Genomic DNA, 47,685 nt, shown 5'->3' on the forward strand with positions numbered 1-47,685 from the left:
CGGCGGACAGGGTGGTCTTGCCGGTGCCCGGCGCGCCGGCCAGCAGCACCCGCTGGTGGCGGCGCAGCAGCGCCAGCAGCGGGTGGTCGGCGGGCAGCGGGGACGGCTCCGGCATGGCGCGGGCTCTCCTGGGCGGATAGTTCCAGTGTGGGCGATATCGCTCCCCGGCCCCAAGGCGCCGGGTCCCGAGCGGAGCGGCCTCTGGTATACTCCCGGCACTTCATGCCATCGAATCTCAGGAGCCCGCATGACCCGTATCGCCATCGTCGGTGTCGCCGGCCGCATGGGCCGCACCCTGGTCAACGCCGTGCAGCAGGATGCCGAGGCCACCCTGGCCGGCGGCATCGTCGAGCCGGGAAGCTCGCTCGCCGGCGCCGATATCGGCGAACTGGCCGGTACCGGCAAGCTGGGGGTGGCCGCCGCCGACTCCCTGGCGGCCATCGTCGACGACTTCGACGTGCTGATCGACTTCACCGCCCCGCAGGTGACCCTGGCCAACCTGGCCTTCTGCGCCGAGCATGGCAAGCGCATCGTGATCGGCACCACCGGGCTCTCCGACGACGAGCTGGCCGAGCTGGACGGCTACCGCGACCGCCTGGCCATGGTCTTCGCGCCGAACATGAGCGTCGGCGTGAACCTGACCCTCAAGCTGCTCGAGACCGCCGCCAGGGCGCTGGGCGACGAGGGCTACGACATCGAGGTGATCGAGTCCCACCACCGCCACAAGGTCGATGCCCCCTCCGGCACGGCGCTCAAGATGGGCGAGGTGGTCGCCGAATCCCTGGGCCGCAGCCTCAAGGAGCATGGCGTCTTCGAGCGGGTCGGCCAGTGCGGGCCGCGCACCGACAAGGAGATCGGCTTCGCCACCGTGCGCGCCGGCGACATCGTCGGCGAGCATACGGTGATGTTCGCCACCGAGGGCGAGCGCATCGAGATCACCCACAAGGCCTCCAGCCGCATGACCTTCGCCAAGGGCGCGGTGCGCGCGGCGCGTTGGGTGGCCGGCCAGGGCAACGGTCGCTACGCCATGCAGGATGTGCTCGGTCTGAAACAGGGGCTGTAACAGAGCCACGCCCGTGAGGGGGCTCGCCCGGGATTAGCCCGAGCGGTAGCCCTGCCTGACAGGCGTCGGGGGTAGCCGACGGGCGACATTTCCTGTAATATCCCCAAAATTTTGGCCGGGCGCATGGGCGAGAGCCCCCTCCGCTGCGCTTGTTGCTTCGGCCCCGCATTCCGAGCGAATGACAACAAGCGGGATGAAACCGGTCACCATCGGGTTTCGTCCCGCTTTTTTGCGGGCCGGCCATCCGGGGCCCGGCCCCGGAGTATTCCTTGACGAGCTGTCTCTTAAAACTTGGGAGGACGTTGCATTGAACAGACCCGCGATACTGGCCTTGGAAGATGGCAGTGTGTTTCATGGCACCGCCATCGGCGCCGATGGGCAAACCAGCGGTGAGGTGGTGTTCAATACGGCCATGACGGGCTACCAGGAAATCCTTACCGACCCCTCCTATACCCGCCAGATCGTCACCCTGACCTATCCGCACATCGGCAACACCGGCATCAATGCCGAGGATGTGGAATCCGGCGCCATCGCCGCCGCCGGCCTGGTGATCCGCGACCTGCCGCTGCTGGCCAGCAGCTTCCGCTCCGAGCAGACGCTGTCCGACTACCTGGCCGGCCAGAACGTGCTGGGCATCGCCGACATCGATACCCGCCGCCTGACCCGCCTGCTGCGCGACAAGGGCGCCCAGAACGGCGCCATCCTCGCCGGTGCCGACGCCGAGGGCGAGGACGCCGAGGCGCGCGCCCTCGAGGCCGCGCGGGCCTTCCCGGGGCTCAAGGGCATGGACCTGGCCAAGGTCGTCTCCTGCCAGTCGCCCTACCAGTGGTCCGAGGGCGAGTGGGCCCTGGGCGCCGGCTATGCCGACGCCGGCGCGACCGAGCGTCCCTATCACGTGGTCGCCTACGACTACGGGGTCAAGCGCAACATCCTGCGCATGCTGGCCTCCCGCGGCTGCCGCCTGACCGTGGTGCCGGCCCAGACCCCGGCCAGCGAGGTCATGGCGCTGGCCCCGGACGGCATCTTCCTCTCCAACGGCCCCGGCGACCCGGAGCCCTGCGAGTACGCCATCGCCGCCATCCGCGAGCTGCTCGAGACCGGGGTGCCGATCTTCGGCATCTGCCTGGGCCACCAGCTGCTGGCGCTGGCCAGCGGGGCGAGCTCGGTGAAGATGAAGTTCGGCCACCACGGCGCCAACCACCCGGTGCAGGACCTCGACAGCGGCCAGGTGATGATCACCAGCCAGAACCACGGCTTCGCCGCCGAGGAGTCGACGCTGCCCGAGACCCTGCGGGCCACCCATCGCTCGCTGTTCGACGGCACCCTGCAGGGCATCGAGCGCACCGACCGGCCGGCCTTCAGCTTCCAGGGCCATCCGGAGGCGAGCCCCGGCCCGCGGGACGTCGCGCCGCTGTTCGACCGCTTTATCGAGATGATGAAGGCCAAGCGCTAAGCGTCCGATCGTCGCCCCTCGTCCGTCACCTTATTTTGCGGGAAGCACCATGCCAAAACGTACCGACATCCAGAGCATCCTGATCATCGGCGCCGGCCCCATCGTCATCGGCCAGGCCTGCGAGTTCGACTACTCCGGCGCCCAGGCCTGCAAGGCCCTGCGCGAGGAGGGCTACCGGGTCATCCTGGTCAACTCCAACCCGGCCACCATCATGACCGACCCGGTGATGGCCGACGCCACCTACATCGAGCCGATCACCTGGCAGGCGGTGGAGAAGATCATCGAGGCCGAAAAGCCCGATGCCGTGCTGCCGACCATGGGCGGCCAGACCGCGCTCAACTGCGCCCTGGACCTGGACAAGCACGGCGTGCTGGACAAGCACGGCGTGGAGATGATCGGCGCCAACGCCGACGCCATCAACATGGCCGAGGACCGCGACCTCTTCGACCAGGCCATGAAGCGCATCGGCCTGGAGTGCCCTAAGGCCAAGGTCGCCCACACCATGGACGAGGCCTGGGCGATCCAGGGCGAGCTGGGCTTCCCGGTGATCATCCGTCCCTCCTACACCATGGGCGGCTCCGGCGGCGGCGTGGCCTACAACAAGGAGGAGTTCCAGGAGATCTGCGACCGCGGCTTCGAGCTCTCCAACAACCACGAGCTGCTGATCGACGAGTCGCTGCTGGGCTGGAAGGAGTACGAGATGGAGGTCGTTCGCGACAAGAACGACAACTGCATCATCGTCTGCGCGATCGAGAACTTCGACCCCATGGGCGTGCATACCGGTGACTCCATCACCGTGGCCCCGGCCCAGACGCTGACCGACAAGGAATACCAGATCATGCGCGACGCCTCCCTGGCGGTGTTGCGCGAGATCGGCGTCGAGACCGGCGGCTCCAACGTCCAGTTCGGCGTCGATCCGAAGACCGGGCGCGTGGTGGTCATCGAGATGAACCCGCGGGTGTCGCGCTCCTCGGCGCTGGCCTCCAAGGCCACCGGCTTCCCGATCGCCAAGATCGCCGCCAAGCTGGCCGTCGGCTATACCCTGGACGAGCTGCAGAACGACATCACCGGCGGCCGCACCCCGGCGTCCTTCGAGCCGTCCATCGACTACGTGGTCACCAAGATCCCGCGCTTCACCTTCGAGAAGTTCCCCCAGGCCAACGATCGCCTGACCACCCAGATGAAGTCGGTGGGCGAGGTGATGGCCATCGGCCGGACCTTCCAGGAGTCGCTGCAGAAGGCGCTGCGTGGCCTGGAGACCGGCAACGACGGCCTCGACCCCATGGTCACCCGCTTCACCGACGAGGCCCTGGCCCACATCAAGGGCGAGCTGCAGGCCGCCGGCGCCGAGCGCATCTTCTTCGTCGCCGACGCCATGCGTGCCGGCCTCTCCGTCGACGAGATCTTCCGCCTGACCAACATCGACCGCTGGTTCCTGGTCCAGCTCGAGGACCTGATCGCGACCGAGGCCGAGGTGGCCAAGTGCTCGCTCTCCGAGCTGGACGCCCGCGACCTGCTGCGGCTCAAGCGCAAGGGCTTCAGCGACGCCCGCCTGGCGACGCTGCTCGGCGTCGCCGAGAAGGAGTTCCGCAGGACGCGCCAGCAGGCCGGCATCCGCCCGGTCTACAAGCGGGTCGACACCTGCGCGGCCGAATTCGCCTCCGATACCGCCTACATGTACTCCACCTACGAGGAGGAGTGCGAGGCCGAGGTCTCCGATCGCCAGAAGATCATGGTGCTCGGCGGTGGCCCCAACCGCATCGGCCAGGGCATCGAGTTCGACTACTGCTGCGTCCACGCCGCGCTGGCCATGCGTGACGACGGCTATGAGACCATCATGGTCAACTGCAACCCGGAGACCGTCTCCACCGACTACGACACCTCGGATCGCCTCTACTTCGAGCCGGTGACCCTCGAGGACGTGCTGGAGATCGCCGACAAGGAGCAGCCGGCCGGGGTGATCGTGCAGTTCGGCGGCCAGACCCCGCTCAAGCTGGCCCGCGAGCTCGAGGCCGCCGGCGTGCCGATCATCGGCACCACGCCGGACGCCATCGACCGCGCCGAGGACCGCGAGCGCTTCCAGCAGATGATCGACAAGCTGGGCCTCAAGCAGCCGCCCAACGCCACCGCGCGCAGCTTCGACGAGGCCTTCGCCAAGGCCGAGGCGATCGGCTACCCGCTGGTGGTGCGGCCCTCCTACGTGCTCGGTGGCCGGGCCATGGAGATCGTCTACGACGCCTCCGAGCTGGAGAACTACATGACCCACGCGGTCAAGGTCTCCAACGACTCGCCGGTGCTGCTGGACCACTTCCTCAACGCCGCCATCGAGGTCGACATCGACGCCGTCTCCGATGGCCATCAGGTGGTGATCGGCGGGATCATGCAGCATATCGAGCAGGCCGGGGTGCACTCCGGCGATTCCGCCTGTGCGCTGCCGCCCTACTCGCTGCCCGTGGACGTGCAGGACGAGATGCGCGACCAGGTCAAGCGCATGGCCGTGGAGCTCGGCGTCAATGGCCTGATGAACGTGCAGCTGGCCTGGCAGGACGGCGAGATCTACGTCATCGAGGTCAACCCGCGGGCCTCGCGCACCGTGCCCTTCGTTTCCAAGTGCATCGGTACCTCGCTGGCCCAGGTGGCGGCGCGCTGCATGGCCGGCACCAGTCTCGCCGACCAGGGCTTCGAGGCCGAGATCGTGCCGCGGACCTACAGCGTCAAGGAGGCGGTCTTCCCGTTCAACAAGTTCCCGGGCGTCGACCCCATCCTGTCGCCGGAGATGAAGTCCACCGGCGAGGTCATGGGCTCCGGCGAGACCTTCGCCGAGGCCTTCTACAAGGCGCAACTCGGTGCCGGCGAGGCGATTCCGGCGCTGACCGGCGAGCGCAAGGCCTTCCTCTCGGTGCGCGAGCCGGACAAGGCGGGTGTTATCGAGGTGGCCCATTCTCTGTTAACATTGGGCTTCACCCTATGCGCGACCCGTGGCACGGCAGCGGCCCTCGAGGCGGCCGGCCTGCCGGTGGCGATCGTCAACAAGGTCTATGAGGGTCGTCCGCACATCGTTGATCTGCTCAAGAACGACGAGGTCGCCTATATCGTCAACACCACCGAGGGCCGCCAGGCCATCAATGATTCCTCGGTGATCCGTCGCACCGCACTCGCCCGCAAGGTTCCCTATGCCACCACCCTGGCCGGGGCCAATGCCGTTTGTCTGGCACTCGAGTACGGCAATGCCATCACCGTGCGGCGGCTACAGGAACAGCATGCAGGAGTCAGTCAATGAACAAGGTCCCGATGACCGTCGTCGGTGAGCAGCGCCTTCGCAAGGAGCTCGAGGAGCTCAAGAGCGAGGCGCGCCCCAACGTGATCACCGCGATCGCCGAGGCTCGCGAGCACGGCGACCTCAAGGAGAACGCCGAGTACCATGCGGCCCGCGAGCAGCAGGGCTTCATCGAGGGGCGGATCCAGGAGATCGAGGGCAAGCTCTCCAATGCGCAGGTCATCGACGTCACCAAGCTGCCCAAGACCGGCAAGGTGATCTTCGGCGTGACCGTGGAGCTGATCAACCTGGAGACCGACGATGAGGTGGCCTACCGCATCGTCGGCGAGGACGAGGCCGACATCAAGGCCGGGCGGATCTCCGTCACCTCGCCCATCGCCCGCGCCCTGATCGGCAAGGAAGAGGGTGATGTGGTGCTGGTGCGCACCCCGGGGGGCGATGTCGAGTACGAGATCTCGGGCGTCGAGCACCTGTAGCCCTTCGGGCAGCCGTAAGCCATGAGCTGTAAGAAAACACCCCCGAGGCAGAGCCTCGGGGGTGTTTCGGTTTGACTTGCGGCTTGACGCTTACAGTTCGCGCGAAGCGCGGTGGCTTAGCGCCGGCCGTGGTGCGCCTCGAAGCGCTTGATGTTGGAGAGCTTCGGGTTGCCCCTGGGGTTGTGGCGGTAGAGCAGGGCGACCTTGCCGATCGACTGCACCAGTTCGCCGCCGCTCGCCGCGACCAGCTCGTCGAGCATGGCGGTGCGGTCGTCGCGCTCGGGCAGTGCCAGCTTGACCTTGACCAGCTCGTGGTCGGAGAGGGCCCGGTCCAGCTCGGCGATCACGCCCTCGGAGAGGCCGTTCTCGGAGACCGTGACCACGGGGTCGAGGTGGTGCCCGATGCTGCGGAATGCTTTCTTTTGTGCCTGTGACAAGCTCATGGTATCTTGCTTCTTCCCGGTTGGCGCGCAGCGCACATGGTACGGTGATTCGCGCCGCGGCGAAAGCGCGGCCAGCCTCGCCGGCCTCCCGTTACCCCGGGCCCGCAGGTCAGCACCCCTCCCAGGTCCATTCCGGAAACCGCTCGACCGCCTGTCATCCAGGACCCTTCACAGGTGATGCCGTGGCACGTTCCCAAGATTCCCGCCCCAAGCGGCGCGGCGCCAGCAAGAGCAGCGCCGGCTGGCTGAAGGAGCACTTCGACGACCGTTATGTGCAGCAGAGCTGGCAGGATGGCTATCGCAGCCGCGCCAGCTACAAGCTGCTGGCCCTGGACGAGAAGGACAAGCTGCTGCGCCCCGGCATGACGGTGATCGACCTGGGCGCCGCCCCCGGCGGCTGGAGCCAGGTAGCCGCCGAGCGGGTCGGCGACGCCGGCCTGGTCATCGCCTCCGACCTCCTCGAGATGGATGCCCTGGCCGGTGTCGAGTTCGTCCAGGGCGATTTCACCGAGGACAGCGTGCTCGAGGCGATCCTCGCCCGGCTCGAAGATCGCTCGGTGGACCTTGTGATGTCGGACATGGCCCCCAATATGAGTGGCATGGCCGCCATCGACCAGCCCCAGGCGATGTACCTGGTGGAGCTGGCCCTGGACCTGGCGCGCCAGACCCTGTCCCCCGGTGGCGCCTTCCTGGCCAAGGTCTTCCAGGGCGAAGGGTTCGACGCCTACCTCAAGGAGTTGCGCAGCGACTTCACGCGGGTGGTGACCCGCAAGCCGGAGGCCTCCCGCGCCCGGTCGCGGGAGGTCTACCTGCTGGCGGAGGGGTTTCGCGGCTGAGCCGGTGGCCTGGCGCGGCCGCCGGGGCTGCCCCGTCGGCTCGATAGTCACAGGCTAACGGTTCGATGGCCGGACACGACGGCGTGTCTGTGTCACAGTGAATGCCATAGCCACGGGTGGGCCCGACCCGCCCCCATGCTGGCTGAACATGTGCTGCTGATGTAGTGTCGAAAGCATCAGGCGTGTTCGGCCGACAGATTCTTGCAATGAGGGTAGTCCCTTGAACGACATGGCGAAGAACCTGATTCTGTGGTTGGTCATCGCGGCGGTGCTGCTGACGGTGTTCAACAACTTCAGCGTCGAGAACGCACCCCAGACGATGAACTACTCCCAGTTCGTCGAGCAGGTGCAGAACCAGCAGATCGAGAGCGTGACCATCGATGGCTACACCATCAGCGGTGAGCGCACCGATGGCTCCCAGTTCCAGACCATCCGGCCGGCGGCGGAAGACCCCAAGCTGATGGATGACCTGCTCGCCCACAACGTCACCGTGGTGGGCAAGAAGCCCGAGGAGCAGAGCCTGTGGACGCGGCTGCTGATCGCCAGTTTCCCGATCCTGCTGATCCTGGCCATCTTCATGTTCTTCATGCGCCAGATGCAGGGCGGTGGCGCCGGCAAGGGTGGCCCGATGAGCTTCGGCAAGTCCAAGGCCAAGCTGCTCTCCCAGGACCAGATCAAGACCACCTTCGCCGACGTCGCCGGCTGTGACGAGGCCAAGGAGGAGGTCGAGGAGCTGGTCGACTTCCTGCGCGACCCGACCAAGTTCCAGCGCCTGGGCGGCACCATCCCCCGCGGCGTGCTGATGGTGGGCCCGCCCGGCACCGGCAAGACGCTGCTCGCCAAGTCCATCGCCGGCGAGGCCAAGGTGCCGTTCTTCTCGATCTCCGGCTCCGACTTCGTCGAGATGTTCGTCGGCGTCGGCGCCTCGCGGGTGCGCGACATGTTCGAGCAGGCCAAGAAGCAGGCGCCGTGCATCATCTTCATCGACGAGATCGACGCCGTGGGCCGCTCGCGCGGGGCCGGCATGGGCGGCGGCAACGACGAGCGCGAGCAGACGCTGAACCAGCTGCTGGTGGAGATGGACGGCTTCGAGGCCAACGAGGGCATCATCGTCATCGCCGCCACCAACCGTCCCGACGTGCTCGACCCGGCGCTGCTGCGCCCGGGCCGCTTCGACCGCCAGGTGGTGGTGCCGCTGCCCGACATCCGCGGCCGCGAGCATATCCTCAACGTCCACCTGCGCAAGGTGCCGCTGGCCGACGACGTCAAGCCGTCGTTGATCGCCCGCGGCACCCCGGGCTTCTCCGGCGCCGACCTGGCCAACCTGGTCAACGAGGCCGCGCTCTTCGCGGCCCGCGGCAACAAGCGGCTGGTGGGCATGGAGGAGCTGGAGATGGCCAAGGACAAGATCATGATGGGCGCCGAGCGCCGCTCCATGGTCATGACCGAGAAGGACAAGCTCAACACCGCCTATCACGAGTCGGGCCATGCCATCATCGGCCTGGTGATGCCGGAACACGACCCGGTCTACAAGGTGACCATCATCCCCCGCGGCCGGGCGCTGGGCGTGACCATGTTCCTCCCCGAGGAGGACCGCTACAGCCTGTCGCGTCAGCAGATCATCAGCCAGATCTGCTCGCTGTTCGGCGGCCGCCTCGCCGAGGAGATGACGCTCGGCCCGAACGGCGTGACCACCGGTGCCTCCAACGACATCAAGCGCGCCACCGAGCTGGCCCACAACATGGTCGCCAAGTGGGGCCTGTCCGACGAGATGGGGCCGATCATGTACGACGAGGACGAGTCCCACCAGTTCCTCGGTGGCCCCGGCCAGGGCGGCAAGCTCAAGTCCGGCGAGACCACCACCCGGCTCGACAAGGAGGTCCGCCGGATCATCGACGACTGCTACGCCCAGGCCCGGCAGATCCTCGAGGACAATCGCGACAAGCTGGATGCCATGGCCGAGGCGCTGGTGCAGTACGAGACCATCGATGCCGACCAGCTCAAGGACATCATGGAAGGCCGCAAGCCGCGTCCGCCGAAGGACTGGGAGGATGGCAGCCCCGGCGGCGGGTCGCCGGTCACCGGCCGCCCCGAGAGCGAGCCCTCGCCCTCGGATGTCGCCGAGGACGGCGACGACGAGGATGGGGAGAAGAAGCCGAGCCGTCGGCCTTCCGACCCCCTCGGGGGGCCGGCGGGCAGCTGACCCGCCGCGACGTGACCATCGGGCGCCCTGCGGGGCGCCTTCGCCGTGGAGAGGGTCGCCCGGCCCTCGCCCCTCACGACAGCCTTCAGGACGACGATGCACACCACACCCGCGACACCGCTGCCCTGTGGCCGGCACCGGCTCGATCTCTCCTTTCCCCGCGTGATGGGGATCCTCAACGTCACCCCCGACTCCTTCTCCGATGGCGGCCGCCACGTGGTCCTCGACGACGCCCTACGTCGCGCCGAGCAGATGCTGGCCGAGGGCGCCGCCATCATCGACGTGGGGGGGGAGTCCACCCGGCCCGGCGCCGCGCCGGTCTCCACCGAGCAGGAGCTGGATCGCGTGGTGCCGGTGGTGGAGGCCCTGGTGAGCGAGCTCGATGCCCTCGTCTCGGTGGATACCAGCACCCCCGAGGTGATGCGCGAGGCCTCGCTCAAGGGGGCGGGGATGATCAACGACGTGCGCAACCTGCGCCGCGACGGCGCCATGAAGGCGGCCGCCACCAGTGGCCTGCCGGTATGCCTGATGCACATGCTCGGCGAGCCGGGCGACATGCAGGACGCGCCCCGCTATGATCGCCCGGTGGAGGAGGCGGTGGCCGACTTCCTGGCGCAGCGTATCGCCGACTGCGAGGCCTCGGGGCTGCGCCGCGAGCGCCTGCTCCTCGACCCCGGCTTCGGCTTCGCCAAGACCGTCGAGCACAACCTGCGCCTGCTCCATCATATGCATCACCTGGAGCGCCTCGGCCTGCCGCTGCTGGTGGGCATGTCCCGCAAGAGCATGATCGGCAAGGTGCTGGACCGGCCGGTGGAGGAACGCCTGCCCGGTGGCCTGGCGCTTGCCGCGCTGGCGGTGGAGCGGGGCGCACGAATCCTGCGCGTCCACGACGTGGGCCCCCACGTGGACGCGGTGAACATGACCTGGGCCGTCCTCAAGGAAGGGTTCGAGAATGAGTAGACGCTATTTCGGTACCGACGGGATCCGCGGCACGGTGGGCGAGGCGCCCATCACCCCCGACTTCATGCTCAAGCTGGGCTGGGCCACCGGCCGGGTGCTGGCCCGCGAGTCGGGACAGGCCCGGGTGCTGATCGGCAAGGACACGCGGATCTCCGGCTACATGTTCGAGTCGGCCCTGGAGGCCGGGCTGTCCGCCGCCGGCGTCGACGTCATCCTGCTCGGCCCGATGCCCACCCCGGCGATCGCCTACCTGACCCGCACCTTCCGCGCCGATGCCGGCATCGTCATCTCGGCCTCCCACAACCCCTTCGCCGACAACGGCATCAAGTTCTTCTCCGCCGAGGGGGTCAAGCTGGCCGATGCCGTCGAGGCCGACATCGAGTCGATGCTCGACGAGCCGCTGACCACCGTGGCGCCGGATGCCCTGGGCAAGGCCAAGCGGGTGGACGACGCCGCCGGCCGCTACATCGAGTTCTGCAAGTCGACCCTCCCCGAGCGGGTCAGCCTGCACGGCCTGAAGATGGTCATCGACTGCGCCCACGGCGCCACCTACCACATCGCGCCCAGCGTGTTCCGCGAGCTGGGCGCCCAGGTCAGCGTGATCGGCGCCGCACCGGATGGCCTCAACATCAACCATGAGGTGGGCTCCACCCATCCCACCGCGCTGCGCGCCGCGGTCATCCAGCGGGGCGCCGACCTGGGGGTGGCCTTCGATGGCGACGGCGACCGGGTGCTGATGGTCGACGCCGGCGGCCGCGAGATCGACGGTGACGACATCCTCTACCTGATCGCCCGGGACCGCCATGGCCGGGGCGACCTGGGCGGCGGGGTGGTCGGCACCCTGATGAGCAACTTCGGCCTGGCCGCGGCGCTGGAGGCCATGGCGATCCCCTTCGAGCGGGCCAAGGTCGGTGACCGCTACGTCATGGAGCGCCTGGCGGCCAACGGCTGGCAACTGGGCGGCGAGTCCTCCGGGCATATCGTCTGCGGCCATGTGCAGACCACCGGCGACGGCATCGTCTCCGCGCTGCAGGTGCTGTCGATCATGGTGCGCGAGGGGCGGCCGCTGGGCGAGCTGCTGGCCGGCCTGGAGAAGGCGCCGCAGATGCTGGTCAATGTGCGCCTGAGCCCGGGCGCCGACGCCAAGTCGCTGATGGAGGCCCCCTCGCTGAAGTCGGCCGTGGCGGCGGTGGAGGCCGAGCTGGGCGACCAGGGACGGGTGCTGCTGCGACCCTCCGGCACCGAGCCGCTGATCCGGGTGATGGTCGAGGGACGCCCCCACCTGGACGTGGGCGGCCTGGCGCGTCGCCTGGCCGATGACGTCCGGGGGCTGCTGTCCTGAGCCCCGGTTGTCTTGACAGGGCCGCTCCTATACCATTCCGCTCCACCTTGAAAGAGGAACCTCCATGCCTACGCCGCTGATCGCCGGTAACTGGAAGATGAACGGATCCCTGACCCTGGTCGAGGACTTCGGCCGGGCCTTCGCCGATGCCGACCTGCCGGAAGGCGTGGAGGTGGCGCTGATGGTGCCCTTTCCCTACCTGCAGGCCGCCGGTCGGGCCTTCGACGGCACGCGGCTGGCCCTCGGCGCCCAGACGCTCAGCGACCAGCCCGCCGGGGCCTTCACCGGCGAGGTCAGCGGCGAGATGCTCCGCGAGCTCGGCACCGGCCTGGTGCTGGTGGGGCACTCCGAGCGGCGGACCCTGTTCGGCGAGGACGACGCTGCGGTGCTGGCCCGGGTGCGGGCCGCCCTGGCCGTGGGTCTGACGCCGGTGCTGTGCCTCGGCGAGACCCTCGAGGAGCGCGATGCCGAACGCACCGAGGCGGTGGTGCTCGGCCAGCTCGAGGCGGTGTGCGATGCGCTGGCGGCCGACGAGCGAGCCCGCCTGGTGATCGCCTACGAGCCGGTGTGGGCGATCGGCACCGGTCGCACCGCGACGCCGCAACAGGCTCAGGCGGTACACGGCGCCATCCGTGCACGCCTGGCGGCCTACGACGCCGGCCTCGCCGAGGGCATGCAGGTGCTCTACGGTGGCAGCATGAAGGCCGCCAACGCCGCCGAGCTACTCGCCCAGCCGGACATCGACGGCGGCCTGGTGGGCGGCGCGTCCCTTCAGGTCGACGATTTTCTAGCCATTTGTCAGTCAGCAGGTTGAATCCATGCAAGTTGCCATTCTCATGATCCACGTGGCGATCGCCATCGCCCTGGTCGTCCTGATCCTGCTGCAGCAGGGCAAGGGCGCCGATGCCGGTGCCTCCTTCGGCGGCGGGGCTTCCCAGACCGTGTTCGGCTCGCGGGGCAGCGGCAGCTTCCTGTCGCGCGCCACCGGCGTGCTGGCCGCGGCCTTCTTCGCTACCTCCCTGACCCTGGCCTACTTCGCCTCCCAGGCCGGCCAGGCGCCGGAGGAAGCGGGCATTCCCGATGCCGAACTGATCGAGCAGCAGAATGCCGTGCCGACCCTTGACGACAAGGGCAACGGTATGGATAATGCAGCGCCAGTGCTGGAGGAAAGCGGCAACTGAGTCGCGAATCCGGCCTCCCCTGATGCCGAAGTGGTGGAATTGGTAGACACGCTATCTTGAGGGGGTAGTGACCTTACGGTCGTGCGGGTTCAAGTCCCGCCTTCGGCACCATTTGAAGCCGGCACGGTGATGCTCACCAGGCGCCGGACCTTCAACAGCAGGATTGGCGGAGCGGTGCTTTGTCTCTTGACGCAAGAGTCAGGCAGGCATACAATCACCGACCTAGATTGATGCGGGGTGGAGCAGTCTGGTAGCTCGTCGGGCTCATAACCCGAAGGTCATCGGTTCAAATCCGGTCCCCGCTACCATCTTCGAGGCAGGCATGCAGGTGTTTTCGGGGCATGTCAGAGAGCCGAAGTGGTATACAGGTTTCTTGTAAAAGCCCCTTCCTGTGAAGGGGCTTTTTGTTAGCGGCCAGCCCGCCGGTCGATATCGGCGACGCTGATCCGGGCAACGCCAATCAGCCACCTGACTTTCCTGTTCACTCCCGGCCAGGTGCCTGATGCAACGGCTGTAGGAGCTTTCTTCCGTGGCAATCAAGGATGCTGCGCTACATGCGCTGATCGAACCGGTGGTCTCGGCCATGGGCTTCGAGCTGTGGGGCATCGACTACCTGTCCCAGGGTAAACATTCCCGCCTGGTGATCTATATCGATCACCCGGACGGGGTGAGCGTGGATGATTGCGCCGACGTCAGTCGCCAGGTCAGCGCGGTGTTCGATGTCGAGGACCCCATCGCCGGCGAGTACCGGCTCGAGGTCTCCTCCCCGGGCATGGACCGGCCGCTGTTCACTCTCGAGCAGTTCGAACGCTACGCCGGTCATGTGGTGGCCGTGAAGCTGCGCGTGCCCTTCGACGGGCGGCGCAAGTTCCAGGGCCTGCTGGCCGGTATCGAGGGCGACGAGGTGCTGCTGCAACTCGACGGCGAGGAATATTGCTTTCCCATCGAGAGCATCGACCAGGCGCGGGTCGTACCGCAGTTCGGTCAGTGAGGTCGGTGCTAAAGGACGGGTTTTCTGGTGAGGCTAAGGCATGAGTAAAGAGATTCTGGCGGTCGTCGACGCGATCTCCAACGAGAAGGGGGTCCCCCGCGAGGTGATCTTCGAGGCCGTCGAGGCGGCCCTGGCCAGCGCATCGCGCAAGCGCTTCGAGGACGAGGAAGCCAGCGTGCGGGTGCACATCGACCGACACACCGGCGACTACGAGACCTTCCGACGCTGGGAAGTCGTGGAGGATGACGACTTCGACGGCCCCGATGCCCAGATCAAGCTCTCCTTCGCCGAGCGTCGCGACCCGCCGCTGGGCCTGGGCGACGTGGTCGAGGAGTCGATCGAGAATGCCGCCTTCGGCCGCATCGCCGCCCAGACCGCCAAGCAGGTCATCGTGCAGAAGGTGCGCGAGGCCGAGCGCGCCGAGGTGGTACGGCTCTATGCCGACCGCGAGGGCGAGCTGGTTGCCGGCATTGTCAAGAAGACGACACGCGACGGCCTGATCATCGACCTCGGCGAGAACGCCGAGGCGTTCCTGCCGCGCAGCGAGATGATCCCCGGCGAGCGCTACCGCATGAACGAGCGTGTTCGCGCCCTGTTGACCAAGGTCGACCCCGAGGCCCGTGGGGCCCAGTTGATCCTGTCGCGGACCTGTCCGGAACTGATCATCGAGCTGTTCAAGATCGAGGTGCCGGAGATCGCCGAACAGCTCATCGAGATCAAGGGCGCGGCCCGCGACCCGGGCTCCCGGGCCAAGATCGCGGTCAAGACCAATGACCGCCGCATCGACCCGGTGGGCGCCTGCGTGGGCATGCGCGGCTCGCGGGTCCAGGCGGTGTCCTCGGAGCTGCAGAACGAGCGCGTGGACATCGTGCTGTGGGACGACAATCCCGCCCAGCTGGTGATCAACGCCATGGCGCCGGCGGATGTCGCCTCCATCCTCGTCGACGAGGACGCCCACGCCATGGACGTGGCCGTCGCCGAGGACAACCTGGCCCAGGCCATCGGCCGTAGCGGCCAGAACGTGCGCCTGGCCTCCGAACTCACCGGCTGGCGTCTCAACGTCATGACCGAGGACGAGGCCGAGGCCAAGCGCGATCAGGAAATCGACAGCCTGATCGAGCACTTCATCCAGCACCTGGGCATCGACGAGGATGTGGCGCGTCTGCTGGTCGAGGAAGGCTTCACCTCCCTGGAGGAGGTCGCCTATGTCCCGGTGGAGGAAATGCTGGAAATCGAGGAGTTCGACGAGGAACTCATCGAGGAGCTGCGCGCTCGCGCCAAGGACGAGTTGTTGAACCTGGCCATCGCCTCCGAGGAGGAACTCGATGGTGCCCAGCCGGCCGACGACCTGCTGGAGATGGACGGTATGGAGCGTCACCTGGCCTTCATTCTGGCCAGTCGAGGCATCGTCACCATGGAGGACCTCGCCGAGCAGTCCGTCGATGATCTGACGGACATCGAGGGGCTGGACGAGGAGCGCGCCGCGGCACTGATCATGACTGCCCGTGCGCCATGGTTCGAGAGCGAACAGTAAAACGGGTCACGGGCTGAGGAGGGTCGTAATGTCAGAAATGACCGTTAAGGATTTTGCAGTGAAGGTGGGGCGCGATGTTCCCCGCCTCCTGGAACAGATGAAAGAAGCCGGGCTCGGCCAGAAGGCCGAGAATGACGCCGTGTCCGAGGAGGACAAGCGGCAGCTGCTCGACTATCTCACCAAGAGCCATGGCGGCAGCGCCGGTGCCGGGGCGAAGAATCGCATCACCCTGACCCGCAAGACGCGCAGCCGCATCAAGTCCGGCGAGCGCGGCAAGAGCATCGAGGTGCAGGTGCGCAAGAAGCGCACCTACGTCAAGCGCGAGGAAGAGCAGCCCGCCGAGGAGCCCAAGGCCCAGGATCACGGCCCGCGCCAGCTGGTCGGCGACATGGCCTCGGCCCAGGCCAAGCGCGAGGCCGAGGCCGCCGAGGAGGCCAAGCGTCGCGCCGCCGAGGAGTCCGCGCGCCAGGCGGCCGAGAAGGTCGAGGCCGAAAGGGCCGAGGCCGAGAAGGCCCAGGCCCAGGCCGTGCCGAGCGAGCCCGAGATCCCGGTGCCGGAACTCGAGGCCGCCGCGCCGAGCCCCGAGGAGGCGCCCGCGCCGCCCAAGGAAGGCCGTGCCGAACCGCGTCGTGCCGCGGTCAAGAAGGCCAGCGGCAAGGCCGTCAAGAAGGGCCGCGACGATCGCGACGACGACCGTGGCGACCGCGAGGAGCGGCGTCGCGGCGGCAAGAAGGCCAAGCGCGCGGAGCGTCGCGGCGGTCGCCGCGGCGGCAGCCAGGGCGGCGGCAAGCACGGCTTCCAGAAGCCGACCCAGCCGATCGTCCGCGAGGTCTCGATCCCCGAGTCGATCAGCGTCGCCGACCTGGCCGACAAGATGTCGATCAAGGCCAACGAGGTCATCAAGGCGATGTTCACCATGGGCGCGGCGGTGACCATCAACCAGACCATCGACCAGGACACCGCGGCCATCGTGGTCGAGGAGATGGGCCACAGGCCCAAGCTGGTCAAGGACGATGCCCTGGAGACCGAGGTCCTCGAGGCCATCTCCTACGAGGGCGAGGAGATCGCACGCTCGCCGGTGGTGACCGTCATGGGCCACGTCGACCACGGCAAGACCTCGCTGCTCGACTACATCCGCCGCGCCAAGGTGGCCACCGGCGAGGCCGGCGGCATCACCCAGCACATCGGCGCCTACCACGTCGAGGACGACCATGGCGGCGTGACCTTCCTGGACACCCCCGGCCACGCGGCGTTCACCGCCATGCGGGCCCGTGGTGCCAAGGCCACCGACGTGGTGGTGCTGGTGGTCGCCGCCGATGACGGCGTCATGCCCCAGACCATCGAGGCCGTGGAACACTCCAAGGCCGCCGGCGTGCCGATGGTGGTCGCGGTCAACAAGATCGACAAGTCGGGCGCCGACCCGGATCGCGTCAAGAACGAGCTGTCGCAGCACGGCGTGATCTCCGAGGAGTGGGGCGGCGACACCCAGTTCGTCCATGTCTCCGCCAAGTCCGGCGAAGGCATCGAGACGCTGCTGGAAGCCATCCAGCTGGTCTCCGAGGTGCTCGAGCTCAAGGCCGTTCCCGAGGCGCCCGGCAAGGGCGTGGTGGTCGAGTCACGCCTCGACAAGGGGCGTGGCCCGGTGGCCACCGTGCTGGTCCAGAACGGCACCCTGAAGAAGGGCGACATCGTGCTCGCCGGCCTGCACTACGGCCGCGTCCGCGCCCTGACCAACGAGCTGGGCAAGCAGGTCGACGAGGCCGGCCCGGCCATGCCGGTGGAGGTCCAGGGCCTCGACGGCACCCCCGAGGCCGGTGACGACTTCATGGTCGTGGCCGACGAGAAGAAGGCCCGCGAGGTCGCCAACTTCCGTCAGGGCAAGTACCGCGAGGTGCGCCTGGCCCGCCAGCAGAAGGCCAAGCTGGAGAACATGTTCAGCCAGATGGGCCAGGAAGAGGCGGCCAAGCTCAACATCGTGCTCAAGGCCGACGTCCAGGGGTCCCTGGAGGCCATCAAGGGCGCGCTGGAAGAGCTCTCCACCGGCGAGGTGCAGGTCTCCGTGGTGTCCTCCGGGGTCGGCGGCATCACCGGCACCGACGCCAACCTGGCGCTGGCCTCCGAGGCCATCGTGGTCGGCTTCAACGTGCGTGCCGACGCCGCGGCCCGCGAGATCATCGAGCGTGAAGGCCTGGAGCTGCGCTACTACAGCGTCATCTACCAGCTGATCGACGAGGTCAAGCAGGCCATGAGCGGCATGCTCGAGCCGGAGTGGAAGGAAGAGATCGTCGGCGTGGCCGAGGTCCGCGACGTCTTCCGCGCGCCCAAGATCGGCGCCGTCGCCGGCTGCATGGTGGTCGAGGGCACCGTCCATCGCCACAAGAAGATCCGCGTGCTGCGCGAGAACGTGGTCATCTACGAGGGCGAGCTCGAGTCGCTGCGCCGCTTCAAGGACGACGTCCAGGAAGTGCGCAACGGCATGGAGTGCGGCATCGGCGTGAAGAACTACAACGACGTCCAGGTCGGCGACAAGATCGAGGTCTTCGACCAGGTCAAGGTCGAGCGGACGCTCTAACCGCTCGAGGAGCCGATCATGCGCGAGTTCAAGCGTACCGACCGGGTGGCCGACCAGCTCCAGAAGGAGCTGGCGGTGCTCATCCAGCGCGAGATCAAGGATCCGCGGCTGGGCATGGTCACCGTCAGCGGGGTCACGGTCAGCCGTGACCTCGGCTATGCCGACGTCCACGTGACCCTGCTGGGCGAGCAGGACGCCGAGCGCATCAAGGAGAACCTCACGGTGCTCAAGCGCGCCGCCGGCTTCCTGCGCAGCCAGATCGCGCGGCGCATCAAGCTGCGCCACGTGCCGGAATTGCGCTTCCACTTCGACGAGAGCGTGGTGCGTGGCCAGCGGCTGTCCTCGCTGATCGACGAGGCGGTGGCCAGCGATCGTGACCGTCACGGCGATGACGCCGAGGGCGAGGAAGGCGAGCGCGGCGAGGGAGAGCGGGACTGATGGCGCGTCGGCGTCGCGGACTGCCGGTGGACGGCGTGCTGCTGCTGGACAAGCCCCGCGGCGCGTCCAGCAATCACGCATTGCAGCGGGCCCGGCGCCTGTTCCAGGCCCAGAAGGCCGGCCACACCGGCACCCTCGACCCCATGGCCACCGGCCTGCTGCCGGTGCTGTTCGGCGAGGCGACCAAGTTCTCCTCCTACCTGCTGGAGGCGGACAAGGTCTACCGCACCCGGGTCGAACTGGGCGTGCTCACCGACAGCGGCGATGCCGAGGGCGAGGTACTCGAGCGCCGCGAGGTGCCCGCGCTATCCGCGGCGGACCTCGAGGGCGTGCTCGCGCGCTTCCTGGGCGAGATCGATCAGGTGCCGCCGATGCACTCGGCGCTCAAGCACCAGGGACGCAAGCTCTACGAGCTGGCCCGCGAGGGCAAGACGGTGACGCGTGCAGCGCGTCGCGTGACGGTGTATGATGCGCGCCTCCTGGCGTTCGAGGGCACTGCCTTCGAGATGGAGGTGCACGTCAGCAAGGGCACCTACATCCGCTCCCTGGCCGAGGACATCGGCCTGGCGCTGGGCTGCGGCGCCCACATCAGTGCCCTGCGGCGGCTCAAGACCGGCCCCTTCGAGGGCGCGGACATGGTCACGTTTGAGGCGCTCGAGGCCCTGCCGGACCAGGCGGCCCGCGAGGCCGTGCTGTTGCCGGTGGACGTGCTGGTGGCGGGACTGCCGCGACTGGCAGTGGATACCCAGGCGGCGAGCCGCCTGCGGCATGGCCAGGCCGCCAGGCTCGACACGGGCGAGCTGCCCGTCGACGGCCTGGCGCGACTCTACCACGACGAGGCCTTCCTGGGGCTCGGCGTGGTGCGAGCGGCGGGGGAAATCGCGCCCCGTCGCCTACTGAGCACCGCCGTGACGGCGGGCTCGGCATAGAACCCGCCCATCGGGCAGGCGTGGAGACTGCAAATATGCGTGGTCTCCGACATTCATCATTCAGGCATATTGCTTACTGGAGAGACAGATGGCACTGACCGCTGAACAGAAGTCCGAAATCGTCAAGGAATACGGCCGTGGCGATGACGACACCGGTTCCCCCGAAGTGCAGGTGGCCCTGCTGACCGCGAACATCGACGGCCTGCAGGATCACTTCAAGACCAACAAGCAGGATCACCACTCCCGTCGTGGCCTGATCCGCATGGTCAACCAGCGTCGCAAGCTGCTGGATTACCTGAAGCGCAAGGACTTCGAGCGCTATCAGTCGCTGATTCAGCGCCTGGGCCTGCGTCGCTAAGCGACGCCTGGCAGGACGCCGTGAAACGGGCAGCCCCTCGGGGCTGCCCGTTTTGCGTTGGTCGGGGCGCCCGGGTGCGGGTAGTGGTGGCCGTGGCGGGCGTCAACCCCTAAAATGGGGCCGAGTCGAAACGACCCGAACATGAATCGAAAAGTTGAAGGAAGTCGCCGTGAACCCGGTCAAGAAAACGTTTGAATACGGTCGCAGCACCGTCACCCTGGAAACCGGGCGCATCGCCCGCCAGGCCAGCGGTGCCGTGATGGTCACCATGGACGACACCGTGGTGCTGTGCACCGTGGTGGCCAAGAAGGAAGCCAACCCGGCCCAGCCCTTCTTCCCGCTGTCCGTCCACTACCAGGAGAAGACCTACGCGGTCGGCAAGATTCCCGGCGGCTTCTTCAAGCGCGAGGGGCGTCCCACCGAGAAGGAGACTCTCACCTCGCGGCTGATCGATCGCCCGATCCGCCCGCTGTTCCCCAAGGGCTTCATGAACGAGGTCCAGGTGATCTGCTCGGTGCTGTCCACCGACCGCAACCATGACCCGGACATCGCCGCCATGATCGGCACCTCCGCGGCGCTGGCCATCTCCGGCGTGCCGTTCAACGGCCCGATCGGCGCCGCGCGGGTCGGCTTCACCGAGGACAAGGGCTACTTCCTCAACCCCACCGTGGAAGAGCTCGCCACCTCCGAACTGAACATGGTCGTCGCCGGCACCGAGAAGGCCGTGCTGATGGTCGAGTCCGAGGCGAGCGAGCTGCTCGAGGACGAGATGCTCGGCGCCGTGCTCTACGGCCACCAGGAGATGCAGGTCGCCGTCGCCGCCATCAACGCGCTGGCCGCCGAGGCCGGCAAGCCCAAGTGGGACTGGCAGGCCCCCGCCGAGAACACCGCCCTCAAGGACGCCGTGGCGCGCGGCTTCGAGGCCAAGGTCGGCGAGGCCTACCGCATCACCGACAAGATGGCCCGCCAGGACGCCCTCTCCGCGCTCAAGGCCGAGGCGGTCGAGTCGCTGGCCGGTGAGGAAGAGGGGCGCTTCGACGCCGACGACGTCAAGGGCGCCTTCGCCGGGCTGGAGAAGCGCGTCGTGCGCTCCCGGGTGGTCAAGGGCGAGCCGCGCATCGACGGCCGTGACCTCAAGACCGTGCGGCCGCTGTCGATCGAGGTCGGCACCCTGCCCAAGACCCACGGCTCGGCGATCTTCACCCGCGGCGAGACCCAGGCGATCGTCATCGCCACCCTGGGCACCCTGCGCGACGCCCAGCTCATCGAGTCGCTGGAAGGCGAGCGCAAGGACCGCTTCCTGCTGCACTACAACTTCCCTCCCTACAGCGTGGGTGAGGCCGGCTTCATGGGCGGGCCCAAGCGTCGCGAGATCGGCCACGGCCGCCTGGCGCGTCGCGGCGTCCAGGCCATGCTGCCCAGCGAAGACGACTTCCCCTATACCATCCGCGTGGTCTCCGAGATCACCGAGTCCAACGGCTCGAGCTCGATGGCCTCGGTGTGCGGCTCCTCGCTGGCGCTGATGGATGCCGGCGTGCCGATGAAGGCCCCGGTCGCGGGCATCGCCATGGGCCTGGTCAAGGACGAGGACGGCTTCGCCGTGCTCACCGATATCCTCGGCGACGAGGACCACCTGGGCGACATGGACTTCAAGGTGGCCGGCTCCGCCGAGGGCGTCACCGCCCTGCAGATGGACATCAAGATCGAGGGCATCAACGAGGAGATCATGGAGCAGGCGCTGCAGCAGGCCAACGAGGCTCGCCTGCAGATCCTCGAGCAGATGAACGCGGTAATCGGTCAGAGCCGTTCAGAGGTCTCCGAGAACGCGCCCTCCATGGCCACCATCAAGATCGACCCGGAGAAGATCCGCGACGTCATCGGCAAGGGCGGTGCCACCATCCGCAAGATCTGCGAGGACACCGGCGCCTCCATCGACCTGGACGACGACGGTACCGTGCGCATCTACGCCGAGGACAAGTCCGCGGCCAAGGCGGCCATCGACACCGTGCTGGCGATCACCGCCGAACCGGAGATCGGCAAGCTGTACCGTGGCAAGGTGGTGCGGATCGCCGACTTTGGTGCCTTCGTCAACATCATGCCGGGCACCGACGGCCTGGTGCACATCTCGCAGATCGTGCCCGAGCGGGTCAACGACGTGCGCGACTACCTCAACGAGGGCGACGAGATCGTGGTCAAGGTGCTCGACATCGACAACCGCAATCGCGTCAAGCTCACCATCAAGGAGATGACCGCCGAGGAGAAGGCGGCGTTCGAGGCCGAGGAGGCCGAGACCGCCGTCTGATCGCACGGTCATGCGTCGAACGCCCCCGTGGCTCACGCCACGGGGGCGTTCTTGTCTGGGGCCCGGGACGGGCCCGCGAACGGGCGGAAGAGGGATATGGCAGAGACATTCTCCAGCGAGCCGACGCCGGCCGCCAAGGTCACCACCACAGGCCGCGACTGGCTGGGGGTGGTGGCGGTGATGGTCGGCATCTTCCTGCTGGTCACCGCCGAGCAGCTGCCCATCGGCCTGCTCTCCCAGGTGGCCGGCGGGCTGTCGGTGACACCGGGGGTGGCCGGGCTGTTGATCACCGTGCCCGGGGTGGTGGCCGCCTTCGCCGCGCCGCTGCTGCCGGTGGCGGCGGGACGCCTGGATCGCCGCCTGATGCTGACCGGCCTGATGGCGCTGATGACCCTGGCCAGCCTCGCGGGCGCCGTGGCCGGCAGCTTCGCCGTGCTGCTGGCCACCCGGGTGCTGGTGGGCGTGTGCATCGGCGGCTTCTGGGCCATCGCCGGGGGGCTGGCGTCGCGCCTGGTGGCGCTGGAGCAGGTGCCCCGGGCCATGGCGGTGATCTTCAGCGGCGTGGCCGGCGCCTCGGTGCTGGGCGTGCCGGCGGGCACCTGGCTCGGCGTGCAGACCGACTGGCGCATCGCCTTCGCCGCCCTGGCCGGCCTGAGCCTGGCGGTGACCCTGGCGCTGTGGGGGCTGCTGCCGCGCCTGCCGGCCCGGCAGCCGGTACGCCTGGCCAGCCTGGGTGGGCAGTTCGCCAGTCGCGGCGTGCGGGTCGGGGTGAGCGTCACCGCGTTGATCGTGGTCGGCCATTTCGCCGCCTATACCTTCATCAGCCCGATCCTGCAGGAGATCGCCGGGATTCCCCTGGCCAGCGTCAGCGGCCTGCTGCTGCTCTACGGCGGCGCGGGGCTGGCGGGCAACTTCCTCGCCGGCGGCGCCGCCGGGCGGCATCCCTATCGCACCGTGCTGGTCATCCCGGCCCTGCTCGCCGTCGCCACCCTGGCCTTCCCCTGGCTGGGGCGCCAGGCTCCCATGGCGATCGCCCTGCTGATGCTGTGGGGGGCGGTGTTCGGCAGCATCTCGGTGAGTCTGCAGACCTGGATCCTCAAGAGTGCGCCGAACGCCGAGGCCGCCACCGCGCTGATGGCCTTCGTCTTCAACCTGGCCATCGGCGTCGGCGCCCTGGCCGGCGGCCGGGTGGTGGACAGCATCGGCCTGTCGGGTGTGCTGTTGGCCGCCGGTGGCCTGTTCACCCTGGCCGCGGCGATCGTCGCCCGGACCCCGTCGCGGGTGGTGGGACGGCCCTGACACGACAAAGCCCCCGCCGAGGCGGGGGCTTTCCGTGAGGACATGCCGCGGGGTGGGTCGTCGGGCCCACCCCGCCCTGGCAGGCCGGGCCTAGCGCTCGATGGCCAGCGCCACGCCCTGGCCGCCGCCGATGCACAGCGTCGCCAGCCCCTTCTTGGCGTCCCGGGCGATCATCTCGTGGACCAGGGTCACCAGGATGCGGCAGCCGGAGGCGCCGATGGGGTGGCCGATGGCGATGGCGCCGCCGTTGACGTTGATCTTCGAGGTGTCCCAGCCGAGCTCCTTGTTGACCGACAGGGCCTGGGCGGCGAAGGCCTCGTTGGCCTCGACCAGGTCGAGGTCGTCGAGGCTCCAGCCGGCCTTCTCCAGGCAGCGGCGGGTCGCGGGAGCCGGCCCGATGCCCATGATCGAGGGATCGACGCCGGCATTGGAGTAGGCCTTGATGCGGGCCAGCGGCTCGAGCCCCAGGGCCTTGGCCTTCTCGGCGGAGCACAGCATGACCACGGCGGCGCCGTCGTTGATGGAGGAGGCGTTGCCGGCGGTGACGCTGCCGTCCCTCTTGAAGGCCGGACGCATGGTGCCGAGCTTCTCCGCGGTGACGTCACGCGGCCCCTCGTCGGTGTCGAAGACCAGCGGGTCGCCCTTGCGCTGGGGGATCTCCACCGGGACGATCTGGCCCTTGAACTTGCCTTCCTTGATGGCCGCGGCGGCCTTCTGCTGGGAGGCGGCGGCGAACTCGTCCATCGCCTCGCGGGTGATGCCGTACTTCTCGGCCAGGTTCTCCGCAGTGATGCCCATGTGGTAGCCGTTGAAGGCGTCCCACAGGCCGTCGTGGACCATGGAGTCGATGGCCTTCCAATCGCCCATGCGCTGGCCGGTGCGCGAGTTGGGCAGCAGATGGGGCGACAGCGACATGTTCTCCTGCCCGCCGGCCAGGATCAGTTCGGCATCCCCGCAGAGGATCGCCTGGGTGGCCAGGTGCAGGGCCTTCAGGCCGGAGCCGCAGACCTTGTTGATGGTCATCGCGGGCACGGCATCGGGCAGGCCGGCCTTGATGGAGGCCTGGCGCGCCGGGTTCTGGCCGGTGCCGGCGGTGAGGACCTGGCCGAGCAGGACCTCGTCCACCTGGTCGGGGGCCACGCCGGTAGTGGACAGGATGTCCTTGATGACATGGGCGCCGAGGTCGCTGGCGGGGACGCTGGCCAGGGAGCCACCGAAGGAGCCGACGGCGGTACGGCGCGCGGCAACGATCACCACTTCTTGCATGGGGTTACTCCTGAGGTTCAACGGACGGGCGTCCGTTCAGCATAGGGGACGCTTGTGCACTGCGGCAATCCCCCGGTGAGAGGAAAATCGCGGAACTTCAGTATAGGCGAGTGCGGGGAGAGGCCGCGCGGCGTCGAAGGCGCAGGAGACCTGATAGTCGAGGACGGCAGGGGAGAGGCGGGCCAGGTGCGGCTTGGCCTGGCGCAGGGTGGCCCGCAGGGAAGGCAATTCCTCGCGTGGCGAGGGCCCGGCCCTCAGCGGGGGAGGGTCAGCGACAGGTTGTCGATCAGTCGGGTCGGGCCCAGGCGCGCCGCCGCCAGCAGCACGGCCTCGCGCGTCGTCTGCTCGACCGGCCCCAGGTCGGCGGCGCGCAGCTCCAGGTAATCGGGGGCGAAACCCGCCTCGCGCAGGCGGTCGAGGCCGGCCGCGAGGGTCGTGGCCGGTGCCTCGCCGGCCTCCAGGGCCCGGCGCAGCTCGGCCAGGGTCTGGTACAGGCGGGGCGCCACGGCGCGCTGGGCGTCGCTCAGGTAGCCGTTGCGCGACGACAGGGCCAGCCCGTCCGCGGCGCGCACGATGGGCACGCCGACCACCGCCACCGGCAGGTGCAGGTCGTCCACCAGGCGGCGGATCACCGCCAGCTGCTGATAGTCCTTCTCGCCGAAGCAGGCCACGTCGGGCTGCACCAGGTGGAAGAGCATGGTCACGATGGTGGCCACGCCATCGAAGTGGCCGGGTCGCGCCCCGCCGCACAGCCCCTCGGAGACGTCCGGCACGCTGACCCGAGTCTGGGCGGCGAGGCCGCGGGGGTAGACCGTGGCCTCGTCGGGGGCGAACAGCAGGTCGCAGCCGGCCGCCTCGAGCCGTGCCTGGTCCTCGGCGAGGGTGCGCGGATAGGCGTCCAGGTCCTCGCCGGGGCCGAACTGCATGGGGTTGACGAAGATGGTCGCCACCACCACGTCGGCCCGGCGCCGGGCCTCGGCAACCAGCGCCAGGTGGCCGTCGTGGAGGTTGCCCATGGTCGGTACCAGGCCGATGGTGCGGCCCGCGCGGCGGTGCGCCGCCAGGCGCTCGCGCAGCGCCGGGATCGCGTGCAGGGTGCGCATCAGAAACAGTGCTCCTCGGCGGGGAAGCGCCGCGCCTTGACGTCCTCGTGGTAGCGCCGGAAGGCGCCCGGGATGTCGTCGGCCTCCGCCATGAAGTTCTTGACGAAGCGCGGGCTACGCCCGGCGGTCACGCCGAGCACGTCATGCATCACCAGGATCTGGCCGTCCACGTCCGGGCCGGCGCCGATGCCGATCACCGGCACCTCGAGGGCCTCGGCCACGGCGCGCCCCAGGCTCGCCGGCACGCACTCGAGCAGGATCACCGAGGCACCGGCCTCGACCAGCACGTGGGCGTCCTCGAGGATGCGACTGGCCTGGTCGGCATCGCGGCCCTGCACCTTGTAGCCGCCCAACTGATAGACGGTCTGCGGGGTCAGTCCCAGGTGGGCGCAGACCGGCACGCCGCGGCGAGTCAGCTCGCGGATGTCGTCGGCCATCCAGGCCTCGCCCTCCACCTTGACCAGCTCGGCCCCGGCGCGCATCAGCTCGCCGGCATCCTCCAGCAGGCGCTCGGTGCTGGCATTGCTCATGAACGGCAGGTCGACCATCAGCAGGCTCGCGCCCTTGCCGCGCGCCACGCAACGCGTGTGATAGCAGACATCCTCCAGGGTCACCGGCAGCGTGCTGGTGTGACCCTGCAGGACCATGCCCAGGGAATCCCCGACCAGCAGCACCTCGACGCCGGCCTGATGGGCGGCATGGGCGAAGGTGGCGTCATAGGCGGTCAGGCAGCTGAAGGTCTCACCGGCGCGCTTGAAGGCCTGCAGCGTGCTCAGGGTGACGGTTTTCATGGCGTGCTCTCGTGTCGTCGGTGGGGCGTCGGGGCCCCTGTGTAACCCGCAATTGTTACCCGAACCCGGCGGAAGTGTCGATAGGTAACACCATGTGCGGTGCGCTCATGGCAAAGGTAACACCTGGCGCAGGTCCCGGCGATCCAGGGTCTCGACCAGCGCCTCGACCCGGCGACCATCCGGGAGGCGCATTGCCGGGGCCAGCTCGGCCAGCGGCACCAGCACGAAGGCGCGGCGCACCATCTCCGGGTGGGGCAGGGTCAGCCGCGGCGTCGACAGCCGCCGGTCATCGTAGAGCAGCAGGTCGAGATCCAGGGTCCGGGGCCCCCAGTGGCGGGCGCGGACCCGGCCGTGACGCTGTTCCAGGGCCTGCAGCTGGTCGAGCAGGGCCAGCGGCGACAGGCGCGTCTCCAGCTCGGCCACCGCATTGACGAAGTCCGGCTGGTCGGCGGGGCCGACCGGGCGGCTGGCATAGTGCCGCGAGGCTCGCCGACGACGGGTCAGCGGCAGGGTGTCGAGCTCGTCCAGGGCGCGCTCGACATGGGCGTGGGGGGCGTCGAGATTGCTGCCCAGGCCGATCCAGGCGAGATGCACAGGGCTCATTCGTCGGTCGGCGGCTTGCGCGGCTTGCGACGGCGGCGGCGCTTGCGGGGCGCGGGGGAGCTGGCCGGATCGGCGCCTACCTTGCTCAGCAGGCGGCGCTGTTCGTGCTCGTCGGCATCCTGGAAGGCGGTCCACCAGTCGCCGAGCCCGGGCGCCAGCTCGCCGGCGGCCTCGCGGACCAGCAGGAAATCGTAGGCGGCACGGAAGCGCGGATGCTCGCGGGTCTGGAAGACCCGCTTGCCGCGGCGCAGCGGCAGGCGCTGCTGCAGATCCCAGATGTCGCGCATCGGCAGGCTGAAGCGCTTGGGAATGGCGACGTGCTGCAGCTGACGCGAGATGACCTGCTGGGAGGCCGCCTGCAGCGCCGGGATCGGCGGCATGCCGTCCGCCTCCAGGGCCTGCTGGCGCAACTGCACCGGCCCCCACAGCAGGGCGGCGAAGAGGAAGGCCGGGGTCACCGGGCGCTCCTCGTGGATGCGCCGGTCGGTGCTGGCCAGGGCGCGTTCGATGACCGCCTCCGCCCAGGGCAGCTCCGCCATGGCCTCGTCGGCCTCGGGGAACAGCATGGCGAACAGGCCATAGTCGCGCAGCAGGCGGAAGGTCTCGACGCCGTGGCCGCCCATGAACAGCTTGAGCACCTCGTCGAACAGCCGGGCCGGGGGTACCTGCAGCAGCAGCGGGGCGTGCTCGTGGACCGGCGCCTCGGTGGCCGGATCCAGATGGAAGTCGAGCTTGGCCGCGAAGCGCACGGCGCGCAGCATGCGTACCGGATCCTCGCGGTAGCGCGTCGCCGGGTCGCCGATCAGTCGCAGGGTGCGGGACTCGATGTCGCGCACGCCGTCGGCGAAATCGTGGATCGAGAAGTCGGCGATGTTGTAGTAGAGGGCATTGATCGTGAAGTCGCGGCGCAGGGCGTCTTCCTCGATGTTGCCCCAGACGTTGTCGCGCAGCAGCATGCCATCGTCGGACTGCTGGGCGATATGGTCGCCATGGTCGTCGCCGGGCTTGCCGCGGAAGGTGGTGACCTCGATCACCTCGCGGCCGAAGCGGACGTGGACGATGCGGAAGCGGCGACCGATGAGCCGCGAGTTGCGAAACAGCTCCCGGACCTCTTCCGGCGTGGCGTCGGTGGCCACGTCGAAGTCCTTGGGCATGCGGCCGAGCAGCGAGTCGCGGATGCAGCCGCCGACCAGGAAGGCCTCATGCCCGGCGTTGTGCAGCCGGTAGAGCACCTTGAGCGCGGCATCGCTGAAGTGCTGGCGCGATACCGGATGCTCCTGGCGGGGGATGATGCGAAGCACGGGGTTGCCGGCCGACGCATCCTGAGGGCCGAACAGCGACCTGATGTGCTCGCCCGGGCTCTGCAGAAAGCGGGTAAAACCTTTGATCATGCGGCGTTATCGACTCGCGAAGGTACGAAAACCGTTGAGTGTAGCGGACGGCCGATACCTTGCAAAGCATGGGCGCCTCTGGCAACGGGACTGCACAAGCAAAGGGGGAGGCCATTGGCCTCCCCCGTCAAGCAAGATGCAGCATCCCTGCTGCTGATTCTTCTTCGTGATGGCGCATCGCCTTGAATACGCACCACAGTCACCAAGGAGATTTCAGGCAAGCAATGTTGTTGTCGTTGTTGACGCTCCTGACGGCGACCGCCTCGTATTCAAAACAATAGTCCAACCACGACGGCATGGTGTGTCATGCCTTCCCCCGACGTCTTGTTCTTGTTGACGGGGGTGCACCACGGCGGCCCTTGTTGTTGGTGGTGGCCGATGGCGGTGCGTCGCGTCCTGGTTCCGGGCTTCGAGCGTGTTGTTGTTGTTGACCTCGAAGGACTGGCGCTCTGGGTCGCTGTTGTGCTTGTTGTCGACGTTGCGCTCAAGAGTCGCGGGCCCGGTGTCTTGTCGTTGTTGTCGGGTCGGGCCCCCTGCCACCTCGCATCGACCTTGTTGTTGTTGGGGGTCGAGGGTGACATCCGGAAATTGTTTTTCTTGCCCTGGAATATTGCAGAGGGCATGCCAGAATCTAAAAAATACCTTGAAAACAGGTGGTTGTGTTTTCGCTCTCGGTGGAGCCGCGGCGCAGGCTGGTCATGTGTTACCCCATCGGCGCCATCATGGGGCAAGGGGTGTGTGGGAAGGTAACAGATGGTGCAGGCGAGGCCGCCGAGACCCCAGCGACGGCGCCCGCGGCAGGCGCCGCGGGCGCTAGCACTTTGGTCGGGTTGACGCGGGCGAGGCGTTGCGCGAGCCGTCAGCCGGCGCTGCGTCTCGGCCCCTTCTTGCGGGGGATCCCCAGGCGCTGGCGGCGCTCCCAGAGGCACTTGCGACTGATGCCCAGCTTCTGGGCCAGCTCGGTCTCGCTCATCTGGTCCTGGTGCTCGAGCACGAAATGCTGGAAGTAGTCCTCCAGGGAGAGATCCTCCTCGTCGAGCCCCGGCTCCTCGCCGTCGGCCTCGCCGCGGCTCGCCGATGTCCCGGAGGGGGGGCTCGACGGCTCGGCGGGACGGGTCGCCGGGCTCGGGCGCGGCTCCGGCCCCGGGGAGAGCCCCAGGTCGTCGGGGTGGATCAGGTGGCCCTCGGCGAGGATGACCCCGCGTTCGAGGGCATTCTCCAGCTCGCGCACATTGCCCGGCCAGGGGAAGTCGCGGATGACCCGCCGGGTGGCCCGGGACAGGCGCAGCCCCTCCCGATCGTGTCGGCGGCAGGCCTTGTCGAGCAGCACGTCGGCGATCTCGAGGATGTCGTCCTCGCGGTCGCGCAAGGGCGGCAGGTCGATCTGCATCACGTTGAGGCGATAGTAGAGGTCGAGGCGGAACTCGCCGGTCTTCGACAGGGCGCGCAGGTCACGGTGGGTGGCGGCGATCAGCCGCACGTCGACGTGGCGGGTCTCCACCGAACCGATCTTGCGGATCTCGCCCTCCTGCAGCACGCGCAGCAGGCGAGCCTGGGCATCCAGCGGCAGCTCACCGATCTCGTCGAGAAACAGGGTACCGCCGTCGGCGGCCTCCACCAGGCCGGTGCGCGCGGCGCTGGCGCCGGTGAAGGCGCCCTTCTCGTGGCCGAACAGCTCGGACTCGATCAGCGTCTCGGGAATCGCCGCGCAGTTGACGCAGACCAGGGCGGCGTCGGTGCGCTTGCTCTGCTGATGGATGGCCCGGGCGACGAGTTCCTTGCCGGTGCCGGATTCGCCCTGGATCAGCACGGTGACATCGGCCGGGGCGGACTTGCGGATACGGGTGTAGACCGCCTGCATGGCCGGACAGCTGCCGATCATGGTCTGGCGCTGGCCGCCGGGCTCGGTGATGTCGGGGGGCTCGGCGCGGTGGGTGGCCTGCCGGTGCAGCACCCGGGCGACGGTCTCGAGCAGCTCGTCGTGGTCGAAGGGCTTGGCCACGTAGTCCACGGCCCCGAGCTTCAGGGCCTCCACCGCCGAGCGCATGCTGGCGTAGCTGGTCATGATCAGCACCGGCACCGGCGCGGCCCGGCTGATCAGCTCGGTGCCGGGCTCGCCGGGCAGGCGCAGGTCGCTGATCACCAGGTCGAAGCGCTGGGGGTCGAGGTCCAGCGCCTCGGACACGGCGCCGGCCTCGCTGACCGTATGGTCGTGGCGCTCCAGCAGCCGCCGCAGGGCGCTGCGAATGATGGCTTCGTCTTCAACGATCAGGATCCGACTCATCGGGGCTTTCACCATCCTCTTGGTTGAGCGGCAGCCACAGCAGGATGCGGGTGCCGGTCGCCTGCTCGGCGGGCGGGGACTCGATCTCGATCTGGCCGCCATGCTCGGCGACGATGCTGTAGACCAGCGGCAGGCCGAGGCCCGTGCCCTCACCGGCCGGCTTGGTGGTGGTGAAGGGCTCGAACAGGTGATCGCGCACTCGCTCGTCGATGCCGTGGCCCTCGTCGGTGACGCTGACCAGCACCCCGCCCGCCTTGGGCTCGGCATCGATGACCACCCGGCCGCCCGGCTCGCTGGCGTCGCGGGCGTTGCCGATCAGGTTGATCATCACCTGCTGCAGGCGCTGGCCGTCGCCGAGTACCTCGAGGGCCGTCGGGCAACGGTTCTCGTAACGGATATCCTCCCCCGAGCGGGCGAGGCGGATCAAGTGCAGGGCCTCGTCGGTCACGCTGGCCATCGACACCGGGGCGAAGGGCGTGCCGGCCACGTGACGCCCGCCATGGGCGAAGCCCACCAGCGAGCCGACGATCCGCGAGACCCGGTCGGTGAGCTGCTGGATCTGGTCGGCGGTCTCCAGCAGCGCGGGATCATCGGTATCGTAGCGCAGGTTCTGGGCGAGCGAGGAGATACCGGTGATCGGATTGCCGATCTCGTGGGCCACCCCGGCGGCCAGCTGGCCGATCGACGCCAGGCGGGCGGCGTGGACCAGCTCGTCCTCCAGCCACTTCATCTCGCTGTGATCCTCCACCAGGATGACGTTGCCGCCGGGCTCGTGCCGGACCTCGTGCAGCTCGGCCTTGTGCAGGCTCAGGTAGCGCAGGCCCTTGGCCAGGGTCACCGGCTGCTTGTAGAGGTGGCTCGCGGGCTCGGCCAGGATCTGGCCCAGCAGGGCGTTCCAGGGGGGCGGCAGGGTGTCGCGGTGGGCGCCGATCACCGACTCTCCCTCGATGCCGGAGAGTTCGGCCAGGGCGTCGTTCCACATCAGCAGCTCGCCATTCTCGCCGAAGGCGCACAGGCCTACCGGCAGGCGGGTCAGGGTGCGCCGGTGGTAGCGGCGCAGGCCGTCGAGCTCGCGGGCCAGGCCGGTGAGTCGCGAGCGATAGGCCTCCAGGCGGCTCTCGACGAAGTGGATGTCTTCGGTGGCATCGGGGCCATCCTGGCGATAGGGCAGGAAGCGGTCGACGATGTCCTGGGCCACCGAGGGGCCCATCAGCCCGGAGAGGTTGGCCTGGATGCGGTCGCGCAGGCGGCGCAGGGCATAGGGCCGGCCGTCCAGGGGCGACAGCTTGAGCGCCGTCAGGGCGCGGTCGACCTCGCGGTTGGCGACCTCCTCGCCCAGCGCCCGGGCCAGGTGATGCTTGATCTCCTCGCCGTTGGCGGCCACCAGCGGCAGGCGCATGGGACGGATCACCGCGTCCACCGAGCAGGCCTCGGCGGCGGCGCGCTCGCCGGCGGAGGTGCGGGTGGCCAGGGAGACGAGGATGAAGGTCAGGATGTTCGCGGCCAGCGAGACCAGGGTCACGACGTACCAGTCGGGGTCGCCGGCCAGCACCTCGAGCCCCGGGGGCAGGATCACCAGCGGCGGTAACGGGCTGAGCAGCGGCACCCACAGCCCGGCGAGCCAGACCAGCATGCCCGCCGTGAGGCCGGCGACCATCCCCTTGCGGTTGGCCCCGGGCCAGTAGAGCAGCGCCAGCATGCCCGGCAGGCACTGGGCCATGCCGATGAACGAGGCCAGGCCCAGGGTCGAGAGGTCGTGGTGCACGCCCACGGTGCGGTAGAACACCCAGCCGCCGAGGATCACCGCGGCGATCAGCCCCCGGCGCAGCCAGCGCAGCCAGCGGTAGAGGTCGGGCTGGGCGATGGGCGGGTGCGCCACCAGCACCAGGTGGTTGAGGATCATCCCCGACAGCGCCAGGGAGATGATGATCATGGTGCCGCTGGCCGCGGCGAGGCCGGCGATGAAGGCCAGCGCCCCCACCCACCAGGACGAGGACAGCGTGAAGGCCAGGTAGGCGGCACCGGGGCTGGCGGCGTCGATGCCCAGTCGCTGCGCGCCCCACAGGATCAGCGGCACCGGCAGCGCCATCAGCAGCAGGAACAGCGGCAGGGCCCAGCCGGCCTGGAGCAGGGTGCGCCGGTTGAGGGTCTCGGCGAAGGTGATATGGAACATGTGCGGCATCAGGAAGGCCGCGGCGAAGAACAGCAGCAGCAGGGTGCGCCACTGGGCGGGGTCCAGATGAGCGGTCTCCGCCTGGGCGGGATGGCCCGGGCCGTCGAGCCAGGCCTGGAGGTCGGCGGGCCCGTCGAAGATGCCATAGAGGGCGAAGGCCCCGAGGGCCAGCATGGCGCCGAGCTTGACCACCGACTCGAAGGCGATCGCCGCCAGCAGGCTGTCATGGCGGGCATTGAGGTGGCTGTGCCGGGCGCCGAAGAGGATCGCGAACAGCGCGATCAGGGAGCAGAAGCCGAGGGCCAGCCACTCGGGGGAACCGGCCCCGGACAGCACGTGGATGGCGTTGCCCATGGTCTGCACCTGCAGCGCCAGCAGCGGCAGCACCGCCAGCAGGCTGACCAGGGTGATCAGGGTGCCGACCCAGCGCGAGCGGAAGCGGAAGGCGAAGAGGTCGGCCAGCGAGGCCAGCTGGTAGGTGCGGGTCATGCGCTGGATGGGCACCAGCAGCACCGGGGCGAGCAGGAAGGCGCCGGCCGCGCCCAGGTAGTAGGCCAGGTAGCCGAAGCCGCTGCGGCTGGCCTGCTCGATGCTGCCGTAGACCGCCCAGGCGCTGGCGTAGACGCCCAGTGCCAGGGTGTAGACCGCCGGATGGCGGACCAGGCGCGTCGGCAGCCAGCCGCGTTCCACGGCCAGGGCACACAGGAACAGCAGCAGCAGGTAGCCGACACCGAGGGCCAGCAGGCTGGCGAGGCTCGCACTCATCGAGGTGTCTCCCTAGGGCGCGTTAACCATCGCACGCACGTTGCGCCGGAGCCGGTGGTTGTGCAGGTCGCGGCGTGAACGACGTGGTTTGGTAGTACTAAATGAGTCGTGAAAAACAAAGAGCTGCGCAGCCACCGGCCCGGCCCTTCGGGTTGCGCCTCACCAGGCGTCATGCGGCGTTGACGGCCTGGTCAAGGGAGCCACCCTTGATGGCGGCCGTCGCCTGGCCCGACGCCTGGTGAGACAGCAACGCCATCGGCGGACGAGGGTTCACGCGCCCTAGCGCCGCTCGTCGAGCTTGCGTTTCTGTTCCAGCCACAGGGTCAGCGCGATCAGCACCCCCCAGATGACGAAGGGGCGGTACCAGGCGACCCCGGTGCTGCCCCAGCCGCTCATCAGCAGCGGCGAGAGCAGGTAGCCGCCGAAGACCAGGAACAGCATGATGCGATAGACGTACACGGGCCTCTCCTCAGGACGTGGCGGCGTCGTCCGGCAGGGCGCGCTCGAACTCGGCGCGCAGGCGCTCCGGCTCCCAGCGGGCGACGGCCCAGTCGAGCTGCTCCGCCACCGGGGCGATGGCCAGCTCGGCGGGCGGGGCCTGGTCCAGGACGTCCAGGGCCCGGTGCAGCAGCGGGCGCACGGCGGCATCCGCCTGCGGCAGGGCCGGTGCCATGTTCTGCTTCGACAGCTTCTGGCCGTCGCCGCCGAGGATCAACGGCAGGTGCAGGTAGCGGGGCATCGGCAGTCCCAGGGCCGCCTGCAGCTGGCGCTGCCAGGGCGTGTTGTCGAGCAGGTCGGCGCCGCGCACCACGTCGGTGATGGCCTGGTCGGCGTCGTCCACCACCACGGCCAGCTGGTAGGCCCAGAGGCCGTCCTTGCGCTTGAGCACCACGTCGCCGAGGGTGGCCGGGTCGAAGCTCTGGCGGCCGAACAGCCGGTCCTGCCAGCTGACCGGGCGCCGCCCCAGGTCGCTGCGCAGCCGCCAGGCCAGCGGCTGGCCGGGCTCGCTGACCCTCTCGCGGCACCAGCCCGGATAGATCGGGTAGTCGCGCCACTGCTTGCGCGAGCAGCTGCAGGGATAGGCCAGGCCCAGGGCCTCGAGGCGCGCCAGGGCCGCCGCATAGGCGGCGTCGCGGTCATGCTGCCGGGTCACCGGGCCGTCCCAGTGCAGGCCGAACGCCTCCAGTTGGCGCAGGATGGTGTCGGCGGCGCCGGGCGGACAGCGCGGCGGATCGATGTCCTCGATGCGGACTCCCCAGTGGCCGTCCACGTGGCGGGCATCGAGGAAGCTGGCCAGGGCCGCGATCAGCGAGCCGAAATGCAGGGGCCCCGAGGGCGTCGGGGCGAAGCGGCCGCGGTAGGCGTTCATGGACGGCTCCGGGGCGAGCGGGCGAACAAGCGAACGGGCACCCCGGGGTGCCCGTCGTGAGGCCGGCATCGGCGCGGGACCTCAGCCGCCGAGCTGCTTCTCCTTGAGCTCGGCCAGGGTCTTGCAGTCGACGCACAGGGTCGCGGTGGGACGGGCCTCGAGGCGGCGGATGCCGATCTCGACGCCGCAGGCGTCGCAGAAGCCGTAGTCGTCCTCGTCGATCTTGTCGATGGTCTCGTTGATCTTCTTGAGCAGCTTGCGCTCGCGGTCGCGGGTGCGCAGTTCGAGGCTGAAGCCCTCCTCCTGGGTCGCCCGGTCGGCCGGATCGGCGTAGTTGTTCGCCTCCTCCTGCAGGTGGCGCACCGTGCGGTCGACCTCCTCCATCAGTTCCTGTTTCCAGCCCAGCAGGATCTGTCGGAAGTGCTCGAGCTGCTTCTCGTTCATGTACTCTTCACCCGGAGCCGGCTCGTACGGGATGAACTTCTTGGGCGCTTCCATCTTCTTTTCTGCTACTGGCATGGGACTGCCTCGTTACTTGAGTGACTGCTGATCAATACCCGACGCGGTGCTTGGTATCTCACGCCAAAGGGATGCTTGTTTAGCGAAAAAACCCGGGCTTTGCAACACCTCTCTGGCTGAGGACTGCGTCGGCACTCCAAAAGTCGTAACATGCAGAGTTTGACTATGGCAGGCCGGAAAGATGCCCGCCATGCTGGCGTGTCGTCGACGGGCCGGCCCGTACCGTGCAAGGAGACCCCCCATGCCCTGGAGCTCGCGCCTCGATGCCGTGGCCCCCTTCCGCGTGATGAGCCTGCTGGAAAGCGCCCAGGCCCGGGAGGCCGCGGGCCACGATGTCATTCACCTGGAGGTGGGCGAGCCGGACTTCCCGACTCCCGAGCCGGTGCTGGCCGCGGGCCAGCAGGCGCTGTCCCGGGGGCAGACCCGCTACACCCCGGCCGCCGGGCTGCCGGCCCTGCGCGAGGCCATCGCCGGACACTATGCCCGCCACTTCGGCGCCGAGGTCGACCCGGCGCGGATCCTGGTCACTCCCGGCGCCTCCGGGGCCCTGCTGCTGGCCAGCCAACTGCTGGTGGAGGCCGGCGACCGGGTGCTGATGGCCGATCCCACCTATCCCTGCAACCGCCACTTCATGGCGCTGGCCGGGGCCGAGGTCGACGCCGTGCCGGTGGGGCCGGCGAGCGGCTGGCAGCTGGACGCCGGGCTGGTGACACGCCACTGGGGCGAGGCCACGCGGCTGGCGATGCTCGCCTCGCCCTCCAACCCCACCGGGCACATGCTCGATGCGACCGGACTCGCGGCGGTGGCCGAGGGGGTGGCGGCCCGCGGCGGCCACCTGCTGGTGGACGAGATCTACCAGGGGCTCTGCTACGAGCTGGCCCCGCTCTCGGCCGCCGCCATCGCCCCCGAGGCCTTCGTGGTCAACAGCTTCTCCAAGTACTTCGGCATGACCGGCTGGCGCCTGGGCTGGCTGGTGGCCCCCGAGGCGGCCGTCGAGCCGCTCACCCGGCTGGCCCAGAACGTCTTCCTGGCCGCCCCCACCCCGGCCCAGCACGCCGCCCTGGCGGCCTTCAGCCCCGCGTGCCGCGAGCTGCTGGAGGCGCGCCGCGGCGAGCTTCAGCGCCGCCGCGACGCCCTGCTCGCCGGCCTGGCGGGCCTCGGGCTGGCGCCGGACCTGCCGCCCCAGGGGGCCTTCTACCTGTGGCTCGACATCGCCCGCTACAGCCGCGACAGCGAGGCCTTCTGCCGGCGCCTGCTGGAGGAGGAGAACGTCGCCATCACCCCGGGCACCGACTTCGCCGTGCGGGGCGGCGAGCACCATGTGCGCATCGCCTTCACCACCGACATCGCCCGGCTGGAGGAGGCGGTGGCGCGCCTCGGGCGCTTCCTGGCCCGGCAGGGGGGCGCCTGATGCGCTATCCGGCGCTGGTGCCCGGCACCCTGCTGCGGCGCTACAAGCGCTTCCTGGCCGACGTGCGCCTCGACGACGGCCGCGAGGTGGTCGCCCATTGTCCCAACACCGGCTCCATGCGGGCGGTCAATGTCCCGGGCTGCCGGGTGTGGCTGTCGCCCAGCGACGATCCGCGGCGCAAGCTGGCCTGGACCTGGGAGCTGATCGAGCTGCCCCAGCCGGAGGGCACCCTGGCGCTGGCCTCGGTGCACACCGGACGGGCCAACCGCATCGTCGAGGAGGCGCTGGTGGCCGGTGGCATCGAGGAACTGGCCGGGCTGGGCACGCTCAGGCGCGAGGTCCGGGTCGAGGGCGCCCATCGCGCTCGACTGGATTTCCGGCTGGGGGACGGGGACGGCGCGGTGGCCCATGTCGAGGTCAAGCAGGTGACATTGCGCGAGACGGATGGCCACGGCTACTTTCCCGACGCGGTCAGTGAGCGCGGGCGCCGGCACCTCGAGGTGCTGGCGGGGCTCGCCGCCGCGGGGCAGCGCGCCGTGCTGCTGTTCTGCGTGGCTCACGAGGGCATCGGCAGCGTGGCCCCGGCCACCCATCTGGACCCGGCCTATGCCGAGGCGTTGCGGCGGGTCGCCGCCCGGGGCGTGGAGGTGCTGGCGCGGGCCTGCCGCTTCGCCCGCGAGGATGGCCGGCCATGCGCCGTCACGCTCGGCGAGGCGCTGCCGGTCGACCTCGCGCGGGCGTGCCCCGGCGAGCCTCAGCGATCGATATAGAAGCGCTGGATGAAGCCGACGTCGACCGGGGCGGCATTGCGGTCGGGGGCCACCTCGAGTTCGAAGCGCATCGGCTCGCCCTCGTGGATGCGGAAGGTGGCGATGTGGTAGATGCTGTCGCCATCCCGCACGGTCCGGAAGCGCAGCGGCAGGGGCTGGCCGGTCAGGCCGCTGACCTGGCCGTCGACCCGGGCATTCACCGCGCGGGGCGCGCCCTGATCCTGTTCCTGCAGCACGCTGACGTTGAGCATCCCGGTGACGCGACTGCGCTGGATGCCCGCCGCCGCCGCCACCTCGGGGGCGAGGAAGCTGGTGTTCAGGGCGTTGTAGTGGATCTGGTAGTCGCCGACCTGCTCGAACTGCTGGGCCTGGGCCAGGGGCGCGGCCAGCAGCAGGCCGGCGACCAGCGCCCCCAGGATCCGTCGAATCGTCATGCCGTCTGCCCTCTCGTCGCGAAAGCCGTCCTCGTGCGTCATCTCCCGGGTCAGCCCGGCCGGCGGGCCACCCGGAAGATGGCGATCTCGCCGAACAGGTTGGGCCACCACCGCGAGGTCCAGTGTCCCTCGTGGTCGCCGATGCCCACGGCCCGGTCGACGATTATCAGACCCTTGTCCCGGCACAGGTGTTCAAAGTCATTGAACGTCGACAGGTGGATGTTGGGCGTGTCGTACCAGGCATGGGGCAGCGACCTGGAGACCGGCATGTAGCCGCGCAGGCCGAGGTAGGCGCGATGCCGCCAGTAGGCGAAGTTGGGGAAGGTGATGATGCACTCCCCGGCGACCCGCAGCATCTCGTCGAGCATGCGGTCGGGACGGCGCAGCGCCTGCAGGGCCTGGGTCATCACCACCAGGTCGCAGGCATCGTCCTCGAAGTTGGCCAGGCCCTCGTCGAGGTTCTGCTCGATGACGTTGACGCCACGGGCCAGGCAGGCGGTGATGCCCTCGTGGTCGATCTCCAGTCCGTAGCCGGTGACGCCCTTGTCGCGGGCCAGGGTGGCCAGCAGGGTGCCGTCGCCGCAGCCCAGGTCGAGCACCCTGGCACCCTCGGGCACCCAGGCGTGGATCCGTTTCAGGTCGGCGCGCATCATGGGCGGTCCTCCAGGCCCTGGTCGCGGGCCACGCGCTGCATGAAGGCGGCGAACACCGCCTGGTAGCGAGGCTCGGGCAGCAGGAAGGCGTCGTGACCGTGGGGCGAATCGATGTTGGCGTAACTGACCGACTTGCCGGCCCGGACCAGGGCGTTGACCAGTTCCCTGGAGCGCCACGGCGGGAAGCGCCAGTCGGTGGAGAAGCTGACCACCAGGAAGGGGCAGTCGGCCGGGGCCACGGCCGCCGCCAGGTCGCCACCGTGGACCGCGGCCGGATCGAAGTAGTCCAGTGCCTTGGTCATCAGCAGGTAGGTATTGGCATCGAAGGACGTCGAGAAGGTGTCGCCCTGGTAGCGCAGGTAGGACTCCACCTGGAACTCCACGTCATAGCCGTAGTTGAGGTCCTCGCTGCGCAGGTCGCGGCCGAACTTGCTGCCCATGGCGTCTTCCGACAGGTAGGTGATGTGCCCCACCATGCGGGCCAGCTTGAGGCCGCGTCGGGGCAGGGTGCCATGGTCGGCGTAGTGGCCATCGAAGAAGTCGGGGTCGGAGCGGATGGCCTGGCGGGCCACCTCGTTGAAGGCGATGTTCTGGGCCGAGAGCTTGGGCGTCGCGGCGATCACCACGGCGTTGGCGATGCGCTCCGGGTAGCTCAGCGTCCACTGCAGCACCTGCATGCCGCCCAGGCTGCCGCCGACCACCGCGGCGAAGCGTTCGATGCCCAGGCGATCGGCCAGCCGGGCCTGGCTGTGCACCCAGTCACCCACCGTCATCATCGGGAAGTCGGGGCCCCAGGCCTCGCCGGTCTCCGGGTTGAGGCTGGTGGGGCCGGTGCTGCCGTGGCAGCCGCCGAGGTTGTTCACCGAGACCACGAAGAAGCGGTCGGTGTCGATGGACTTGCCGGGGCCGATATGGGCGTCCCACCAGCCGGGCTTGCGCTCGTCCCGCGAGTGGTAGCCCGCGGCGTGGTGGTGCCCGGACAGGGCGTGACAGATCAGGATGGCGTTGCTGCGCTCGGCATTGAGCGTGCCATAGGTCTCGTAGACCAGGTCATAGGCCGGCAGCGTCCTGCCGCAGGCCAGGGCAAGCGGGTCGTCGAAGTGCGCCGTCTCGGGCGACACCAGGCCGACCGAATCGCGGGGAAGCTCGGTCATCGGGCGTGTCGTGTCCAGTCGTTGTTATGGCGTTGACTCAGAGGCCGACCAGGGCGCCGACGATGCCGGCGGCGCGGATCAGCGAGCCGACCACGATACCATCGATGAGGCTGATGGCGATGAACACCACGATCGGCGAGAGGTCGAGCATGCCGAGCGGGGGGATCACCCGCCTCACCGGGGCCATGATCGGCTCTACCAGCTGCATGATCAGGATGGCGCCGGGATGGCTGGCGCGGGGCGCCACCCAGCTGAGGATGATCATCACGATCAGCGCGAAGAAATAGATCTTGAGGATGGCGTTGGCCAGTGCCGCCACGGCGCCGATGGCCAGGTCGTCCACCGGGGCCATGCCGTAGCCGGCGATCTGCAGGATGGCGATGATGGCCACCAGCTTGATCACGAAGCCGCAGGCCAGGGTGGCCAGGTCGAAGCGGCCCATCACCGGGCCCAGGAAGCTCTGGAAGGGGCGCACCGCCGGCTGGGTGATCTTCACCACCGACTGGCTGATGGGGTTGTAGTAGTCCGCCCGGGATGCCTGCAGCAGGAAGCGCAGCATCAGCAGGAACAGGTAGATGTTGACGAGAGTGTTGACCAGCAAGAGGCCGGCGTTTCCCAGTTGACTGCCCATCAGGGCTCCTCCATGTCGCGTGAATGCTTACCGGCTCAGCGCTTGCCGAGTTCCTCGGCCATCTCCCGGGCGCGCTCGGCGCAGGCGGTCATGGCCTGCTGCATGATCTCGCGCAGGCCCGCGTCTTCCAGGTGCTCGATGGCGCGTTCGGTGGTGCCGCCCGGCGACATCACGTTGCGCTTGAGCTCGCCGGGCGGCTTGTCGCTGGCCATGGCCATGCGCGCGGCGCCGTAGGCGGTCTGCATGGCCAGCCGGCGGGCGGTGTCCGCGGGCAGGCCGAGCCTGGCGCCGGCCTCTTCCATGGCCTCGAACATCAGGAAGAAGTAGGCCGGGGCGCTGCCGGAGACGGCGGTCACCGCCTCCAGCAGGGCCTCCTCCTCGACCCACTCGACCAGCCCCACGGCCTCGAGCAACTCGGTGGCCAGCCGGCGCTGGTCCTCACTGACTCGCGTATTGGCATACAGGCCGGCGGCCCCGGCGCCCACCAGGGAGGGGGTGTTGGGCATGCAGCGTACCACGGCGAGCTCGCCGCCGAGCCAGGTCTCCAGGGTCTCCGCCGGCAGGCCGGCCGCCACCGAGAGGATCAGCGGCTTGCGCGCCTGGACGGCGTCGCGCATGGCGCTGCAGACGTCGTGCATGATCTGCGGCTTGACCGCCAGGACCACCACATCCGCCTTGGCGACGGCGGTGGCGTTGTCGGTCGCGGTGTGGATGCCGAGTTTCTCGCGGACCCGGGCGAGCATGTCGTCGCTGGGGGAGGTGGCGGTGATGGCCGCGCGGGGATACCCGCTGTCGATCATTCCGCCGATGATGGCGCTGGCCATGTTGCCGGCGCCGATGAAGGTGACTTGGCTTGCCATGGAGTCTGTCCTGTCTGGGTCGACGAGTGGAACCGCCGGCGGGCCGGCGGCGTCGTGAGCTATCAGTCGTTGGTATCGGGCCGCCGGCGTTCACCGAAGATGGCCGTACCGAGTCGTACCAGGGTGGCGCCTTCCTGCACCGCCGCCTCCAGGTCACCGCTCATGCCCATCGAGAGGGTATCGAGGTCGGCATCCGGGAAGCGTGCGCGTAGCGCTTCGAGGGCCTCGCGCAGCCTGGCGAAGGGACGGCGCTGCTCGATCGGGTCCTCGGCCGGGGCCGGGAGCGCCATCAGCCCTCGCAGCGCGAGCCGGGGCATCGTCAGCACGGCCTCGGCCAGCGCCGGCAGCTCCTCGAGCGTCACCCCGGACTTCGAGGCCTCGCCGCTGATGTTGACCTGCAGGCAGACCTTCAGCGGCGGCAGCTCCCCGGGGCGTTGATCGTTGAGACGCCGGGCGATCTTCTCGCGGTCTACGCTGTGTACCCAGGCGAAGCGGGCGGCCACGTCTCGGCTCTTGTTGGACTGCAGGGGGCCGATGAAATGCCAGACGATGTCGTCCAGGTCGGCGAGCTCGGCCTGCTTGTCCAGGGCCTCCTGGAGGTAGTTCTCGCCGAACTCGCGCTGGCCGAGCCGCCAGGCCTCGCGGACCAGCGCGGCGGGCTTGGTCTTGCTGACCGCCAGCAGCCGCGCCTCGCCGGGGGCACGGCCGGCCTCGGCCAGCGCCGCCGCGAGGCGGCGGCGGGCCGAGGTCAAGGAATCGGAAAGTACCAGATCCGTCATGTCGCGAGGTCTGTCATACTAAGAACACCTTATCCCGGGAGCAGGGGGAAACGCATGGATATTACCGAATTGCTGGCATTCTCGGCAAAGCAGAACGCCTCGGACCTGCATCTGTCGGCGGGTCTGCCGCCGATGATCCGTGTCGATGGCGATATCCGCCGGCTCAACGTCCCGGCCATGGAGGACCGGGAGGTCCGCAAGCTGATCTACGATATCCTGGCCGATCGCCAGCGCCGGGACTTCGAGGAAGCCTGGGAGACCGACTTCTCCTTCGAGGTGCCGGGCGTCTCGCGCTTCCGTGTCAACGTCTTCAACCAGGCGCGTGGCGCCGGGGCGGTGTTCCGTACCATTCCCTCCGAGGTGTGGACCATGGAGGACCTGGGCATGGGCGAGGTCTTCCGTCGCCTGTCCATGCTGCCCCGCGGCCTGGTGCTGGTGACCGGTCCCACCGGCTCGGGCAAGAGCACCACGCTGGCGGCGATGATCGACTACATCAACGACAATCGCTTCGAGCACATCCTCACCATCGAGGACCCGGTGGAGTTCGTCCATCGCAGCAAGCGCTGCCTGGTCAACCAGCGCGAGGTGCACCGCGACACCCACGGCTTCGCCCCCGCCCTGCGCAGTGCCCTGCGCGAGGACCCCGACGTCATCCTGGTCGGCGAGATGCGCGATCTCGAGACCATCCGGCTGGCGCTGACCGCGGCCGAGACCGGCCACCTGGTGTTCGGCACCCTGCATACCACCTCGGCGGCCAAGACCATCGACCGGATCATCGACGTCTTCCCCGGCGACGAGAAGGCCATGGTGCGTTCCATGCTCTCCGAGTCGCTGCAGGCGGTGATCTCCCAGGCATTGCTCAAGCGCCAGGGCGGCGGTCGGGTCGCCGCCCACGAGATCCTCATCGCCACCGCGGCGGTGCGCAACCTGATTCGCGAGGACAAGGTGGCGCAGATCTACTCGGCGATCCAGACCGGCGGCAACCTGGGCATGCAGACCCTCGACGCCTCGCTGGCGCGCCTGGTGGCCGAAAACGTGGTGGCCCGCGAAGAGGCCCAGGCCAAGGCCAAGAGCGTGTTGGCGAGCTGAGCGGGTGACCGGCAAGGAGTCCTGACATGACCGCACAAGAATGGCTGTACCAGCTGCTCGATATCATGATCGAGAAGGATGCCTCGGACCTGCTGATCTCCGTGGCGGCACCGCCGACCTTGAAGATGGCCGGCAAGCTGACGCCCATGGGCGACCAGGGGCTGAGCAACGACCAGGTCCACGAACTGGTGACGGCCTCGATGCCGGAGGTGCCCCGCCAGCGCTTCCTCGACGAGCACGAGGCCAACTTCGCGCTCAGCCTGGAGGGCCGGGGGCGCTTCCGGGTCAGCGCCTTCCAGCAGCGCAACCAGCCGGCCATGGTGATTCGCCGTATCGCCTTCGAGATTCCGCACCTGGAGGAGTTGTCGCTGCCCACGGTGCTCGGTGAGCTGGCCAACCACAAGCGCGGCCTGGTGTTCGTGGTCGGGGGCACCGGCACCGGCAAGTCGACCACCCTGGCCTCGATGATCCAGCAGCGCAACGAGACCATCGGTGGCCACATCATCAGCGTCGAGGATCCCATCGAGTATGTGCATCCTCATCGCCGCGCGATCATCAACCAGCGCGAGGTGGGCATCGACACCGAGTCCTATGAGGTGGCGCTGAAGAACACCCTGCGTCAGGCCCCGGACGTGATCCTGATCGGCGAGATCCGCACCCGGGAGACCATGGAGCACGCCCTGACCTTCGCCGAGACCGGGCACCTCTGCCTGGCGACCCTGCATGCCAACAACGCCAACCAGGCACTCGACCGGATCATCCACTTCTTCCCCCACGAGCGGCACGAGCAGGTCTGGCTCGACCTGTCGCTGAACCTGCGCGCGATCGTCGCCCAGCAGCTGCTGCCCACGGTGGACGGCGGGCGCTGCCCGGCCATCGAGATCATGCTCAACTCGCCGCTGATCGGCGACCTGATCCGCAAGGCCGAGGTGTCCGAGGTCAAGAACATCATGGCCCGGTCCCGGGAGCAGGGCATGCAGACCTTCGACCAGGCGCTCTATGACCACTTCAAGGAGGGACGCATCTCCGAGGAGGTGGCACTGGTCCACGCCGATTCGGCCAACGACCTGCGCATGATGATCAAGTACGGCGACGAGCGGGGCGAGGGGCTGGCCGAGGCCAAGCAGGCGGCCAGCCATCTGTCGCTGCGTGGCGAGGACGACTACTAGGGCGAGGCATTCCAGTGGCCGCTCAGGGGGCGTAGACGCCCCCCAGCACGCGTGGCCCGGCGGCGCCGGTGACCGAGGGCAGGTTGCCCGGCAGGCCCTCGAGGCGGCGCCAGGCCAGCCAGGCGAAGGCCGCGGCCTCCAGCCAGTCGGCGGGCCAGCCCAGGTCGCGACTGTCCTCCAGCGGCGTCTCGGGCAGCCGGCGCGCCAGGCGCGACAGCAGATCGGGGTTGTGGGCCCCGCCGCCGCAGGGGATCAGGCGGCCGGCCGGGGGGGCCGCCAGCGCTTCCCGCGCCATCTCGATGCCCAGGGCGACGCTCGCGGCGGTCAGCTCGGCGAGCGTCGCCTGGACATCCGCCGGCGCCTCCCCGCCCGATAGCCGCGAGGTCAGCCAGTCCAGATGGAACACCTCCCGCCCGGTGCTGCGCGGCGGCGGGCGGTGGAAGAAGGGCTCGTCGAGCAGGCGCTCGAGCAGCGCCTCGTCGACCCGGCCCGAGGCCGCCCAGGCGCCGTCCACATCGAAGCGTCCGCCCCGATGGCGCGCATGCCAGGCGTCCAGCAGGGCGTTGGCCGGCCCGGTGTCGAAGCCCAGGGGTGGACGCTCGTCACCGGCCGGGGGCAGCAGGGTCAGGTTGGCGAAGCCGCCCAGGTTGAGCACCAGCCGCCACTCCTCGACGGAGCGGAACAGCGCTTCATGGAAGGCCGGTGCCAGGGGCGCGGCCTGCCCGCCCGCGGCCAGGTCGCGGCGCCGGAAGTCGGCGACCACCCGGCAGCCGGTGAGTTCGGCGAGAAGGCTGGGGTTGTCGAGCTGCAGGGTATAGGCCGGCCCCTCGCCATGGCCCCAGGGGGCATGCTCGATGGTCTGGCCATGGCTGCCGATGGCGGCGATTCCCGAGGCCGCGGTGCCGCTGGCGGCCAGCAGGCCCGCCACCGTCTCGGCCTGGAGCGCGCAGAAGGCCTGCTCGGCGGCGGCGAGCTCCGCGAAGCTCACCCGCTCGGCATGGCACAGCCGCCACAGGGCGTCGCGCAGGGTGGCCGGCATCGCCGCGCCATGGGTGGCCACCAGGCGTGGCGGGGTGTCTGCGGCGATGTCGACCAGGGCGGCATCGATGCCATCCAGGCTGGTGCCGGACATCAGGCCGATGAACAGGGGCATGGGGGGCTCCCGGGAAGGGCTCAACCGTCGATGGCTGGCATGATAACATCTCTCACCATTGCCATAGTCTATCGCCGCCCCGAACACGGGCCGCCCTGTCGAGTGGAGAGGAGAGCATGTCCGATGTCGCCGACGCGCTAGCGTTGCTCAAGCGTGGTACCCACGAGATCCTGCTCGAGGACGAGCTGGAGAAGAAGCTGGCCTCCGGCCGCAAGCTGCGCATCAAGGCGGGCTTCGACCCCACCGCCCCCGACCTGCACCTCGGGCACAGCGTGCTGCTCACCAAGATGCGCCAGTTCCAGGATCTCGGCCATGAGGTGATCTTCCTGATCGGCGACTTCACCGGGCGCATCGGGGACCCCACCGGCAAGAACGTCACCCGCAAGCCGCTCACCGAGGCGGAGGTCAAGGCCAATGCCGAGACCTACAAGGAGCAGGTGTTCAAGATCCTCGATCGCGACAAGACCGAGGTGCGCTTCAACGCCGAGTGGTTCGCCTCGATGAGCGCCGCCGACATGATCGAGCTGGCCGGCCAGAGCACCGTCGCCCGCATGCTGGAGCGCGACGACTTCGAGAAGCGCTACAGGTCCGGGCAGTCCATCTCCCTCCACGAGTTCCTCTACCCGCTGGTCCAGGGCTACGACTCCGTGGCGCTGGAGGCCGACGTCGAGCTGGGCGGCACCGACCAGAAGTTCAACCTGCTGATGGGCCGCGAGATCCAGAAGCACTTCGGTCAGGAGTCCCAGGTGGTCATCACCATGCCGCTGCTCGAGGGCCTCGATGGCGTGCAGAAGATGTCCAAGTCGCTGGGCAACTATGTGGGTGTCGACGAGGCGCCGGGCGCCATGTTCAACAAGCTGGTGTCCATGCCCGACAGCCTGATGTGGCGCTACTTTGAACTGCTCTCGCTGAAGAGCAATGAGGAGATCGATGCCCTGAAGCGCGACGTCGAGGGCGGCGCCAATCCCCGCGACATCAAGATGGAACTCGCCCGCGAGCTGATCGGCCGCTATCACGGCGAGGAGGCGGCGGCGAATGCCCATCGCAGCGCCGGCAACCAGCTGGCCGAGGGCGAACTGCCGGAAGACCTGCCGGAGGTGGAAGTCGACTTCGAGGGCAGTGCCCAGGCGCCCATCGCCGCGGTGCTCAACCGGGCCGGGCTGACCAAGAACAGTGCCCAGGCCAAGGACATGCTCGGCAACGGTCGGGTCAAGGTCGATGGCCAGGTGGTGGCCCGGGACCACATGCTCGACGGCGGGCGGTGCTATGTCATCCAGGCCGGCAAGAAGCGCTATGCCCGGGTGACGATCGCCTGACATTGCCGCTGCCGATGTCGCGAACGCCCGCCCCGTGCGGGCGTTCGTGTCTGTGGCGGCAGCGACCACATATCCACAGCGGGTACTGGTCGAAACCGGCTGTGGATAGTCTGGCGGGCGGGGTGAGTGTCATCGTGGCGTCATGGTGCCGTCACGCCCCTGAAACTTTTTCCCCGCAGGGCTTGCGTCACCCCCGGAGAAGCCGTAAAGTACGCATCCGCTGCCGGCGACGGGCAACGTTGCAGGCGGTGATGAGTGGCAGAAGTGCTTGTTTCTTCAAGGGTTTTTGAAAAGACCCGGTTGACAGGCTCGCCGGAAACGGTAGAATGCTCGCCACTCGCTACG

42 protein-coding genes and 2 tRNA genes are annotated in these 47,685 nt (G+C 68.9%); 25 read left to right on the plus strand and 19 right to left on the minus strand.

Annotated features, from left to right (window positions below; genetic code table 11):
* Nucleotides 1-247: 247 nt before the first annotated feature.
* The 4 genes from dapB (at nt 248) to greA (ending at nt 6,269) form a co-directional block, all read left to right on the plus strand.
* Nucleotides 248-1,063, plus strand: coding sequence for a 4-hydroxy-tetrahydrodipicolinate reductase (gene dapB / locus QWY76_RS01870; RefSeq protein ID WP_290309410.1), 816 nt, complete (start codon nt 248-250; stop codon nt 1,061-1,063).
* Nucleotides 1,064-1,370: 307 nt separating this feature from the next.
* On the plus strand, nt 1,371-2,516 hold the full coding sequence (gene carA, locus QWY76_RS01875) for a glutamine-hydrolyzing carbamoyl-phosphate synthase small subunit (RefSeq protein ID WP_290309411.1): 1,146 nt from the start codon (nt 1,371-1,373) through the stop codon (nt 2,514-2,516).
* Nucleotides 2,517-2,565: 49 nt separating this feature from the next.
* Nucleotides 2,566-5,796 (plus strand): carbamoyl-phosphate synthase large subunit, encoded by a 3,231-nt coding sequence (carB, locus tag QWY76_RS01880; protein ID WP_290309412.1) that lies wholly within the window; start codon nt 2,566-2,568, stop codon nt 5,794-5,796.
* The gene (gene greA / locus QWY76_RS01885) at nt 5,793-6,269 is read left to right on the plus strand and encodes a transcription elongation factor GreA (RefSeq protein WP_290309413.1); all 477 of its coding nucleotides are present in this window, start codon (nt 5,793-5,795) and stop codon (nt 6,267-6,269) included. Before carB ends, greA begins: the two co-directional genes overlap by 4 nt.
* A gap of 116 nt (nt 6,270-6,385) precedes the next feature.
* Here the strand turns inward: greA and yhbY are convergent, their stop codons facing one another.
* Complete coding sequence (gene yhbY / locus QWY76_RS01890) at nt 6,386-6,712, minus strand: ribosome assembly RNA-binding protein YhbY (protein ID WP_290309414.1); 327 nt, start codon at nt 6,710-6,712, stop codon at nt 6,386-6,388.
* A gap of 182 nt (nt 6,713-6,894) precedes the next feature.
* On the opposite strand from yhbY, the gene rlmE reads away from it, so the two are divergent.
* The 16 genes from rlmE (at nt 6,895) to QWY76_RS01970 (ending at nt 23,657) form a co-directional block, all read left to right on the plus strand.
* Entirely contained in the window at nt 6,895-7,548 is a 654-nt protein-coding gene (gene rlmE, locus QWY76_RS01895; protein WP_290309415.1) for a 23S rRNA (uridine(2552)-2'-O)-methyltransferase RlmE, read from the plus strand.
* Between the two features lie 220 nt (nt 7,549-7,768).
* Nucleotides 7,769-9,751, plus strand: coding sequence for an ATP-dependent zinc metalloprotease FtsH (gene ftsH, locus QWY76_RS01900; RefSeq protein WP_290309416.1), 1,983 nt, complete (start codon nt 7,769-7,771; stop codon nt 9,749-9,751).
* A gap of 96 nt (nt 9,752-9,847) precedes the next feature.
* Nucleotides 9,848-10,711, plus strand: coding sequence for a dihydropteroate synthase (folP, locus tag QWY76_RS01905; protein ID WP_290309417.1), 864 nt, complete (start codon nt 9,848-9,850; stop codon nt 10,709-10,711).
* Nucleotides 10,704-12,053 (plus strand): phosphoglucosamine mutase, encoded by a 1,350-nt coding sequence (gene glmM / locus QWY76_RS01910; RefSeq protein WP_290309418.1) that lies wholly within the window; start codon nt 10,704-10,706, stop codon nt 12,051-12,053. The genes folP and glmM overlap by 8 nt, the downstream gene beginning before the upstream one ends.
* A gap of 64 nt (nt 12,054-12,117) precedes the next feature.
* Entirely contained in the window at nt 12,118-12,867 is a 750-nt protein-coding gene (gene tpiA / locus QWY76_RS01915) for a triose-phosphate isomerase (protein WP_290309419.1), read from the plus strand.
* 4 nt (nt 12,868-12,871) lie between these two features.
* Nucleotides 12,872-13,234, plus strand: a complete 363-nt coding sequence (secG, locus tag QWY76_RS01920) for a preprotein translocase subunit SecG (RefSeq protein ID WP_290309420.1) — start codon at nt 12,872-12,874, stop codon at nt 13,232-13,234.
* 24 nt (nt 13,235-13,258) lie between these two features.
* Nucleotides 13,259-13,345: transfer RNA gene (locus QWY76_RS01925), tRNA-Leu, on the plus strand.
* A gap of 120 nt (nt 13,346-13,465) precedes the next feature.
* A tRNA-Met gene (locus QWY76_RS01930) sits at nt 13,466-13,542 on the plus strand.
* Nucleotides 13,543-13,763: 221 nt separating this feature from the next.
* A complete protein-coding gene (gene rimP / locus QWY76_RS01935) occupies nt 13,764-14,225 on the plus strand; it encodes a ribosome maturation factor RimP (protein ID WP_290309421.1) in 462 nt (153 codons plus the stop codon).
* A gap of 40 nt (nt 14,226-14,265) precedes the next feature.
* Complete coding sequence (nusA, locus tag QWY76_RS01940; protein ID WP_290309422.1) at nt 14,266-15,759, plus strand: transcription termination factor NusA; 1,494 nt, start codon at nt 14,266-14,268, stop codon at nt 15,757-15,759.
* A 28-nt stretch (nt 15,760-15,787) separates the two neighbouring features.
* Nucleotides 15,788-18,331, plus strand: a complete 2,544-nt coding sequence (gene infB, locus QWY76_RS01945) for a translation initiation factor IF-2 (RefSeq protein WP_290309423.1) — start codon at nt 15,788-15,790, stop codon at nt 18,329-18,331.
* 18 nt (nt 18,332-18,349) lie between these two features.
* Nucleotides 18,350-18,769: a 30S ribosome-binding factor RbfA gene (gene rbfA, locus QWY76_RS01950; protein ID WP_290309424.1), complete on the plus strand. Its 420-nt coding sequence runs from the start codon at nt 18,350-18,352 to the stop codon at nt 18,767-18,769.
* Nucleotides 18,769-19,698, plus strand: a complete 930-nt coding sequence (truB, locus tag QWY76_RS01955; RefSeq protein ID WP_290309425.1) for a tRNA pseudouridine(55) synthase TruB — start codon at nt 18,769-18,771, stop codon at nt 19,696-19,698. Before rbfA ends, truB begins: the two co-directional genes overlap by 1 nt.
* A gap of 88 nt (nt 19,699-19,786) precedes the next feature.
* Nucleotides 19,787-20,056, plus strand: coding sequence for a 30S ribosomal protein S15 (gene rpsO / locus QWY76_RS01960; RefSeq protein ID WP_183385360.1), 270 nt, complete (start codon nt 19,787-19,789; stop codon nt 20,054-20,056).
* 169 nt (nt 20,057-20,225) lie between these two features.
* Nucleotides 20,226-22,358 (plus strand): polyribonucleotide nucleotidyltransferase, encoded by a 2,133-nt coding sequence (gene pnp, locus QWY76_RS01965; RefSeq protein ID WP_290309426.1) that lies wholly within the window; start codon nt 20,226-20,228, stop codon nt 22,356-22,358.
* Nucleotides 22,359-22,538: 180 nt separating this feature from the next.
* The gene (locus QWY76_RS01970; protein ID WP_290309449.1) at nt 22,539-23,657 is read left to right on the plus strand and encodes an MFS transporter; all 1,119 of its coding nucleotides are present in this window, start codon (nt 22,539-22,541) and stop codon (nt 23,655-23,657) included.
* Between the two features lie 90 nt (nt 23,658-23,747).
* Here the strand turns inward: QWY76_RS01970 and QWY76_RS01975 are convergent, their stop codons facing one another.
* From QWY76_RS01975 to dksA, 10 genes are all read right to left on the minus strand, one after another.
* Nucleotides 23,748-24,923 (minus strand): acetyl-CoA C-acetyltransferase, encoded by a 1,176-nt coding sequence (locus QWY76_RS01975; protein WP_290309427.1) that lies wholly within the window; start codon nt 24,921-24,923, stop codon nt 23,748-23,750.
* Between the two features lie 254 nt (nt 24,924-25,177).
* Nucleotides 25,178-26,026 carry a pantoate--beta-alanine ligase gene (panC, locus tag QWY76_RS01980; protein WP_290309428.1) on the minus strand — a complete coding sequence of 283 codons (849 nt, stop codon included), beginning with the start codon at nt 26,024-26,026 and terminating at the stop codon, nt 25,178-25,180.
* A complete protein-coding gene (gene panB / locus QWY76_RS01985; RefSeq protein ID WP_290309429.1) occupies nt 26,026-26,817 on the minus strand; it encodes a 3-methyl-2-oxobutanoate hydroxymethyltransferase in 792 nt (263 codons plus the stop codon). Before panB ends, panC begins: the two co-directional genes overlap by 1 nt.
* 105 nt (nt 26,818-26,922) lie before the next feature.
* Nucleotides 26,923-27,420: a 2-amino-4-hydroxy-6-hydroxymethyldihydropteridine diphosphokinase gene (folK, locus tag QWY76_RS01990; RefSeq protein WP_290309430.1), complete on the minus strand. Its 498-nt coding sequence runs from the start codon at nt 27,418-27,420 to the stop codon at nt 26,923-26,925.
* The gene (pcnB, locus tag QWY76_RS01995) at nt 27,417-28,811 is read right to left on the minus strand and encodes a polynucleotide adenylyltransferase PcnB (RefSeq protein ID WP_290309431.1); all 1,395 of its coding nucleotides are present in this window, start codon (nt 28,809-28,811) and stop codon (nt 27,417-27,419) included. Before pcnB ends, folK begins: the two co-directional genes overlap by 4 nt.
* 859 nt (nt 28,812-29,670) lie before the next feature.
* Nucleotides 29,671-31,095, minus strand: coding sequence for a sigma-54-dependent transcriptional regulator (locus tag QWY76_RS02000; protein ID WP_290309432.1), 1,425 nt, complete (start codon nt 31,093-31,095; stop codon nt 29,671-29,673).
* Nucleotides 31,073-34,033, minus strand: coding sequence for an ATP-binding protein (locus QWY76_RS02005; RefSeq protein ID WP_290309433.1), 2,961 nt, complete (start codon nt 34,031-34,033; stop codon nt 31,073-31,075). Before QWY76_RS02005 ends, QWY76_RS02000 begins: the two co-directional genes overlap by 23 nt.
* A 279-nt stretch (nt 34,034-34,312) precedes the next feature.
* Nucleotides 34,313-34,492 carry a hypothetical protein gene (locus QWY76_RS02010; RefSeq protein ID WP_290309434.1) on the minus strand — a complete coding sequence of 60 codons (180 nt, stop codon included), beginning with the start codon at nt 34,490-34,492 and terminating at the stop codon, nt 34,313-34,315.
* 10 nt (nt 34,493-34,502) lie between these two features.
* Nucleotides 34,503-35,402: a tRNA glutamyl-Q(34) synthetase GluQRS gene (gene gluQRS, locus QWY76_RS02015; RefSeq protein ID WP_290309435.1), complete on the minus strand. Its 900-nt coding sequence runs from the start codon at nt 35,400-35,402 to the stop codon at nt 34,503-34,505.
* An 81-nt stretch (nt 35,403-35,483) separates the two neighbouring features.
* A complete protein-coding gene (gene dksA / locus QWY76_RS02020; protein ID WP_290309436.1) occupies nt 35,484-35,921 on the minus strand; it encodes an RNA polymerase-binding protein DksA in 438 nt (145 codons plus the stop codon).
* A 241-nt stretch (nt 35,922-36,162) separates the two neighbouring features.
* On the opposite strand from dksA, the gene QWY76_RS02025 reads away from it, so the two are divergent.
* Together QWY76_RS02025 and sfsA are read left to right on the plus strand one after the other, a co-directional pair.
* Nucleotides 36,163-37,332 (plus strand): aminotransferase class I/II-fold pyridoxal phosphate-dependent enzyme, encoded by a 1,170-nt coding sequence (locus tag QWY76_RS02025; RefSeq protein ID WP_290309437.1) that lies wholly within the window; start codon nt 36,163-36,165, stop codon nt 37,330-37,332.
* A complete protein-coding gene (gene sfsA, locus QWY76_RS02030) occupies nt 37,332-38,102 on the plus strand; it encodes a DNA/RNA nuclease SfsA (RefSeq protein ID WP_290309438.1) in 771 nt (256 codons plus the stop codon). The genes QWY76_RS02025 and sfsA overlap by 1 nt, the downstream gene beginning before the upstream one ends.
* Here the strand turns inward: sfsA and QWY76_RS02035 are convergent.
* The 6 genes from QWY76_RS02035 to QWY76_RS02060 form a co-directional block, all read right to left on the minus strand.
* Nucleotides 38,087-38,536, minus strand: a complete 450-nt coding sequence (locus QWY76_RS02035) for a DUF4426 domain-containing protein (protein ID WP_290309439.1) — start codon at nt 38,534-38,536, stop codon at nt 38,087-38,089. The two genes, sfsA and QWY76_RS02035, sit on opposite strands and share 16 nt — an antisense overlap.
* Nucleotides 38,537-38,586: 50 nt before the next feature.
* Nucleotides 38,587-39,186 (minus strand): methionine biosynthesis protein MetW, encoded by a 600-nt coding sequence (metW, locus tag QWY76_RS02040; RefSeq protein ID WP_290309450.1) that lies wholly within the window; start codon nt 39,184-39,186, stop codon nt 38,587-38,589.
* Nucleotides 39,186-40,343: a homoserine O-succinyltransferase MetX gene (gene metX, locus QWY76_RS02045; RefSeq protein ID WP_290309440.1), complete on the minus strand. Its 1,158-nt coding sequence runs from the start codon at nt 40,341-40,343 to the stop codon at nt 39,186-39,188. The genes metW and metX overlap by 1 nt, the downstream gene beginning before the upstream one ends.
* Before the next feature lie 37 nt (nt 40,344-40,380).
* Nucleotides 40,381-40,974, minus strand: coding sequence for a YggT family protein (locus QWY76_RS02050; RefSeq protein WP_290309441.1), 594 nt, complete (start codon nt 40,972-40,974; stop codon nt 40,381-40,383).
* Between the two features lie 35 nt (nt 40,975-41,009).
* Nucleotides 41,010-41,834 (minus strand): pyrroline-5-carboxylate reductase, encoded by an 825-nt coding sequence (gene proC / locus QWY76_RS02055; RefSeq protein WP_290309442.1) that lies wholly within the window; start codon nt 41,832-41,834, stop codon nt 41,010-41,012.
* Nucleotides 41,835-41,896: 62 nt separating this feature from the next.
* A complete protein-coding gene (locus tag QWY76_RS02060) occupies nt 41,897-42,613 on the minus strand; it encodes a YggS family pyridoxal phosphate-dependent enzyme (protein ID WP_290309443.1) in 717 nt (238 codons plus the stop codon).
* A gap of 54 nt (nt 42,614-42,667) precedes the next feature.
* Between QWY76_RS02060 and QWY76_RS02065 the strand changes: the two genes are divergently transcribed.
* Together QWY76_RS02065 and QWY76_RS02070 are read left to right on the plus strand one after the other, a co-directional pair.
* On the plus strand, nt 42,668-43,702 hold the full coding sequence (locus tag QWY76_RS02065) for a type IV pilus twitching motility protein PilT (protein ID WP_290309444.1): 1,035 nt from the start codon (nt 42,668-42,670) through the stop codon (nt 43,700-43,702).
* A 26-nt stretch (nt 43,703-43,728) separates the two neighbouring features.
* The gene (locus QWY76_RS02070; RefSeq protein ID WP_290309445.1) at nt 43,729-44,871 is read left to right on the plus strand and encodes a PilT/PilU family type 4a pilus ATPase; all 1,143 of its coding nucleotides are present in this window, start codon (nt 43,729-43,731) and stop codon (nt 44,869-44,871) included.
* A gap of 22 nt (nt 44,872-44,893) precedes the next feature.
* On the opposite strand, the gene QWY76_RS02075 is transcribed toward QWY76_RS02070, so the two are convergent.
* The gene (locus QWY76_RS02075; RefSeq protein ID WP_290309446.1) at nt 44,894-46,024 is read right to left on the minus strand and encodes an anhydro-N-acetylmuramic acid kinase; all 1,131 of its coding nucleotides are present in this window, start codon (nt 46,022-46,024) and stop codon (nt 44,894-44,896) included.
* 116 nt (nt 46,025-46,140) lie between these two features.
* On the opposite strand from QWY76_RS02075, the gene tyrS reads away from it, so the two are divergent.
* Nucleotides 46,141-47,340: a tyrosine--tRNA ligase gene (gene tyrS, locus QWY76_RS02080; RefSeq protein WP_290309447.1), complete on the plus strand. Its 1,200-nt coding sequence runs from the start codon at nt 46,141-46,143 to the stop codon at nt 47,338-47,340.
* Between the two features lie 140 nt (nt 47,341-47,480).
* Here tyrS and QWY76_RS02085 read toward each other — a convergent pair.
* Nucleotides 47,481-47,685, minus strand: a 205-nt coding sequence (locus QWY76_RS02085; RefSeq protein WP_290309448.1) for a hypothetical protein, incomplete at its 5' end; no start/stop codon positions are given.

The sequence above is a fragment of the Halomonas maura genome, from assembly GCF_030409305.1.
In the GTDB taxonomy this organism is placed as follows: domain Bacteria; phylum Pseudomonadota; class Gammaproteobacteria; order Pseudomonadales; family Halomonadaceae; genus Halomonas; species Halomonas maura.

Coding starts and splice junctions, on each gene's coding strand:
- dapB (WP_290309410.1), top strand. CDS start 248: ATGACCCGTATCGCCATCGTCGGTGTCGCCGGCCGCATGGGCCGCACC.
- carB (WP_290309412.1), top strand. CDS start 2,566: ATGCCAAAACGTACCGACATCCAGAGCATCCTGATCATCGGCGCCGGC.
- greA (WP_290309413.1), top strand. CDS start 5,793: ATGAACAAGGTCCCGATGACCGTCGTCGGTGAGCAGCGCCTTCGCAAG.
- yhbY (WP_290309414.1), bottom strand. CDS start 6,712: ATGAGCTTGTCACAGGCACAAAAGAAAGCATTCCGCAGCATCGGGCAC.
- folP (WP_290309417.1), top strand. CDS start 9,848: ATGCACACCACACCCGCGACACCGCTGCCCTGTGGCCGGCACCGGCTC.
- glmM (WP_290309418.1), top strand. CDS start 10,704: ATGAGTAGACGCTATTTCGGTACCGACGGGATCCGCGGCACGGTGGGC.
- tpiA (WP_290309419.1), top strand. CDS start 12,118: ATGCCTACGCCGCTGATCGCCGGTAACTGGAAGATGAACGGATCCCTG.
- secG (WP_290309420.1), top strand. CDS start 12,872: ATGCAAGTTGCCATTCTCATGATCCACGTGGCGATCGCCATCGCCCTG.
- nusA (WP_290309422.1), top strand. CDS start 14,266: ATGAGTAAAGAGATTCTGGCGGTCGTCGACGCGATCTCCAACGAGAAG.
- infB (WP_290309423.1), top strand. CDS start 15,788: ATGTCAGAAATGACCGTTAAGGATTTTGCAGTGAAGGTGGGGCGCGAT.
- rbfA (WP_290309424.1), top strand. CDS start 18,350: ATGCGCGAGTTCAAGCGTACCGACCGGGTGGCCGACCAGCTCCAGAAG.
- truB (WP_290309425.1), top strand. CDS start 18,769: ATGGCGCGTCGGCGTCGCGGACTGCCGGTGGACGGCGTGCTGCTGCTG.
- rpsO (WP_183385360.1), top strand. CDS start 19,787: ATGGCACTGACCGCTGAACAGAAGTCCGAAATCGTCAAGGAATACGGC.
- QWY76_RS01970 (WP_290309449.1), top strand. CDS start 22,539: ATGGTCGGCATCTTCCTGCTGGTCACCGCCGAGCAGCTGCCCATCGGC.
- QWY76_RS01975 (WP_290309427.1), bottom strand. CDS start 24,923: ATGCAAGAAGTGGTGATCGTTGCCGCGCGCCGTACCGCCGTCGGCTCC.
- panC (WP_290309428.1), bottom strand. CDS start 26,026: ATGCGCACCCTGCACGCGATCCCGGCGCTGCGCGAGCGCCTGGCGGCG.
- panB (WP_290309429.1), bottom strand. CDS start 26,817: ATGAAAACCGTCACCCTGAGCACGCTGCAGGCCTTCAAGCGCGCCGGT.
- folK (WP_290309430.1), bottom strand. CDS start 27,420: ATGAGCCCTGTGCATCTCGCCTGGATCGGCCTGGGCAGCAATCTCGAC.
- pcnB (WP_290309431.1), bottom strand. CDS start 28,811: ATGATCAAAGGTTTTACCCGCTTTCTGCAGAGCCCGGGCGAGCACATC.
- QWY76_RS02000 (WP_290309432.1), bottom strand. CDS start 31,095: ATGAGTCGGATCCTGATCGTTGAAGACGAAGCCATCATTCGCAGCGCC.
- QWY76_RS02005 (WP_290309433.1), bottom strand. CDS start 34,033: ATGAGTGCGAGCCTCGCCAGCCTGCTGGCCCTCGGTGTCGGCTACCTG.
- gluQRS (WP_290309435.1), bottom strand. CDS start 35,402: ATGAACGCCTACCGCGGCCGCTTCGCCCCGACGCCCTCGGGGCCCCTG.
- dksA (WP_290309436.1), bottom strand. CDS start 35,921: ATGCCAGTAGCAGAAAAGAAGATGGAAGCGCCCAAGAAGTTCATCCCG.
- QWY76_RS02025 (WP_290309437.1), top strand. CDS start 36,163: ATGCCCTGGAGCTCGCGCCTCGATGCCGTGGCCCCCTTCCGCGTGATG.
- sfsA (WP_290309438.1), top strand. CDS start 37,332: ATGCGCTATCCGGCGCTGGTGCCCGGCACCCTGCTGCGGCGCTACAAG.
- QWY76_RS02035 (WP_290309439.1), bottom strand. CDS start 38,536: ATGACGATTCGACGGATCCTGGGGGCGCTGGTCGCCGGCCTGCTGCTG.
- metW (WP_290309450.1), bottom strand. CDS start 39,186: ATGCGCGCCGACCTGAAACGGATCCACGCCTGGGTGCCCGAGGGTGCC.
- metX (WP_290309440.1), bottom strand. CDS start 40,343: ATGACCGAGCTTCCCCGCGATTCGGTCGGCCTGGTGTCGCCCGAGACG.
- QWY76_RS02050 (WP_290309441.1), bottom strand. CDS start 40,974: ATGGGCAGTCAACTGGGAAACGCCGGCCTCTTGCTGGTCAACACTCTC.
- proC (WP_290309442.1), bottom strand. CDS start 41,834: ATGGCAAGCCAAGTCACCTTCATCGGCGCCGGCAACATGGCCAGCGCC.
- QWY76_RS02060 (WP_290309443.1), bottom strand. CDS start 42,613: ATGACGGATCTGGTACTTTCCGATTCCTTGACCTCGGCCCGCCGCCGC.
- QWY76_RS02065 (WP_290309444.1), top strand. CDS start 42,668: ATGGATATTACCGAATTGCTGGCATTCTCGGCAAAGCAGAACGCCTCG.
- QWY76_RS02070 (WP_290309445.1), top strand. CDS start 43,729: ATGACCGCACAAGAATGGCTGTACCAGCTGCTCGATATCATGATCGAG.
- QWY76_RS02075 (WP_290309446.1), bottom strand. CDS start 46,024: ATGCCCCTGTTCATCGGCCTGATGTCCGGCACCAGCCTGGATGGCATC.
- tyrS (WP_290309447.1), top strand. CDS start 46,141: ATGTCCGATGTCGCCGACGCGCTAGCGTTGCTCAAGCGTGGTACCCAC.